Here is a 43,120-nt window from a genome sequence, read left to right as displayed (position 1 = left end):
GAATACCTCTCGGACAATATCCCGAAAGGAATGCCTGCCAAGTTAATTGGCATCAAAGTGGACCAAGGTCGTTCAATGTTGGCGGTGAAGGACATCAAAATAGGAGAGAGTAAACAAAGTTACAACCTGGTCTACCAACCCAAAAGCCTGAAAGAAATCCAAAAAGTATTGGAAAGTATCAACTAGTCTGGCCTTTTTCAAAAAAACCTGCTCTTGTACCTTAAATTTCCTCTGAAAAAACCTAATATTGACAGGTCATGTCAGCACAGGGCTGGGGAGGCAAACTAACTCCTAGTCTTGTGCTAAAATCAGGTCGCGCGTGAAAGATTTTTCTAAAAAAGTAGCGGTCATAACCGGAGCTGGTTCCGGAATGGGCCGGGAATTAGCCCTTCAGCTTGCTGCTGCAGGAGCGAGTGTTGTGCTTAACGATTGGAATGAAGAAACCTTGCAAGAAACAGTTCAGCTGGTTGAAGCTCAAGGTGGGACAGTAGCCGGACGCCCTTTTAGTGTAGCCGATCGAACTGCAATGTACCATTTCGCTCAGGAAACAGTGAACCGCTTCGGCGGGGTTGACATCGTCATCAACAATGCAGGGATTTCCCTCCTACAGCAAAAAATTGAAAGTACCTCCTACGAGCTCTTTGAAAAAGTGATCAACATCAATATGTGGGGGGTAATTTATGGTTCCAAGGCCTTCATCCCTTTTTTGAGGGAAAGGCCCGAAGCTGCATTGGTCAATGTGTCCAGCATTTTTGGCATTGCCGCATACCCCGATCAAGGTGCCTATGTAACAGCAAAATTTGCCGTGCGTGGCTTTACCGAAGTACTGCGTCAAGAACTGGCCAAAACGAGTGTTAGTGTAACCTGTGTACACCCTGGAGGTATCAAAACCAATATCATCCGCAACATTGATACCCAGCAAACCGCACGGCTCAATAAATTTTCAGACGTCTTCGACCGCATGGCCAAAACCAGCGCCGCTGATGCTGCCAAACGCATCATCAAAGGAATTGAGCGCAAGGAAAAACGCGTTTTGATTGGCAAAGACGCCCGCTACATGGACAGCATTGCCCGCTTGATGCCCGGCAATTACGAGGATACGATTATGAAGGGGTACGACATTGAAAAATTCCAATAATTTCCCAAGCAAATGGAGACCATTACCGCCAACCAAATAAACATCCAGGCTCTTTTTGAAAAACAACAAAAATATGCACCCGAGTTAGCCAACTCCAGTGCTTCCGAGCGCATCGCCCGCCTGAACCGCCTGATCCGGTTTATGGATGACGAACAGGAAATGCAGGGATTAAAAGACGCAATGTATCAGGATTTCCGCAAAGCCGAGGTAGAAGTGATGTTGTCGGAAATCTCCGTAGCAAAAAGCCATGCCTTACACGCCCGGCGTGAATTGCGCCGTTGGATGCGGCCCCATAAAGTTCCTACCCCAATAACGTTGGTGGGCACTACTTCCTACATCGAATATGAAGCCAAAGGAGTGAGTTTGATCATTTCCCCCTGGAATTACCCTTTTAATCTCACCTTTTCCCCTCTCGTTTATGCGATTGCCGCCGGGAATACGGCCATCATCAAACCTTCAGAAATGACGCCATATACCTCGGCGTTTATGGCGAAGGCAATTAAAAAATTGTTCTCCGAAGAGGAAGTGGCCTTGCTGGAAGGGGATGCAAGTTTGGCTACGGCTTTGTTGGAACTCCCTTTTGACCACATTTTTTTCACAGGTAGTCCACAAATTGGCAAAATCATTATGGCCGCTGCCGCCAAAAATCTGGCTTCGGTGACACTGGAACTAGGTGGAAAATCTCCAGCCATTCTAGACACCTCCGCCTCCATTGAAGCCTTGAGTTACAACCTGGCCTGGGGCAAATGCCTCAACAATGGCCAAACTTGTATAGCCCCCGATTACGTCCTGGTGCACGAGTCCAAAATGGATGCTTTTGCCAATGCTTACGAAAAATCCTTAAAGCGCCTTTATACCGATTTATCAAGCCTGGAAAGCAATCCTGATTATTGCCGGATTGTCAACCATCGGCATTACCAGCGTTTGCGGCGCTTGTACGATGATGCCATCAGCAAAGGTGCAGTAGAAATCCTGGGCGGTACCTGGAACGAGGCTGAACTTTTTGTGCCCCCGACTCTCCTGGGCAACATCAACGACGACATGGAGATCATGGATGAAGAAATATTTGGGCCTATCCTGCCCGTTTTGCCTTTTTCAAGCCAGGAAGAGGTCGTTCAAATCATCCGCAAACGGCCAAAGCCACTCTCCTTGTACATCGGTGCCCGCAATCGACGCTTTATCAACTACATCATGGCCAATACTTCGGCGGGGGGTACAGTAATCAATGACTACATGTTGGGTTTTGGCAACCCGAATTTACCTTTTGGTGGAGTGAACAACAGTGGAATAGGCAAGTACATGGGTTTTCACGGTTTCGTGGCTTTTTCGAATGAAAAGGCGGTGGTGAAGCGGAATTTTGGAACACTGAGTGTATTGTTTCCGCCCTATACGCCAAAGGTGAGGGCATTGATGGCATTTGTGCAGAAACGCTTGTTGTAGGGCTACACATAAGGATTTGCACCAAAGCAACATTTTTTTTATCACAAAGGAAAAAAAGAGGACACAAAGAACACAAAGTTAGACGTTGACAACGCTTCGCTTTGTGTCCTTTGTGTCCTTTTTTTTCCTTTGTGATATTATTTTTGGCATTAAGTCAGGCAAGAGGCCTTACACCCTTCATTAAACTGGCAAATAGGGCTTCCCTCCCGTCACTTCCCGCGAAATCACAATCCGCTGCACTTCCGAAGTCCCCTCATAAATCTGGGTAATCTTCGCATCTCGCATCAAGCGCTCCACGTGGTATTCTTTGACAAAACCATAGCCACCGTGTACTTGCACTGCTTCTACGCTATGGCGCATGGCCACTTCTGAAGCGTACAATTTGGCCATTGCGCTGGCTGCGCTGTAGTCCAGTCCCTGGTCTTTGAGCCAGGCTGCCCGGTAAACCATCAATTTTGCCGCTTCAATTTCGGTGGCCATATCGGCCAATTTGAAAGCAACGGCCTGGTGTTGGTTGATAGGTTTGCCAAATGCAGTGCGTTGTTTGGAGTATTCCAGGGCCAGTTCGTAGGCACCACCGGCAATGCCCAGGGCTTGGGCGGCAATGCCGATGCGGCCACCCGCCAAGCTTTTCATGGCAAACTTGAAACCAAAACCATCATCACCAATCCGGTTTTCCTTTGGCACTTTGACATCCGTATACATAATGGTGTGGGTATCTGACGAACGGATGCCCAGTTTATCTTCTTTGGCCCCGATGGCTACACCGGGCATACTGGTTTCTACAATCAGACAATTGATACCTTTGGAGCCTTTCTCCGGGTGGGTTTGGGCCATCACCAGGTGCAATTTGGAAGTGCCACCATTGGTGATCCAGTTTTTGGTACCGTTAAGCAGGTAGTGGTCGCCCATATCCACTGCGGTGGTGCGCTGACTGGTGGCATCGCTGCCCGCTTCGGGTTCGGAGAGGCAGAAGGAGCCGATCCATTCACCGCTGGCCAATTTGGGCAGGTATTTGGCTTTTTGTTCAGCGCTTCCAAAGGTTTCAATGCCCCAGCAAACCAGGGAATTGTTGACCGACATGATCACCGAACAGGAGTTGTCTATTTTGGAAATTTCTTCCATGGCGAGTACGTAGGACAGGGAATCCATCCCTCCGCCACCGTATTCCGGCGAAACCATCATGCCTAAAAAGCCCAACTCGCCCATCTTTTTGATTTGCTCGTACGGGTACTCCATTTTGGAATCGCGTTCGATGACGCCGGGCTTCAATTCTTTTTGGGCAAAATCACGGGCTGCGGCCTGAACGGCCAAGTGCTCTTCGGACAAATGAAAGTTCATCGTCAATTGATTTGATGGCGGGTACTGGCAATCCCGGTACCCGCTATTTGGTCTGGTTAAGGTTGAGGCTAAAAAACACAGATTGGTTCGTTGTACCAGAATTTCCAGCACAAACGAAAGAATTGGCGAATTTACGCTAAATTTTGGAAAGTGGGTAGCGAATTTACGCTAAATTATGGATGTGGCATTGAATAACCCCTCACGGCGCCCCCCGCAACCTTTCCCCCTTGATCGCTTTCGCCATCAAATCGGGAAATGCATCCGGCGTACAGGCAAAGGTAGGAATCTCTAACTGTGTAAACTGCGTAGCAATATGATGGTCATACATCGGTGCGCCCTTGTCGTTCAAGGCAAGCAGGGCAATCAAATTAACCCCTGTGGCCTTAATTTCTGCGGCCTGGCGGAGCAGGTCCTCCTGCGGTCCGCCTTCCATCAAATCTGAAATCAGTACCATAATCGTATGCCTCGGTTGGCGAATGTGTTGGCGGGCATAACGCAGGGCCTTACTGATGTGGGTACCGCCGCCGAGCTGGGTGGCAAACAGCAAGTCTACGACATCGTGCAAGTGTTCACTGAGGTCGACCACACTGGTATCAAATACGATGAAACGGGTGGTGATGCTGGGCATGGAAGCCATGATCGAGCCCACAATCCCTGCATACACCACCGATGCCGCCATGGAGCCACTTTGGTCCACCAGCAGGATGAGGTCCTTCATTTTGGGTTGGCGGCGGCCGAAGCCCCAAAGTTTTTCAGGGATGATGCTGTGGTATTCTGCTTGGTAGTGCTTCAGGTTGGCGCGGATGGTACGGTGCCAATCGATGGCGTTGGGCTTGGGGCGGCGGGAACGAGCAACCCGACTGAGGCTGCCCTGGATGGCATTTTGCAGGGGTTGGCGCAGTTTTTTTTCCAGTTCTTTCACCACCTTACGAATGACCTCGCGGGCAGTTTCGCGGGTTTGGGCGGGCAATACTTTTTTCAAACTCAGCAAGGTGCTGACCAAATGTACATCGGCTTGTAAGGTTTCCAACAATTCGGGCTGCAACAACATCTGGTGCAAACGCAAACGCTCCAGGGCGTCTTTTTGCATCAATTGCACTACGGGAGCAGGAAAATACTTGCGGATATCCCCCAACCAACGGGTAACATTGGGCGAGGAACTGCCCAGTCCACGCTCGCGTTCGCTGTCGTACAAGGCGTCCAGGACTTTGTCCATACCCTGCTCTTCCTCCCCTAGCCCAATGCTATCTTTAGGGTCAGCATTTTGTCCGAGTACCAGTCGCCAGCGTTTGAGTTGTTCTTCTTTGTCCATATTTTGCTAATCACTACCAAAAATGAAAAAAAATCCTGATTTTGGCATTTAATAAAAATTGGGCAGCAAAAATAGCGCCCCAAAACCACGTCAGAGTGAAGCAAGAAGAAGCCTGGAAAGATACTGAAAAGGATCAGCACAAGGCATTAAAGTCAATTTCGCCCTACCGCATCATCATCCCCGCCTTACTCGGCCTTGCCGGGGTATTTTATATGTTGTGGCGCAATTTTGATCCTGAAGAATTCAAACGCATCCAATGGACCGGGCATGTTTATTTTTGGATCGGGATAGGCGCTTTGACGGTCTTGATTCGAGACTTGTCCTATGCCTTTCGCTTGCGGGCTTTGACCAATAAAGAGCTTTCCTGGTGGAAATGCATCGAGATTGTGATCATTTGGGAGTTTAGCTCGGCGGTTTCACCATCTGCGTTGGGCGGCTCAGCGGTAGCCTTTTTTATCTTGTCGCAGGAAAAACTTTCAGTAGCCCGCACCGTGACCATTGTGACTTATACAATTGTATTGGATGCCCTATTCATGCTGTGTACCTTACCCATTTTATTCCTGGTTTTTGGATTTGACATTTTGCGACCAGGTGCGCAGTCTTTTGGCGATTTGGGGCAGTGGGGGTATTTGGCCCTGGGGTTCTACATTTTTATGATCGTGTACTCCATCATTTTCGCCTACGGCATTTTTTGGGGCCCTCAGCAGATGAAACGATTGTTGGGTTGGGCTACGAATAACCGTTTGCTGCGGCGATTTCATCAAGGAGCCATTAAATTGGGCGAGGATTTGGTCACCGCATCCAAAGGACTAAAAGAGCAAGGCTGGCGCGTACACCTCCAGGCAGTGGTAGGAACCTTGCTGGCCTGGATTTTCCGCTTTTTGCTGATCAGTTGTTTGGTTATTGCTTTCACCCCCGAGTTGCCCTTGACTCTGGGCTTTCAGACGGAGTTGTATGCCCGGCTCCAAACCATGTTTTTTGTGATCATGTTCAGTCCGACTCCGGGTGGAGCGGGGATCATCGAATTGGCTTTTAACGGCTTCCTGACCGATTATGTGCAAAGCAATACGCACGCCACCGTTATTTCGACGATCTGGCGTTTGATGTCCTATTATTTGTACCTGACTGCGGGGGCGCTAGTGGTGCCGAACTGGATTAGAGAGGTTTTTCAGGGAAAAAGGGAGAAAGAAGCGGAACAACATCCAGATTAATCCCTGAGAGATTTTATCATCGTAAATATCCCCCGGTACTCCTCTTTAATGTTGGCCAAATTCAGCCAACGTTTGTAAAGCATTTTATACCCATTTTTCACATAAAAATCCAGATTGTACGCATTGCTATCCATCACCCGCAACCACAAATATTCCGCCTTGGCCAGCCGAGCCTGTTGATCCGCAAATTCCATCAATAATTTCCCAACACCCTTACCCTTTGCTGCTTCACTCAGATAAATTTTATCCAGTGAGACTGCATTGCTAATTGGTGTATCAGGAACTGGAGCCTCAAAAATAAGCTTCAAATACCCAGCAATGCTACCATCCTCCAGCTTTGCAAAATAATAACAGTGTTGAGGTTTGGCCAAATGTTGTTCCAAGACCTCCAGATTGTTGATGTTGGCCAAATAAGCCGCTCCCTCATCGTGCCAGAGGTACCGAAAATAAGGCAAATAGGTTTCTTCCACCACCCTTTGCAGGGTTAAAATGTCTTGGGGTAAAACCCGTTCTATCCGTACCATAACGCAAAATTTTATCGTACTTTTGGCCCGTACCTAACCAAATTACCATGCAAGACGCCGCTGTAGACCAGATGGTTTTCAACCGCGCAGGCTTTTCCGACGAGTTGCTGCTCAGCCTGTACAGTCAACTGCTTTATCCACGCCTGATCGAAGATAAGATGCTCAAGTTGCTTCGCCAAGGCAAAGTGAGCAAATGGTTTTCTGGCATTGGTCAGGAGGCCATTTCTGTGGGCGCAACTGCCGCCTTGTTGCCCGATGAAATGATCTTTCCCATGCACCGCAATTTGGGGGTATTCACCGTACGCGAGGTACCGTTTGACCGCTTGTTTGCCCAATGGCAAGGCAAGTATTCAGGTTACACCAAGGGACGCGATCGTTCTTTCCATTTTGGCACTTTGGAACACCATATTGTTGGCATGATCTCCCACCTGGGGCCACAACTTTCACTGGCTGGAGGTGTGGGACTAGCGCATAAACTCTCGGGTGAAGGCCGCGTAAGCCTGGCTTTTACCGGCGACGGCGCCACCAGCGAGGGCGAATTCCATGAAGCACTCAACGTAGCCGCTGTATGGCAATTGCCGGTGATTTTTTTGATTGAAAACAATGGCTACGGCTTGTCCACGCCACCCACCGAACAATACCGTTGCGCCCAATTGGCCGACAAAGGCGTTGGCTATGGCATGAAAGCCCTCACCATCGATGGCAACAACATTCTGGAGGTGTACCGCACGGTGTCCGAACTGGCCCAATCCATGCGCGAAAACCCCGAGCCTGTGCTGCTGGAATGTATGACCTTCCGCATGCGTGGGCACGAAGAAGCTTCCGGCACCAAATACGTGCCCAAAGCCCTGATGGATCACTGGGCCTTGCGCGATCCGCTGAGCAATTACGAGCGCTTTTTGATGGATGAAGGGCTGCTGACGGAAGCCAGCAAAAAGGACCTCAGCAATAAGTGGAAAAAACACATCGAAGCGGGTTTGCAACAAGCTTTTGAGGAAGGTGACCCACAAAATCCGCTGGCAGAAGAACTGGCCGATGTATATGCACCTTTCACCTCCCAGGTGACGGTGCCAAAAAGTGAGCAAAAAACGGAAAAACGCTTCGTCGACGCCATTTCTGATGGCCTGCGGCAGGCGATGGAAAAACACGACAAACTCATCCTGATGGGGCAGGATATTGCCGATTATGGCGGGGTGTTCAAAATCACGGATGGTTTTGTAGCCCAGTTTGGCAAGGAGCGGGTGCGCAATACGCCGCTGTGTGAAAGTGCCATCGTGGGTGCTGCCCTGGGTTTGAGTCTGAAGGGCTACAAGGCGATGGTGGAAATGCAATTTGCTGATTTTGTGACCTGCGGCTTCAATCAAATCATCAACAACCTGGCGAAACTGCACTACCGCTGGGGTGCCAATGCCGACATGGTCGTACGTATGCCTACGGGCGCGGGTACGGGCGCGGGGCCGTTTCACTCTCAAAGCAATGAGGCCTGGTTTTTTCATACGCCAGGATTAAAAGTGGTGTATCCTGCTACTCCTTACGACGCTAAAGGGTTGTTACTGGCCGCTTTTGAAGACCCCAATCCAGTGATGTACTTTGAGCACAAGGCACTGTACCGCAGCCTGAGTGAAGCCATTCCTGATGATTATTACACCGTGGAAATTGGCAAAGCGAGAGTAGTGCGTGAAGGCAAGGCCCTGACCGTGGTGACTTATGGCATGGGTGTACAGTGGGCCCAAAAAGTGATCACTGAACTGGGCATCGACGCCGAAATCATCGACTTGCGGACTTTGCTCCCCCTCGATTATGAGACCATCGAAACGAGTGTGCGCAAAACCAACAAGGTGATCATTCTGCATGAAGATACCCTGGTGGGTGGCATTGGTGGAGAAATTGCGGCGCACATTTCTGAGCATTTGTTTGAGTACCTGGATGCGCCGGTGATGCGGGAGGCGGCGCTGGATACGCCGATTCCGTTTGCAGGTTCTTTGGAAAAGCAGTTTTTGCCAGTGGGACGGTTTGTGGAGAAGTTGAAGAAGTTGATGGGATATTGAGGCAATGAATTGGTTGAAAGAATATTCAACATTCCAAAGCGGCATGATAGCAGTGCGGATGAAACGGATTTAGCGGATCTACGCGGATTTTCTTTTGCCTGCGGCAAAAGTTTTTTGGCCACAAATGACACAAATTTCCACAAATTTGGCACAAACTTCGTTTGTACCTCCGCGAACCTTTAATTCAGTGCGCTAGCTCAAACGAAGTTTGGGCTTTAATTTGTGAAAATTTGTGTCATTTGTGGCTTACCCCATCACGCCGAAGGCGGGATAAAAATCCGTGTAAATCCGCTAAATCCGCCAAATCCGCGTCCTCCGCGCTGCTATCATGTCGCTTTGGCCTCCTTTTATACAATGGTGAACATTAAAATATGTGGCAAGCTTACCCTATAACTCAGCCCCAGAGTACAACACTTCAATTCCAAATCAAGGAACAAGGCGAGCCTCTATCCTTCGCCCAAGTGATTCAACTCTGGCAAAATTCCACCCCTTTTTGCAGCTATTTCAACACCCTCCTCGCCGAAATCCCTTTTGAAGCCTACTATTGGGAAGTAGCACCAATAACCCAAACTCAAACCAGTCTTCCCTTTGAATTTGTCGTCATCAACAGCACACCCTTGCGCCACATCATTCCTGATCAAAGCGCTTTTCAGGAATATTTTGCAGCAAATAAAGCAGTCGTAGATTTTTTAAACCTGGGCAAAGATGCCCATTTGCTGGTGCCTACGCCGATTGGGGATGCCAATTGTTACGCGCATCTGGCTCAATTTGTACGGCATGCCCCTGCGACACAGCAGGATGAATTTTGGAATAGGGTCGGTGAACTGTATGGGGCGGCGTTGAATGATCAACCACTGTGGTTGAGTACGGCGGGTTTGGGGGTGTCCTGGTTGCATTTAAGGCTGGATTCCAGGCCGAAGTATTATCAGTATGAGGGGTATAAGAAGTGAGGCAGGGGTTAATTTTCTCGGTTGTAACCGAGAAATATCATGATATTTCTCGGTTACAACCGAGAAACATTGTATCTTTAAGGATCAAAAACTCATCTATGCTCATTTCGCGCACCCTTTATTCAACCATCTTATCACGTCTTGCTCCGGGTAAGGCTGTAATTGTACTAGGCCCTCGCCAAGCCGGAAAGAGCACCATCCTGGAAGAAATTGGAAAACAAAGCTCCCTGAAAGTACTCCGCTTGGACTGTGATGACGCCACGGTACGCCAGCGACTACAAGACCAAAGCCTGCCCAATTTACAAAGCCTGGTCGGCGATGCAGAATTATTGTTGATTGATGAAGCGCAAAGGGTAAAAAACATTGGTTTAACCCTAAAAATCATCATTGATCAAATCAAAAAACCTCGCCTCCTGGTATCTGGTTCATCTTCCTTTGATTTGGCCAATGAAGTCAATGAACCCCTGACAGGTCGCAAATGGGAGTTCATGCTTTTGCCCATTTCCACCAGCGAAATGGTACTACACCACGGTGCATTTGAAGAAAGTCGGCGTTTGCACCAGCGCATGTTGTATGGCATGTATCCTGAAGTAGTCACCCACCCGGAATTGGAACGCCAACTCCTCAACCAACTGGCCAGTAGTTATTTGTACAAAGATGTGTTTGCTTTTCAGGAATTGCGTAAGCCTGAACTATTGGACAAACTGGTTCGCGCCTTGGCCTTGCAAATTGGCAGTGAAGTTTCATTCAACAACCTGGCTTCCTTTTTAGCCTGCGACATCGAAACCATCCAACGTTACATTGACTTATTGGAAAAATCCTTTATTGTTTTTCGATTACCCGCTTTTAGCCGCAATGTACGCAACGAACTCAAACGCTCTCGTAAGATTTATTTCTGGGATTGTGGCATCCGCAATGCCTTGATTGGTGACTTTCGTCCCTTGGAGTTGAGGAACGACTTGGGGGGATTATGGGAGAATTTTTTAATCGCAGAGCGCCGGAAGTACAATCTTTATCGAGAATTTTATGGCCAGTCTTATTTCTGGCGCACGACGCAACAACAAGAAATTGATTATCTTGAAGAATACGACGGCAGCGTGCACGCCTACGAATTCAAATGGAATGCATCAAAAGGAGCCTCATTGCCAGAGGTGTTCCAAAAGGCTTATCAAAATGTAGGTTTGAAAGTGATTAATCCAGAAAATTATCTGAGTTTTTTGACGGAGGATTAGGCCTCACGCAAACAACTCCTCCGCACTAATCTCCAAATCCGCCAACGCCGGAGCCGCGCTACACACCGTCTTTCCCCGGCAAATGCTCACCTGTTCAGGCGAAGTGAATACATGAACTTGTTTGGATTCTGGATAAATGTGCCAAACGACTTGTACGCCAGCGAGGAAATATTCGTCCAGTTTTTTGTTAATTTTATTGGCGTAATCATTGGTTGAAATGACTTCAATGATCCAAGGAGCAACCTGATTTTGGCCACTCCACATCATAGGGAGTTGTTCTTTGGTGTAATAAGCGATATCCGGTCTGCGAATTTGTTCGGTCAGCGTTCCCATATCCGTCTCTGCAATCAACATTCCTCCAATTTTAGCCGCTGCCGTATTCAAAAAAAGGCCAAGCAATAAATAGTAAAATTTAGATTGCTCTTGATTCATTCCTTCATATTTTTCAATTACTCCATCATTCCACTCATACTTATAGCCGTCTTCACGGTTGGTGTACTCCCGTAAAAATCGTTCTTTCGAAACCCGGCGAGGCTTCACCAAAGTCTTCTTGCTTTTGATTTCTTCTACTGTACTTAAAGTGGACATTTTTGCTTTTTTACAAATCTACAAAACAAAAACCAAAAAATCCAGCCCTACTACTTAGGCAACACCGCCTCCAGCACCCCCTCCGCTTTCTCCAATTGCGGGATTTTTCCCACATCCATCCAAATGTCCCCATCGTGCGGATAAGCCACAATCCTTTCACTTGCCGCCGCACTCAGGTAAGTATCAATGATGGAAAAAACGGAAGCCTCCGCCGGGAAAAAATCAAAAATCTGTGGACTGATCGCATGAATGCCGCTGAAACACCAGGGCTTTAAGTCGGGCTCATTGCGCGACAAGCGGGTCTCCCCCGTTTTTACATTGCTCCAACCACACAATTGCCCAGCTGGATTGAACAAAAAATACCGCGAACTCTCCCGTTGGCGCACCGCCAAGGTTGCCAAGGCATCGTTTTGCAAATGAGTTTGGTACAATTGCCGCAAATCGAGATTGGTCAGTGCATCGGCATTGGTGACCAAAAAGGGTTCTTTTTTCAAAAACCACTCCGCTTTTTTCAAGCCTCCCCCAGTATCCAGGAGCAAATCCCGCTCATCTGAAATTTGAATGTTGATCCCAAAATGATCATTGGCTTGTAAAAAATCGATGATTTGCTCGCCGAAATGATGGATGTTCACAATAATGTCTCCACAACCCGCGGCCTTGAGGCGCAAAATGGCGATTTCCAATAAGGGATGGCCTTTGATCGGCACCAATGCCTTGGGAATGCTATCGGTGATGGGACGAAGCCGGGTACCGAGACCGGCGGCAAAGATGATGGCACGCATAGAAAGTTTAAGAGTTTAGATATTGATTACCAGTCAATTGATTAATTGTCTAATGATTTTGAGTGACGAGTTAAGAGTACATGACTTAAGAGTTTAGAAGTGAGCTACCGCAGCGACTTGTTCTGCGTTGCGTGTCTAAGCCGCTGCGGTAGCCCACTTCAAAACTCGTAAGTCATGTATTCTTAACTCTCAACTCAAAAAAACAAGAAAATTATCAATGGCTTGATAATTAACTCGCCTCTAGTCTACTAAAATTTCACCCACTTCGCAGTGGACTTACCAGATTCAATCACTTTTTCAATAAAGCGCATGCCGCGTACGCCGTCCTTTACCGATGGGAAATCGAGCAAGGGATCGGGTGCTTCGCCCGCCATACGTGCTTGCACAGCCAGGGCAAAGTTGCGGTAAATGTTGGCAAAAGCCTCCAGGTAACCTTCCGGGTGGCCCGCAGGTACCCGAATGTGCGCGTTTGCTTCCGGGCTGAGTGGCGTAATTTTCGGGCGGTAAATCTCTTTCGGTTTGTCCAAACGGGTCACCAGTAAGGTATTGGGCTCTTCCTGCCGCCAGTACAAACCACCTTCTTCACCGTAGACCCTGATGTTCAGGCCATTTTCTTCACCAGCCGAGATTTGGCTGGCATGCAAAATCCCTTTGGCACCGTTGTCAAAGTGCAGGAGTACGTTGCCATCATCGTCTAGTTTGCGGCCTTCCACAAAAGTGCTGATGTCGGCACACATTTCGGTGATTTGCAGGCCAGTGATGTATTCGGCCAGGTTTTCAGCGTGGGTACCAATGTCACCCATGGCCCCAGCGATGCCGGATTGATTGGGATCGGTGCGCCAGATGGCCTGTTTGTAATCGCCATCTTCTTCCTTGCGGGAAAGCCAGCCTTGGGGGTATTCCACCACTACTTTGCGGATTTTGCCCAATTCTCCATTGCGCACCATTGCCCGGGCTTGTTTCACCATCGGGTAACCAGTGTAGTTGTGGGTGAGGGCAAAAATCAGGCCTGTTTTTTCGACCAGGGCTTCCAGTTCCAGCGCCTCTTCCATTGTAAAAGCAAGGGGTTTGTCGCAAACCACGTGGAAACCATTTTCCAGTGCCATTTTAGCGGGGCCAAAATGCACGTGGTTGGGGGTAACGATAGACACAAAATCCATGCGCTCGCCCTCAGGCAACAACTTTTCTTTTTCAATCATTTCCTGGTAGCTGCCGTATACCCGGTTGGCGGGTACGTACAGGTCTTCGCCCGACAAACGAGAACGTTCAGGGTCGCTGCTAAAAGCACCACATACCAGTTCGATATGACCATCGATAGCAGCGGCAATCCGGTGTACGCCTCCAATGAAGGCACCACGGCCACCCCCTACCATGCCCATTCTTATTTTTCGTTTCATGTTTTGTAGGTTGTTTGATAGTTCTGGGCAAAGATAAGCCTGGAGCACTTAACCCACGAATAAATTCATGGGTTGCTGCACCCCAGGCTTAATTAACCCACGATTTTTTTGTGGGACTTGCGATGTTGTAAGCTATAGAAGCTGAAAAAAGACTGATGTTATGCGTTTAGGAGTAATACAAGTGTTTATTTAATTTTTTCTGTTTTTCATCCAAAAAAACAGAATGGTAAACAGCACAATCAATATACCCGGGAATGAAACCATGGTCCCCAAAGTAGCCTGACCGGCTACCAATTCCAGTTCATCACCAGTAAGTCCGGTTGCTGCCGCAGCTGCCTTATCGGAATCAATCCAACGCCCGATAATGGGCTGAAAAATGGAGGTAGAGAACATGCCGACTGCGCCAACAATCGACATCCCCAGGGCACCACTGCTTGGTATTTTGTCGGCAATAAAACCAATCATATTAGGCCAGAAATAAGCTACCCCAAATGCGAAGAAAATTGCAGCCACGTAAGCCATTGCTCCAGTTTGTGTACTGAACAGAAATACGCCAACAGTAGCAAGAATTGCAGACCCAAGTAGTACCCCGGTCTGATCAAATCGGTGCACAACCTCTCCACCAAAATACCGGCATACCGCCATCAAACCAGTAACCAAGGCCAGAATCAACATGGGCTGAGCGCCACTCTTGGCCAAGATCAGACCTACCCACTGTTGCGGGCCAAACTCTGTAATGGCAGTTAAGGCCATACAAACCATCATAAAAATAAACAATGGCGAAAACATCGCTTTAAGATTCATGGACAAACTGGCCTCTTCCTTGGTTTTAGCTACCGGCCAATCTTGGCCATAGAACAAGTAAGCATACACCAAGGCAGGGAGTAAAATAACCCAAATCTGAGCCTCCCAACCAAAGCCGGCATCCGTCATGAATTTTGAAACCAAGCTACCGATGACGATACCTCCGGGAAACCACATGTGAAAACGATTCATCATTTTGCTCATGGTGTTGCCTTCAAAAGCATCTGCAATCATCGGATTACAAGCCGCTTCCGTACATCCATTTCCTATTCCAATCAGCAACGTGGAAATCAGCAATCCAATGTAGCTGCCTGAATAAATGGTCATCAGAATACCAATGGCATGCGCCAAAAAAGCAAACTGCATGATGCGCTTGCCTCCAACTGTGTGATAAACCAATCCACCAATTACCATGGAAATCGGAAACCCGAGGAACCACATGGAGTTGATGTATCCCAATTGTTCAGCTGACAAACCAAGCTCTTCACCAAGCTGGGGTAAAATACCCGCCCTGATGCTAAAAGACAAGGCGGTCGTGATAAGGGCAAAACAACTGCCGTAAAAAAGTCGTGATTTGTTGATCATAGCAAGACCGAGTTAAAAGTGTCTGTTGAATGTTGTTTGTTTTAGGCTTGTACCAAGCCTGTTTATAGTTTCCGCAGTTTGATGTTGCGAAAGGAAATCCCATCACCATGGTCTTGCAGACCAATATGTCCTTTGCGGAAGGTACCAAACTTGGGGTGGTCCTTCCACTTGCTCTTGGGAATCAAGGCATTCCATTCGGCAGATCCCATCGTGGCAGATACCACTTTTTTGCCATTCAGCCAATGCTCTACCAAGTCACCTTTGCATACCAGACGAACTTTATTCCATTCTCCGACTGGCTTGGCCGTTTGTGGGGTAGCCACATACATATCGTAGAGGCTACAAGCCCGACGGTTTTCAAATTTGGCATCGGGGTGGCAGTCATTGTCGATAAGTTGTAATTCTGGGCCGGTCTGCCAGGGATAACGAATGGCGGCGTCCTCGTGGATGTGGTAGATGATGCCACTGTTGCCACATTTGGCAATTTTCCATTCTATACGCATTTCGTAGTTTTCATATTCAGCTTCAGTAATGATGTCGCCACCACCACCGACCTGAAATCCATCGGCATTTTTGTTCGATACGTCCAGGTACAGCACTCCGTCTGCTACTTTCCAGCGCTCACCGATGGTTTGTTTGTTGTAATTGCGCCAACCTTTTGTCGTTTTACCGTCAAAAAGCAACATCCAGCCAGCTGCTTTTTCGGCTGCAGTCAGGGTGTTTGGAGCAGCTGCAGGCGTAGCTTTTTCTTTTTTCAGCACAAAAGCAGTACCCACTGCAAAGGCTGCGAGGATTACGCACAAGGATAGAAATCTGTTCAACATATGTTTAATACTTTGAAAATGGCAGAATTGGGTAGAGTTTAAGTGTTGGTGAGTTCATGGAAAAAAAAGCCGATAATGTAATTCGCACACTAAGGTAAGCAATGAATTTTATTTTTTAAAAAGAGTTTTGGACAAAATATTATCACGATTTTTTTTGCAGAAAATACTAAACCATCTTTCTAGCCGACAAATGCGGAAATCGCTATCTTCCCCGCAAAAAAACATGCGGAATTTTTTTCTGTACATGGTGTTCATGAGCCATGCTTTTTTGGCCCTTGCCCAAACCACCAAAGATCCGAATATGATCATCCAGCCAGACTTGCTGGCCAATTTGAAATACCGCCAAGTTGGCCCTAGCCGGGGTGGCCGGGCAACAGCGACTACCGGGGTACGCCAAGAGCCCTTCACCTTTTACCTGGGTGCAACGGGTGGTGGCGTTTGGCGCAGCAACGACGCAGGCAATACCTGGGAAAATTTGTCCGATGGCCAAATCAAATGTGGATCCATTGGTGCAATTGCCGTAGCGCCTTCTGACCCTTCTGTCATTTATGTGGGCACGGGTTCAGCCTGCCCTCGTGGCAACATCTCCGCCGGGGTGGGGGTCTACAAAAGCAGCGACAAAGGTAAAACCTGGGAATTCATCGGCTTGCCCAAGTCCGGGATGGTTGGAAAGATCGAAGTACACCCCCAAAATCCCGATGTGGCTTTTGTGGCAGCGCTGGGCAATCCCTTTGGCCCCAACCCCGAACGGGGTGTATACCGCACCAACGATGGAGGAAAAAATTGGGATTTGGTGCACACTGCCGGGGACTCTACTGGCTGTGTCGACCTGGTGATGGATCCCAGTAACCCCCGCATCCTTTATGCTGGGATGTGGCGCGCCGAACGCAAACCCTGGACCTTGCATGATGGAGGCAAAAAAGGGGGCATCTGGAAATCGGTCGATGGTGGCACTACCTGGAAAAAACTGGAAGGTGGACTCCCCACTGGCCTACTGGGCCGTATTGGCATCACCGCCTCTCCAGTCAATCCCAACCGCCTTTGGGCCATTGTAATCACTCCCGACGATGCCACTTCCGGCCTTTATCGCAGTGAAGACGCCGGAGATTCCTGGACGCGGGTGTGCCGCGACCACCGTCTGCAACAACGCGGTTGGTACTACAGCCACGTTACCGCCGACCCTAAAAACGAAAACGCGGTCTACATCAACAATGTCGACTTCATGAAGTCCATTGATGGGGGCAAAACCTTTGAAGAAATCAACGTGCCGCACGGCGACTGCCACGGCATCTGGCTCAATCCTGACAATCCCAACATCATGATCAACTGCAACGATGGGGGTGCTACGGTGAGTTTGAACGGCGGCAAAACCTGGACTGATCAACACAATCAGCCCACTTCAGAATTTTACCGCGTCACCGTTGACGAACAATTCCCCTACCTGCTTTACGCTGGTCAACAAGACAACAGCACCATCAGCGTGCCTTCCCGCGATCTCGGAGGACTGAGCGATACCGAGCACTGGCACGAGGCAGGTGGCAGCGAATGCGCCGATGTGGCGGTTAGCCCTACCGACCCAAACATCATCTGGGCCACGGCATACAGTGGCGAAATCACCCGAATGAATCGCGCCACCGGAGAAGTTCGCCAACTGACCGCTTATCCCCACTATACCGAGGGTACTGTAATGCGCGACCTGAAGTATCGTTTTCAGTGGAATGCCCCCGTATTGGCTTCCAAACACCAGGCGAACACCATTTATTATTGTTCCAATTACGTACACCGCTCCACCGACGACGGCCAGACCTGGCAAATCATCAGTCCCGATCTGACCCGCAAAATGGACCAATACCTGGTTATGCCCGGTGGCCCCATTCAGCACGATGCGACTGGGGTGGAAGTGTACAGTACGGCCTTCGTGATTGAAGAGGCGCCCCAAACTGCCGGAGAACTTTGGGTAGGTAGCGACGATGGCCGCATCCACATCACCCGAGACGGGGGCAAAATCTGGACCGAGATCACGCCCAAGGGCATCATTCCGTTTGAATGTACCATCAATAAAATTGAGTTGTCGGTGCATGCGCCAGGAAGGGCATTCGTGGCTGTACAAAATTACCGCAACAACGACTTCAAACCCTACATCCTGCGCACCAATGATTATGGCAAAAGCTGGCAATTGTTGACCGATGGCAAAAATGGCATCCCCAGTGGCCACTTTACCCGCACCATAGCTGAGGATTCAGATAAAAAAGGTTTGTTGTTTGCTGGAACCGAATACGGCATGTACGTTTCCTTCGATGATGGAGCACACTGGCAATCCCTGCAATTGAACCTGCCCTATACGCCCATCACCGATCTGGAAGTTCACCACGGTGACCTTGCCATGAGTACCCAGGGCCGCGGATTCTGGCTCCTGGAAAGTGTATCGGTTTTGGAACAGCTGCAAAACGAACAAGCCAAAGCAGCGTTACACCTCTACAAACCCCGCGATACCTACCGCACCAATGTGAGCGGCTACCGGGCAGTTTTTCATGTCAATCTCGCCGATGAACCCGGCAAGGATGCTGAAAGCAAGTTGGAAATTCTGAACGCGCAGGGAAAAGTGGTGCGCAAGTACAGCTCCAAAGGTGAAGACCGCCGTAGCAAGTTGAGTTTGAAAAAAGGCTGGAATACTTTGTCCTGGGATTTGTTGCACGATGGGCCAATCAACGCTGAAAGGTTAGTGCTGATGGAAATGGGCGTTCCGATCATGGGGCCACCCGCAGCGCCGGGTGATTACCAGGTCCGCGTCACAGTAGGGAAGGAAAGCAAAACCCAGGCCTTTAAAGTGCTGCCCGATCCACGTTGGAAGGAAGTAAAACAGGAGGATTATGTGGCACAGGAAAAACTGGCCCTGGAAATGCGCGACCTGATCAGCGACTCTCAACGCAAGGTGAAAAACCTGCGCAGTTTGCGCGAGCAAATTGAAGATGCGGCTGGACTGGCGGTAAAAGCTGGGCATGCGGCCAAAATCAAGGACCTGGCTACGGAATTGGGCAAAGGCCTGACCGCCGTGGAGGATGAAATTGTACAAAACCAGGCCGAAGCCAGCCAGGATAACTTCAATTATCCCCGTCGCTTCATCAACCACATGGCGCGGATTTACAGCGTACTCATTGGAGATCATCACCGTCCGACGGGTGGGGTGCTCGAAGCTTATGCCGACATTAAAAAGGTATACGAGGGAATTTCACAACGCTATGATGTGGCAGTGAAAAATACTTTGGAGCGTTTTAATAAGGTGTTGGAGGAGGAGAAAGTGGCGAGGGTGATTGATTTGAAGTAACCCTGCTGAAGTTAAGTTTGAATGCCACAGGGCTGTCGCTTCCCCATAAATCTAAATTTGAGGATTGGAAGGTAAGCGACAGCACCAGTGGATCACCCTGTAGCACAATTTTTTATGCTCCAAGCATGCTGCACTGTAACCACTTGGTACACTTCGCAACTCCTCTTACGATACCAAGTTCACCCACAGTGGCAAATTGTAATAATTGGTCACCCGGGTAATTTTCCCGGCCTCCACTTCCAAAAAAGCCCCTACTGGCAATACATAAGTTTGCCCATGTGCGGTGGGCAAACCTTTATCCGATTTTTTGTATATCCCACTTACCGTGAATTCCACCGCAATTTTTTTCCCATCCGGCTCCGTAAAGTAGGTGAAGGCACTCAATTTTTCGTCATAACATTGATCCATGTGGCGCAAAAACGCGTCAAAGGCCTCAATACCAATTTGTGCCTCACCCTGGTTCACTTCGTGCCGAACCTCAGGGTGTAGCAGGGCCAACATACCCGCCCAGTCCTGATTGTTAAAAGCTTGATAATACGCTTGTACTGTTTCCAGTGCAGTCATAGCATTGGTTTTTTATACGATGAAAAAAATAAAGCGATGAAAATACAGGATTTTGGGGCGCCCTCCCCGTTTAAACGGAATAATTTGCATTGGACTTTGCTTTTACTGTTGTTGGGTATGGTTTTATGGCGCTACAACAATGACTCATTGCAGGCTTCCGAAGAGAATTGGCCAGAGTACAACGGTGGCCCCGACAAGAACCATTTTTCCGCCCTCCGGCAAATTACGCCCGAAAATGTAAGCCAGCTGAAAGTAGCCTGGACTTACCGCTCCGGCGGAGCTGATACCCTCAAAAACAGCACCCAACTCCAGTGCAACCCCATCATCATCAAAGGCATTTTGTACGGCGTTTCGGCGGGTTCCCAAGCCTTTGCCCTGGATGCGGCTACGGGTCGCGAAATCTGGAAAAGCAAGCTCCAAGACAAGACCTTTAGCATGACCAGCCGGGGTGTAAGTTACTGGACAGATGGCGTGGAAGAACGGATCTTCTTCGGCTATGGGGCCTACCTCTACGCCCTGGATGCCAAAACGGGCCAAGTCATTCCTTCTTTTGGTAAAAATGGCAAAATCGAGCTGATCGACGGCATCACCCGCCCTGGTGCCGATGACTACGTGATTTCCAACACGCCAGCTTCGATTTATCAAAACATACTCATCGTGGGGACGCGGGTATCCGAAAGTGCAACCGCTTTGAAGGGGGACATTCGGGCATATGACGTGCGCACTGGCCGCAAAATCTGGACCTTTCGCACCATCCCTCAGCCCGGTGAATATGGTTACGACACCTGGCAAAAAGAAAACCACAAAAACATTGGCGGCGCCAACAACTGGATGGGCATGGCCGTGGATACCGAGCGGGGCATTGTCTACGCTCCCACTGGCTCGGCGGCCTTTGATTTTTATGGCGGCAACCGCAAGGGTGACAACCTCTTTGCCAATTGCCTCATCGCCTTGAACGCCAAAACCGGCAAACGCCTCTGGCATTTCCAAACCGTACACCACGACATCTGGGATCGGGACATCCCGGCGCCACCGAATTTGTTTACGGTTACCCAGGATGGAAAAAAAATCGACGCAGTCTCCGTTTTGAGCAAACAGGGCTTTATGTTTGTGTTTGACCGGGTGACGGGTAAGCCCTTGTTTCCGATTGAAGAACGCCCCGTGCCAGCCTCCACGATCCCTGGTGAACAGGCCGCGGCGACTCAACCTTTTCCTATTGGGCCAGAACCCTTTACAAGACAATCCTTTACCACCAAAGACATCAATAGTTTTTCCGCTGACCGCGCCGAAATCACTGCCGAACTTGCCAAGGCCAATACCGGGCAAGCCTTCATTCCCATGGGTCGCCAGCGCACCCTCTTTTTCCCGGGTACCGATGGCGGTGCACAGTGGGGCGGCGCAGCGGTGGATGAACACAGCATCATGTACATCCCAGCCAAGGAAAATCCGGTGTACAGTTCACTGGTAGACGCGCCACCTGCCGACGACAGCAAGGCCCTCAAAACGGGCAAACAAATTTACCTCAACTATTGCGGTTCCTGCCACGGCGAAAACCGCGAGGGCAACCACGATGGTACCTATCCGAGTTTGCAAAACATTGGCAGCAAATACGATGAGGCCGAAATTCGGCAAATCATCGCCAAAGGACGCGGCATGATGCCCGCTTTGACCCAATTGAAAGAAGCCGAATTGAAAGCCGTAGTGGATTATTTATTTGGCAAAAACACCAGTTTAAAAGTACCCAAAGGAGAAAAATTGTCCACTGTTCCTTACAAGCACACGGGCTACAACCGTTGGTACGACCGCAATGGCTATCCGGTCAGCGAGCCGCCCTGGGGTACTTTGACTGCCATTGATTTGAGCAGCGGAAAACGCCGTTGGCAAGTTCCCCTGGGTGAATATCCTGAGCTGACGGCCAAAGGTATTCCACCCACGGGCACCGACAATTATGGTGGCCCAGCGGTTACGGCTGGCGGGCTGCTGTTTATTGCCGCGAGTAAAGACCAGCAATTCCGCGCCATGGACCGCAATACGGGTAAAATCCTCTGGCAGGCGGCCCTGCCCGCAGCGGGTTATGCTTCACCAAGTGTCTACGCTGTGCAGGGCAAGCAGTACGTGGTGATTGCCTGCGGCGGCGGAAAACTCAAAAGTAAATCCGGTGATCAATATGTGGCTTTTGCGCTACCTTGATTACCTTGCATAAAAGTTAAACAACCATGACCACCGTAGCAATCCTAGGATTTGGCCTTTCCGGGCGTTATTTGCAAGCGCCTTTCTTTTTGGCCAATCCCAATTTTCGGCTCAAAACCATCGTCAGCAACAACCAAAACCCACAGGATATATATCTAGGGGTACAAAAAGCGACCAGTCTGGATGAAGTATTGGCTGACCCCGAGATAGATCTGGTGAGTGTGGCGTCCCCCAACGAAACCCATTTTGAGTACACCCAGCGTTGTTTGAAGGCAGGTAAACATGTATTGGTGGAGAAGCCCTTCACAGCCACTTCCGCCGAGGCTGAAACGCTGGTCGCGTTGGCGAAATCACTGGGCAAACACCTGTTTGTGTTCCAAAACCGCCGTTGGGATAGCGATTTTTTGACGGTTCAAAAAGTCATTTCCGAAGGATTGATCGGGGATGTATTGAGCTACGAGGCCCATTTTAACCGCTACAAACCCGTGCTCAATCCCAAAAAATGGAAAGAAGTCATTGCACCTGGCAATGGGATTTTATATGACCTGGGTTCACATATTCTGGATCAAACTCTGCTGCTATTTGGCAAGCCCAAATCGGTATGGGGCGAAACCTGGACTCAGCGTGAACACTCCGAAGTCGACGATGCTTTTGATGTGAAACTGGATTATGGCAAAATCAAAGTCAACCTGAAAAGTAGCATTTTGGTGCGGGAAGATACGCCTCGCTACATCATTCAGGGCACCAAAGGTTCTTTTGTCAAATATGGCATCGATGTGCAAGAGGATCACCTCAAGGCGGGGATTATGCCGGGGATGCCAGGTTTTGGAATAGAACCGGAAGCCAATTGGGCTACAATTAATACAGATATTGGAGGCTTACATGTGCGCGGCCGGGTGGAGCCCCTGCCAGGAAACTGGGCCCCCCTTTTCCAGAACATCCACGATGTGATTCACAATGGGGCTACGCCAGCCATTGCGCTGGAGGATATTGTGGAGCAGATTCGGATCATGGAATTGGTGAAGCAGGGGTAAAAATGATATTTTAGAGGTGGATTTTGAATTAATTTTTTTTACCACAGAGTTTCGCAGAGTACACACAGAGTACACACAGAGTTTCGCAGATTTTTTTGAGTTTTGCCACCTTCGGTGGCTTGAGGTCTGCCACTTTTATAATTTGATTGTTTTACATTGGTGTTCATTTAATGCGCCTCTGTGTAATCTTCGCCACCGAAGGTGGCCTAAACTCAGGGAAACTCTGCGTGTACTCTGCGAAACTCTGTGGTAAATACATTTGTAAAAGTAGACTAAGCTAAATATGAGACACATATTCACTATATTGTTTTGCGCTCTGACCCAGTGGACTTTTGCCCAGGTGCAATCCTGCCAAGACATCGTTTTTCCCACCCTGAACTCCTCCTTATACCAGGGTGTGTACTTCAACGATCTGCGCTGGGACGATGACCACAAAATCATCACCGTAAGTTTCATCAATGGATCGGCTTTTTTGCAAAACAAGGTCAAGCAGTACGCCGTAGAATGGAGCACTTACGCCAATCTGCGGTTTGAATTTGTCAATCGACCTGGTGCTGACATCCGCATTTCTTTTTATCCGGGCAAAGGTTCCTGGTCTTTGATCGGCAAGCAGTCCAACCAGTTTTCGGTGGATGCCAATACGGGCAGGTCGGTCAATGGGCTCAATGGCCCTTCGATGAATTACGGTTGGTTCAACGAAAAAACCACGGATCAGGAATTCCGGCGCACCATCCTGCACGAGTTCGGCCACGCCCTGGGTTTGTTGCACGAACACCTCAGCCCCCTTTCGGGCATCAAGTGGAACATCCCCAAGGTGTACGCCCACTACATGCAAACCCAGAACTGGAGCAAGGAAGAGGTCGACAAAAACGTATTGAACAAATACTCCGTGACCCAAACCAATGGCGAATACGACCCCAAGTCGATCATGCATTACCCGGTCAGCAAGGAATTTACGCTGGACGGTTACGAAGTAGGTTGGAATTACCTCCTTTCGGCGGGCGACAAAAAGACCATCTCCACCATTTATCCGAAGTCGACCACCACCACGACCAATAAAGAAACGCCCAAACAGCTTTACCGTATCTCGGGATTGACTTATGGCGATAGCATTTGGTCTTTGACCATGTCCAAAAACAAAGTAACCAATGCCCAGATCTGGCGCACTCGCCCCAATTTTCCCAATGCGGAAATCCAGGAATTCTGGAACAAGGGCTACCAGATCAGCAATTTGAGCTATGGTGGCGGCTTATGGGCACTGGTGATGTCGCAGGGCACTGGCTTAAGCGAACAAGTATGGCGCACCCGCCCAGCTTTTCCAGAGACGGAAATCAATACCTTATGGGACAGCGGCTATTACATCAACAGCATCAGTTATGGCAATGGACTGTGGGCCTTGGTCATGTCCAAAGGCACTGGCTATACTGACCAAATCTGGCAAACCCGCGCTACTTTTCCCAAAGACGAAATCAAGGAATATTGGGATCAGGGCTACCACATCACCAGCCTGAGCTATGGAAATGGGCAGTGGGCATTGGTCATGTCCAAAAATGCAGGTTATCAGCTCCAACTCTGGCGCACCCGCAATTATTTCCCCAAAGATGAAATCCAGGAACTGTGGGACAAAGGGTACCACATTACCAACCTGACTTATGGCAATGGGTTATGGGCATTGGTAATGTCCAAGGGAACAGGTTATCAGTCGCAATCCTGGCGTACGCGCCGGAATTTCCCATCGGCTGAGATCGATGAATTGTGGAAGAAGTAAATTTCACTGGAGGGGTACTTTTGAACGCAGCAAATAAATCATGCTGATTGGAAAAGAGCTAAAAAACTTTAGTTTTGCCTAAACGAACGATTGCCGGACATGAGTCGAAAGCGGATAACCATTTATGATTTAGCCAAAGAGTTAGGAATTTCTGCTTCTTACGTATCAAGGGCATTGAATGACCATCCATCGATCAATCCCAAAGTATGTGAAAGTGTAAAGCAAAAAGCGCGTGAACTCAACTACAAGCACAATTCCCATGCGGCCAATCTACGCCAAGGCTCCTCCAAAACCATTGGGGTGATTGTTCCACACATCAATCAGTATTTTTTTTCGGAAGCCATCTCCGGAATCGAAGAAGTCTGCTTTCAAAACAACCATAGTTTGATCATTTGCCAGTCGCACGAATCCTTTCAGCACGAGTGCAAAGCCATTGACACCCTCGTTCATCAAAATGTCGATTGTATTTTGATTTCCGTCTCTGCCGAAACCAAATCCATAGCCCATCTTGAAAACATTCAAAACCACAACATTGAGCTCATTCAGTTCGACCGCTGTATGGAGCAAGTGGATAGTTTCAAAATTCTGAATGACAATAAGGAGATTACCTATCAGGCATCCAAAAGCCTGATTGAACAGGGCTATCGAAAAATTGCCTTTATCGGCGGGCCAAGTCACCTTGCTACCTTTGGACTTCGAAAGGAAGGTTTTATCCAGGCCATCAAGGAACATGAATTAAGTATTCCTTATAATTTCATCGTAGAGAATGCCCTGTCCAGAGAAGAAGCGATTGAAGTGGCCAGAGAACTCCTGGTGCTAAAAGAGCCACCAGATGCCTTTTTGAGCATTTCGGATTATTTATCCTTAGGCGTTTTACAAGTTGCGGAATCCATGGGCATCCAGGTCCCCTCACAATTGGGCATATTTGGTTTTGCCAATGAGGTGTTCACACCCATTATTAAACCGGCCCTCTCCTCCGTTGACCAAAGGAGTAAAGAGTTGGGGAAACGTGCTGCGCAGATTTATTTTGAATTTATTTTGAATGGAAAAAGTACTGCACCTGAGGATAAAGTGGAAATCATCGCGAGTGATCTGCTCATCCGGGCGAGTTCAAAAAGGTTGCGCTGAATACTGGGTTGCAAATTTTTATGATTAATTGTACAAATCACATTAATAACTTTAGCTAAATTTGATCCAACTTGGTACACTCTAGGGGGCTAAAATAAGTTTAACTCACTTTATGGTAATCAACAAAGAAATGAAGGTACTGTCTTGCACCAAACCAGGGGAGTTGGTTTACGCCACCAAAGAAAAGCCCCAATTGGAGCCAGGCAGAGCCATCATTAAAATCAAACGCATCGGCATTTGTGGTACCGACCTACACGCTTTTGAAGGTACCCAGCCCTATTTTAGCTACCCCCGAATCCTGGGCCATGAGCTTTCGGGCATCCTGGCCGAGTTCGACGATGCGCCAGGGTTTATGCATGGTGAGTCGGTCACTTTTATCCCCTACTTTAGTTGTGGTACCTGTGTGGCCTGCCGAATAGGCAAAACCAACTGCTGTACCCAACTGCAAGTTTGTGGTGTACACATCGACGGAGGGATGGTAGAGTACCTTTCGGTGCCATCTTCAACCCTCGTGCACGGTGAAGGCCTGACTTTTGATGAACTGGCCCTAGTGGAGCCACTAGCCATCGGTGCACATGGGGTGCAAAGGGCGAACATTTCCAAGGGAGAGTTTGTGCTGGTGATTGGGGCAGGGCCAATCGGTTTGGGGACGATGGAATTTGCCCGAATCGCCGGAGGCCAAGTCATTGCAATGGACATCAATGAGCACCGCCTGCAATTTTGTAAGGATAAACTCAAGGTGCCTTACGTAGTGAATGCACTGGCCCCGAATGTCGTCGAACAACTGATGGACATCACCAATGGCGATATGCCAACGGTGCTTATTGATGCAACAGGCAGTCAAAAAGCCATCAACAATGCATTCCAATACATGGCGCACGGAGCTCGCTATGTATTAATTGGTCTGCAAAAAGGCGACATCTCCTTTAGCCATCCCGAATTCCACAAGCGCGAAGGAACTTTGATGAGCAGCCGCAACGCCACCAGACAGGATTTTGAACAGGTGATTAAAAATTTGAAGCAGAAAAAAATCAACCCGGCCACGTACATCACCCATCGGGTCATGTTTGATGAAGTGAGTGCTGAGTTTGAAAATTGGCTCAACCCAGCAAACGGGGTGATCAAAGCCATGGTTGAAGTTCCTCATTCGAGTTTTTAGTTTTTTTACTCGAAAATTCAATCGATTGAATAAATGCAAGCAGCTCATTTTCAATTTTAAGCAAAATCCCTAATTGTAGCCCTTGAACAAGTAAAATCCTAAACTCTGCCAAACCTACTACGATGCAACAAACACTCCTTTTGGGTTTACTCCTGGTAAGTACCCTAGGTTTTTCTCAGGAAAAACCAGGCTTAAAACTGTGGTACAAACAAGCTTCGGGCAACAAATGGGAAAATGCCCTCCCCATCGGCAACGGCCGCCAGGGGGCCATGATTTACGGCAATGTGGACAGAGAAACCATTCAACTCAACGAACATACGGTTTGGAGTGGTAGTCCCAATCGCAATGACAATCCCGCATCTTTGGACTCCCTGGCCGAAATCAGGAAACTGATTTTTGAAGGCAATCACAAAGTGGCCGAAAGACTGGCCAATCGGGTCATCATCACCAAAAAATCGCATGGCCAAATGTTCCAGCCGGTTGGCAGCCTCCACCTCTCCTTCCCGGGTCACGAAAATTACAGCAATTATTACCGCGAGCTGGACATTGAAAAAGCGGTAGCCAAAACGACTTATGTGGTGGACGGAGTCACCTATACGCGGGAAGCCCTCGCTTCTTTTCCCGATCGGGTGATCGTGATGCGGCTCACGGCCAGCAAACCAGGGAGCCTTTCTTTTTCTGCCAATTACTCCTCTCCCCAACGCAAAAAAGTCTTTGCCACCACCTCTACCAAAGACTTGACCATCAGCGGTACCACCAGCGACCACGAAGGGGTAAAAGGCTTGGTCGAATTTAAAGGCATCACCCGCATCAAACTGGATGGTGGCACTCTGAGCTCCAACGATACTTCGCTCACTGTAAATGGCGCCAATTCCGCCACCCTATTCATTTCGATCGCCACCAACTTCAACAATTACAAAGACATCAGCGGCGACGAGGAAAAGCGGGCTGCGGATTATTTGAACAAAGCCTATCCCAAAACTTATGCCACCATTCTGGCCGGGCACATTGCAGCCTATCAAAAGTATTTTAATCGGGTCAAACTGGACCTGGGCACCACTCCCGCCGCCAGTTTCCCTACCGACGAGCGCCTGAAAAACTTCAGCAGTACCAACGACCCGCACATGGCCAGTTTGTATTACCAGTTTGGCCGGTATTTATTGATTTCTTCCTCCCAACCCGGCGGCCAGCCCGCTAACCTGCAAGGCATCTGGAACAATCGCCTCAATCCCCCCTGGGACAGCAAGTACACCATCAACATCAACACGGAGATGAACTACTGGCCCGCCGAGCGCACCAATCTCGCCGAGCTGCACCGACCACTCCTGGAGATGGTCAAAGAACTCTCGATCACCGGCCAGGAAACCGCCCGAACCATGTACGGCACCCGTGGCTGGATGGCCCACCACAATACCGACATCTGGCGCATGAATGGCGCGATCGACGGCGCATTTTGGGGCATGTGGACCGCAGGAGGTGCCTGGCTTACCCAACACTTGTGGGAGCATTACCTCTACGGTGGTGATAAAACGTATTTGGCCAGCGTGTATCCAGCACTTAAAGGAGCCGCCCTGTTTTATGTTGATTTTTTGATTGAACACCCCCAGTACAAATGGTTGGTGGTCAGCCCGGGCAACTCCCCCGAAAATGCGCCCAAAGCGCATGATGGCTCTTCGCTGGATGCCGGGACGACGATGGACAACCAGATTGTTTACGACGTTTTTAGCTCGACCATTCGCACGGCCCAGCTGTTGGGCAAGGACGCGGCTTTTGTCGACACCCTGAAACAAATGCGCAGCCGCCTGGCCCCCATGCACATTGGTCAACACAACCAGTTGCAGGAATGGCTCGAAGATATTGACGACCCCAACGACCACCACCGCCACGTATCCCATCTGTACGGTTTGTTCCCTTCCAACCAGATTTCTCCTTACCGCACGCCTGAACTCTTTGCGGCTTCCCGCAACACCCTGTTGCAACGGGGCGATGTATCCACAGGTTGGAGCATGGGCTGGAAGGTGAACTGGTGGGCCAAATTGCAGGATGGGAACCACGCCTACAAATTGATCCAAAACCAGTTGACCCCACTGGGGGTAAATCCCGACGGCGGCGGCACCTACAACAACCTTTTTGATGCGCACCCACCTTTCCAGATTGATGGCAATTTTGGCTGTACCTCGGGCATCACCGAAATGTTGCTGCAAAGTTCTGATGCGGCTGTTCACGTATTGCCCGCACTACCGGATGTATGGCCCAATGGCAGCATTACCGGGCTACGGGCCTGGGGTGGTTTTGAGGTGGTAGACTTGCAGTGGAAGGATGGCAAGGTGGTCAAACTGGTGGTAAAATCCAACCTGGGTGGCAACCTGCGTTTGCGGGTGCCCAATGCATTGAAACTGAGCAATGGGGCTAGCATGAAAGTGGCTACGGGCAAAAATCCGAACCCTTTTTATCAAACTGAAGAAACGCCTGCGCCGATTATTTCTGAGAAATCGACGATTAAGCCACTGGAGCTGAAAGCGACCATGTTGTATGATGTGCCTACCCAGAAGGGGGTGGTGTATGCTTTTATTGGGCAATAACTACAGGGTTTCATTTGACATTTTACCTGCTACTACGTGGGCGCTCTTCGATCCTTTATCGCTCACTGCGTGAGCAGGCTCGACGATCGCAGATACCTGGAGCCTACGTAATGTGCAAGCTGGGTAAAAGCCAGACAATAGGTAGGATCTGGAACCTGTGATCGTCGAGCCCGCTCGCGCCGCGAGCATTTAGGGATCGAAGAGCACCCACGTAGTGGCAGGTATTACGTTCATCATTTCTTCAAACTTTTAAAAACGCAGTCATGCATAAACTATATCAAATAATCGTCATCGTACTTTTCTCCAGCCAGTTTGGCCTGGCTCAAATCACCATCCCCAACCCCATCCTGAACGGGTTTTATCCCGATCCCAGCATCACGCAGGTGGGCAAGGATTATTACCTCGTCCATTCCACTTTTTCATACTTCCCGGGTATTCCCGTGTTTCACAGCAGGGACCTGAAAAACTGGAAACAAATCGGAAATGTCATCCACCGCAATTCCCAGATGGATTTTATGGGGGAACGTCTGACCCGTGGCTTGTTTGCCCCTTCCATCAGTTACCACAAGGGTACTTTTTACGTGGTCTGCACCGACATTGACCACGATGGCAATTTTGTGGTAACGGCCAAAGACCCCGCAGGTCCCTGGAGCGACCCCGTGAAAATTCCACAGGTACGCGGCATCGACCCATCCATTTATTTCGACGATGACGACAAGGCCTACATCGTGTACAACAGCGATGCGCCCGACCGCAAACCCTTGTACTCAGGCCACCGCACCGTCAGAATGCAGGAATTTGACCCGGTGGCGCTGAAGGTAAAAGGGGAAGAAGTTCAATTGATCAATGGTGGGGTCGATATTACTAAAAAGCCGGTCTGGATTGAAGCGCCCCACTTCCTGAAAAAGAATGGCTGGTACTACTTGTATGCTGCCGAAGGAGGTACTTCGGTCAATCACTCCGAAGTGGTTTTGCGCAGCAAGTCGATTTGGGGGCCATTCGTGCCTTACGAGCAGAATCCGATTTTGACCCAACGCGATTTACCTGCCGACCGCAAAGACCCAATTACTTCCGCTGGGCACGCTCAGTTTGTAGAGGGGCCCGATGGCAAAACTTACGCCGTATTTTTAGCAGTCAGACCTTATGAAGGCGACTTTTACAACACAGGCCGGGAAACCTTCATCGCCCCCGTGGAATGGAAAAACGACTGGCCCATCATCAATCCCGACCATAAGGAAATCCAGTATTCCTACACGGCAAAGTTCAAAGAGGTGAAACAAAAAGGGGCCTTGCCACAAGCGGGTAATTTTCAATACACGCTGACTTTTGAAAAAACCCTGGATCCTGCACTGCTTTTCATGCGCAAAATCGACAGCAGTTCTTTTTCCTTGTCCAAAAAGCAGGGACTCACGCTGAAACTGAAGCCTGAAACCGTGATGGATTTTAGCAACCCTTCTTTCATCGGCAAACGCCAGCAACACCTGTACAGCACGGCTGAAACGGCTTTGAGCTTCAGCCCCATTGCGGAACATGAAAAAGCTGGCTTGGTGATTCTTCAGGATGAAAGACATTTTTACTATTTGTGCAAATCCCAGTCGCAGGGCAAAGCGGTCGTTCAGTTGTATCAAAGTTTGACCAAGGAAAAATCCATGGAATTGCTGGCTGAAATTCCGGTGAAAGCCTCAGCAAAATCAGTAGGCTTGCGCATCAGTTCAGCGGGCGACACCTACAGTTTTTACTGTTCGGAGGATTTCAAAACCTGGAAGCCGCTGAAAGAGAAAGTAGACGCCAAATTCCTCAGCACCAAAGCGGCAGGCAGTTTCATTGGGTGTTTGTACGGGATGTACGCCACTTCTTCGGGACAAACAAGCACCAACTCCGCGTCCTTCAAGTACTTGAAATATGGCGGCAATGACCCCATGTTCAAATAATCGCAGCATGAGAAGATACTTGCTCATCGTCAGTATGTATAGCCTCCTGGGTATTTGCAGCGCCAATGCCCAGGAGCGGCTTTATTCAAATTCATTTTCGCTTGCTGAGGTAAGTTTGCTCGATGGACCATTCAAACACGCTCGGGACCTCAACATTCAAACCCTGCTGCAATACGATGTGGACCGAATGCTGAATCCCTACCGCAAGGAGGCCGGGCTCCCCGAAAAAGCGGCAAGTTATTCCAATTGGGATGGGCTGGATGGACACGTTGGTGGACATTACCTCTCTGCCATGGCCATAAATGCTGCGACCGGGAATGCCGAATGTAAAAAACGCATGGCGTACCTGCTCAGCGAGCTCAAAGCCTGCCAGGAGGCCCATGCCCTTAATCACCCAAGTTGGGGACTTGGGTACCTCGGAGGAGTGCCCAAAAGTGCGGAAATCTGGTCGACCTTTAAAAATGGTGATTTTAAAGCCTTACGTGCGGCCTGGGTGCCCTGGTACAATGTGCATAAAATGTATTCGGGTTTGCGCGACGCCTGGTTGTACACGGGTGATGAAACGGCCAGAACCCTGTTTTTTAACTTTTGCGATTGGGGCATCGCCATTACTGCCAATTTGAGTGAGGCCCAAATGCAATCCATGTTGGACATTGAGCATGGGGGCATGAACGAGATTTTTGCGGATGCCTACCAAATGACCCGGGACGAAAAATACCTGAAGGCGGCGAAACGCTTTTCCCACCAGGCCCTGCTCGATCCACTATCGATGGGCCAGGACAACCTGGACAACAAACACGCCAATACCCAGGTACCCAAAGCGGTAGGTTTCCAACGCATCGCCGAACTGAGCAAGGAAGAAAAATACGCCAAGGCTGGCCGCTTTTTCTGGGAAACCGTTACCAGCAAACGCAGTCTGGCCCTGGGTGGAAACAGTCGTCGGGAGTTTTTTCCCAGCGTAGCAGCTGGTCGGGACTTTGTGCACGATGTGGAAGGCCCGGAGTCTTGCAACTCCTACAACATGCTCAAACTAACCGAAGATTTGTTCCGTGCCAATCCATCCGCCCGCTACATGGATTATTACGAAAGGACTTTGTACAACCACATCCTCTCTACCCAGCATCCCGAGCACGGTGGTTATGTGTACTTCACACCCGCCCGGCCACGCCATTACCGGGTGTATTCAGCCCCCAATCAAGGCATGTGGTGTTGTGTTGGTAGTGGCATGGAAAACCACGGGAAATACAATCAGCTGATTTACACGCATCAAAAGGATTCCCTGTTTTTGAATTTATTCATTGCTTCAGCATTGAATTGGCGGGCAAAGGGAATCGTGCTCAAACAGGAGACCAAATTCCCGGAGGAAGAACAAACGAAATTGAGCATCACCGAAGGCAAGGCCCGATTTACCCTGATGATCCGCTATCCTTCCTGGGTGCAGGCTGGGGCGCTACAAATCAAGGTCAACAACAAAACCATGGCTTTTAGCCCTTCCGCTTCCGGCTATGTTGGCGTTAATCGGCTTTGGAAAAAAGGGGATGTGGTGCAAATCATGATGCCGATGCAAAACACCGTCGAACATCTGGCAAACGTACCCGAGTACATCGCGTTGATGCATGGCCCCATTCTACTGGGCGCAAAAACTGGAACCGAAGGATTAAAAGGCTTGATTGCCGACGATAGCCGTTGGGGACATATTGCCAGCGGAGAAAGACTGCCCATCGACAGAGCGCCCATTATCATTGAAGATGCAGTGGATGCGATTGGCAAAAAGCTGGTGCCCATTAAAGGCAAGCCACTCAGTTTTACCGCAACAAATTTAAAAATGGTCAACTCCAGCAATTTGGTGCTGGAGCCATTTTACCGCATTCATGATGCCCGTTACATGATGTACTGGATGGCCTTGACAGGTACAAAGTACCAATCCTACCTCGATTCGATTGCCGGGCTCGAAAAAGAAAAACTGGCCTTGCAAAAACGCACCCTTGATTTTGTAGCCCCCGGCGAGCAACAACCGGAGGTAGATCACGCCCTGCAAAGTGAACAATCGCGCAAGGGTTCCTTTATGGATGAATTTTGGCGCGACGCCAGCAACGGCGGGTATTTCAGCTATCAAATGGCCACCAATGGTGAGACCAATCTGAGCCTGCGGGTACGTTACTGGGGTGCCGAATGGGGCAACCGGAAGTTTGACATCTACATCGATGAAGAGCAATTGATCAGCGAAAACAATACAGGAAGATGGCATCAATCCCAATTCCAGGAAATTGACTATTCGATTCCAGCTTCAATGTTGCAAGGGAAAACCCGGATCCGGGTGAAGTTTCAGGCATTGGCGCAAAATACTGCGGGGGCGGTTTATTACCTCCGTTTGCTGCGCAAAAACTAAAGGGGAATTGTACCCGCATAAACTATAAACAACATTTGGCCCCACGTAAACTATAAACAAGCAAAAACCGTGCTGCTACAACGGTTATGACCGCAAAAGGCAGCTGTCTATTTGGGGAAATACGTTTCCTTTTACTTCTAAACGAAGAGGTAAGTTCTAGATTTAACTTGTTACGCAGCTTCGCTGCATTTTGATTTCACCACGACGTCACGACGAACACGACGTTTTGCGCTACGCGCTTTTACGCCTTCGGCGTAGAGCGGCATTAATTAGGAGAACATGAATAATCCCGAATTTTTGAAAAGTCAAAATTGGGCTAAAATCTAATCGCGGAGCGATTGAATTTTGAATAGCCCCGGTCGTCCGGGGTAAATAGTAGGGCCAAATTGCTTGCAACCACGGCAGTGGTTGAACCCAATTGAGCAAAAAATTCAACCGCATCCGCGGTTGCGAAACCTTTTGCTACGGACTGACCCCGGACGACCGGGGCTATTCAAAATTCAACCGCTTTCGCGGTTCGTTCTCCCAAAAATTCGGGATGACGAATATTCTCCCATTGTTGTCGCTTTGCTTAAGATGCTCAGCAGCGCAAAACGTCGTGTTCGTCGTGTCGTCGTGGTGAAACTCTCTTTTGGCGAAGCCAAAAAATCTACTATATCATGAAGTCCTATATTTTCATCCTCTTTCTACTAGCCGCTCAGTGTTTGCTAGCGCAGGTCAAACCAGCCCAAAACCCCGTCATCTTTGCCGATGTACCCGACCTATCCATGATGCGGGTAGGCGACACCTACTACATGAGCAGCACCACCATGCACATGAGTCCAGGCCTGCCGATCATGAAATCCAAAGACCTAATCAACTGGCAAATGGTCGGTTACGCTTATGATACCCTTACTACCGTAGATGCCATGACGCTGAACAACGGCAAAAGCACTTATGGACGGGGCTCCTGGGCCAGCAGCATTCGCTACCACCAGGGAACTTATTATGTAACCACCTTTGCACAGACCAGCGGCAGAACCCACATTTACAGCACCAAAGACATCGAAAAGGGCCCCTGGAAAGTGCAGTCTTTTAAACCCTCTTACCACGATCACACCCTCTTTTTTGACGACGATGGCCGGGTCTACATGATTTACGGAACGGGTAAGTTGAAAATGATCGAACTCAATGCCGACTTGTCGGGCGTAAAACCCGGCACCCAGGAACAAGTGGTGATTGAAAACGCCAGCCTTCCTGCCGGCAACAACATCATGCTACAAGCAGAAGGTTCTCAACTCTTCAAAGTCAATGGTAAATACTACCTCTTCAACATTGTCTGGCCACGCGGTGGCATGCGAACCGTATTGATTCATAGAGCGGATAAAATCACTGGTCCTTGGGAAGGCAAACTGGCCTTGCAGGATTTGGGTGTAGCTCAAGGTGGGCTGATCGACACGCCGGATGGGCAGTGGTACGCCTACTTGTTCCGCGATTTTGGCGCGGTGGGGAGGATTCCTTATCTGGTTCCGGTCAAATGGGAAGACGGCTGGCCAATCCTGGGCGTAGATGGCAAAGTGCCCGAAACCTTGAACCTTCCGGCCAGCACGGGGCTGATACCGAGTCTGGTCAATTCAGATGAATTCAGCCGCAACAAAGGTGAACCTGCCCTACCCCTGGTCTGGCAATGGAACCACAACCCCGACAACAAGCTTTGGTCGCTCAGCGAGCGCAAAGGTTACCTTCGCCTCAAAACTGGCCGCCTGGACACTTCATTTTTCCTGGCCAGAAACACCTTGACGCAACGCACCATCGGCCCGGAATGCACGGGCACTACGGCACTGGATGTTTCCAAACTGAAAGAGGGTGATTTTGCAGGTTTGTGCCTTTTGCAAAAAAACTATGGCTTGGTAGGTGTAAAAGTCATCAATGGCCAAAAGAAAATTGTGATGATCAACGCCGGATCGGGCAAACCCGTGGAAGCGCCTATGGTACCACTGAAAGGCAAGAAGGTTTATTTTAAAGCAGCCTGCAATTTTCGGGATAAAGCGGATGTAGCCAATTTCTTCTACAGCCTGGATGGCAAAACCTGGAATCCGATTGGCGAGCAATTGAAGATGTCGTACACGCTTCCGCATTTTATGGGGTACCGTTTTGGCTTATTCAACTACGCGACGCAGCAGATTGGAGGATATGCGGATTTTGATTATTTCCGTATCCAAGATCAGATTAAGAAATAGTACTGAACCCTTGCGAAGGTTTTTGATCTCTGAAAGCGGAGGACATGAATTGCCACGTGCTTTAGCGCGTGGATCGAGGTTACCCTCTTGATCGGGCTTTAGCCCTAGTCTTAATTTTAAAGTTAGGGCTAAAGCCCAAATCTGAGGGTGTTCTCATAACCCCAGGCTGAAGCCTGGGGCAATTCAAGTCCTCCGAGCACAATGCTTAGTAGTGTCTGACCAGAGTTGATGAAGACAAGCCATTTTAACAGCACAACGATTCATAAACTATAAACAAACAAAAAATGAAAATCAAGATTCATGTTCTCTTCATCGCTCTGGTCCTCTGGTCGGGGCTGGCGATGAGCCAACCCCCCCGGGGGCCGCTGGTGATTTCACCACAGGTGCAAGCCGACAAAACCGTTACATTCCGGTACCTGGCTCCTTTGGCCAAGGAAGTAAAATTGAGTGCTCAGTTTGAAAAGGCACCCCTGGCCATGAGTAAGGACGCCCAAGGTGTTTGGAGCATCACCGTGGGGCCAATCAAACCCGACATCTATCCCTACAGTTTTCAGGTGGATGGAGTCACGGTGATGGACCCTGCCAATGTGGCCTTTTTCCCCAATGAACGCTTCAAAGCCAGTTTGGTGGATGTGCCGGGAGACAGCCCTTTGATCCACGCCATGAGGGATGTGCCGCATGGTGCCACCACTTATGAGTACTATCCTTCGCTGGAGGGTACAACTGGTTCTTTGATGATTTACACGCCTCCGGGTTATGACCAAAGCCCAACCAAAAAGTACCCGGTTTTTTACCTGATCAGCGGCACGACGGACACGGAAGAGACCTATTTCAAAGTGGGTCGCACCAATTTAATCCTGGACAACCTCATTGCCGAAGGCAAAGCCAAACCCATGATCATTGTCATGCCTTATGGCAACATTGCAGCCAGGATGGCTGAACAAAAGGGAGGCGCAAAACCAGCTGATCCAATGGTTCGGGACGGTGATGATGCGGTAAAACGGGCGAAAGATTTTGAAACCGATCTGTTGACCAAGGTTATTCCATACGTGGAAAAAAACTACCGCACCCTCAACAACCGGGAAAATCGCGCCATTGGTGGCTTTTCCCGTGGCGGCGGTCAAACCCTCCGTGCTGCTTTTGGCAACATGGACAAGTTTGCCTGGGTGTGTAGCTATAGCTCCTACCTCTCCCCTGCCGAAATGGATCGCAACTTCAGTCAGATCGGCGCCAAAGCCGACGTGACCAACAAACAGCTGAAATTGCTTTGGGTCGGGGTAGGTGATGAAGACTTCCTGTACAAAGGTACGCTTGAGTTTATGGACTACCTGAAGGCCAAAAACATCCAGTTTAAAAGCCGGATCAGCGGCGGCGGCCATACCTGGATGAATGCCAAGCAATACCTCGCTGAAACCGCTCAATTGCTTTTCCAATAAAAAAGATTGAACAAATGAAACTTCGCATATACCTAACTCAGATTTTGGTTTTTTTGGCGGTATCCGCTGCCACAGCACAAAGACCGCCAGCCATCAGTTCCCCGGAGGTGCATCCCGATCACAGCATCACCTTCCGCTATTTTTCCCGCAAAGCGCAAAAAGTAACGGTGAGTGGGGAATTTTTAAAGGCCCCGGTGGCCATGACCAAGGATACCTCTGGCATCTGGAGCGTCACGGTGCCGCCGGTTGAACCAGACATTTACCCTTACAGTTTTTGGGTGGATACGGTACAAATTGCCGACCCGAACAATACCTACATTTTTGCCAATGAAAGATTCAAACGCAGCATTGTAGACATCCCCGGCGACAAGCCGCTGGTACATTCCTTGCAAAATGTGCCACACGGAAAAGTTAGCTACCGCTACTACAAATCGGCTACCCTGGGCACTACTCGCCCGCTGCTGGTGTATACGCCACCGGGTTACGACCCCACGGGCAAGACCAAATATCCGGTGCTTTATCTGATCCACGGCGGTTCGGATACCGAAGAAACCTGGACCAAAGTAGGGCATGCCAACTTCATCGCCGACAACCTGATTGCCCAGGGCAAGGCCAAACCCATGATCATCGTGATGCCCTACGGCAATGTGCGACCAAGCCCGATGCAAGATTTCACCAAAGACATCGTGAACGATATCATCCCCTTTGTGGAAGCCAACTACCTGGTGCAGAGCGATAGCAAGAGCCGGGCAGTAGCCGGGTTTTCGGTCGGCGGTGGCCAAACCCTGAACATCGGGTTGACGAATACCGACAAGTTCGCCTACGTGTGCTCTTACGCCCCTTTTACCGCTACGGAAGAGTTCAAAAAGAATTTTACCGACTGGTCGCCGAATGTGGAACAAATGAACAAACAGTTGAAATTGTTCAGCATCAGCATCGCCACCGAGGACTTTTTGTACGAGAGTGTGAAGCAAAACATCGCGATGTTCAAGGACAAAAAATTGAACCTCGAAACCTTGGTGGTGCCCGGTGGCCATACCTGGATGAATTGCAAGCTTTACCTGGCGAATACTTTGCAGCAGGTTTTTAAATAAACCCCGAGCACCACATTTAACTATAAACAAACAACAAGTCTATCAATCTACTTTTTCAATGATGAGTATCCAGTCATTGCCCCGTCCATTGGTAGGTGGGGTGTAGGTTTGTATGCCTTTGGTGCCTGAAGTATGGATGATGTATTCCTCTCCATAACGAGGGTCAAACCATACTTCACGCATCCTGTCGGCTTTAAGCAAACTTTTATCGATCGTGAACTTCTCCCCTCTTGGTGAATAGACAATGGTAAAAGAACCATCATTCGCCAGCGCAGCTTTTATTTTGCCTCCTCCGGTGTCAGGGCCATCGAGAACAATGGTTTTGCTGGGAGCCAACTTTTGAAATTGTCGGGAAGTAAACAGCTTTTTCAATATTCCCATTTGAAATGCCCCAGGGTGATCGATGGCTTCAAACCAAGGTATGGAGGCCGCAATTACGGGTTTGTGTTTTTCAGCATACATTTGCCAAATGTTGTTGTTGCCATACGTGTGTCCACAAGCACCGGACAGCACCGACCAATAAGCGGCCTGCCGGCTATCGTAGTCGTCAAAGCGGTCCTGGGGGTTACTTCCGGCAAAGTAGAAGCCAGCTGGTATCCTTTCGTAGCGTGGTTCACCGTCGAGCGTTGGCTTCGGGGGCATGAGTTTGTAATCATGTTCGGCGTAGAGGCCATTGTCATGGTCGTGGGCAGCATGTGAAGATTGGTACATGTTAAAATCCAGCCATGGGGCGTTGTGAAAATAATCGGAGGAAAGTCCTGGCCCTCTGGGATGAAAAGTGATGAGGTGACTGCCACCATCTCCCGCTTTTAGTCCTTGAGCCATTGCTTCCATCATTTTCCGCTCCCCATCGTTGGTGATGTCTCGGTCGCCACCAAGTATCCAAATGATCGGTTTTTGCTTGTATCGCTGACCCAAATAACGCCCATAAGCAAATGCATTTTGAGTATTGAAAATGGTTTTGTCAGGGTTTAAGGAGCTCCAATAAGCGCCCCAGGTGGGAAGCATGCCAATGACCAATCCAAGTGATGTAGCTTTGTCAACGATGTAATCTACGTGTTTGAAATATTGCTCATTGGGTTTTGTCGGGTCATTGTCCATCAGAGGTGTTTCACCATAGGGGTTAGGCGCATTCAGGCCATCTTGTTCAGCAAGCACCACCGCCTGAATGACCGTAAAACCCTTTTTTGCCCTATTTGTCAAATAAAGATCAGCTTCTTCGCGGTTGAGTCGATGGAAAAGCTCCCATGCAGTATCGCCCAGGTAAAAAAAAGGTTTACCGTCCTGCTGGACTAGAAAACGGCCATTCTGACTGACCTTCAAAATTTGTGCAAATCCGCCAGAGGAGAAAATAGTGGTCAGTAGAAAGGTAAGTAATGTTATTTGGAGTTTCATACAGGTGTTCATAAGTATTTGATTTGTGAATGATTAAACCCAAAGGGCTTTCTCATAAAAAAAGTATGCATGAAACAAGAAACGACATTTTACAAAAAACTTCAAGCCCATGAGGGATTAGATTTAACTTAGGACGTTTATCTATTTTTGTCGAAAATGAGGTCGGGTTCGGTGAATGAGGCACGAAAAGTGGAGTTCGGCAGCGCGTTGAGCATTTTGGGAACGAACACCATTTGCAGCAAACAAAACCATTTAACTATAAACAAACAAAAAACTTAGTGATGAAAAAACCATTGTTTACAATTGCTGGCATCGCCCTCTTGAGCGTACTTGCCTACGCCCAAAAGATTGAAAAACAGGCCCCACAAGGCTTTGACCAAGCCCGCACGGGCATCAGCATGGGCAAATTGGATACCATCCGCTATGAATCCAAAACCGTAGGTGCTACGCGGAAAGCCCTGGTGTACACCCCACCGGGTTACAACAAAAAGACCAAATACCCCGTGTTCTACCTCCTCCACGGCATCGGTGGCGATGAAAAAGAGTGGCTGAACGGCGGTAAACCCCAGGTCATTTTAGACAACCTGTTCGCCGAAGGCAAAATCAAACCCATGATTGTGGTGATGCCCAATGGTCGGGCCATGAAGGACGACCGGGCGGTGGGCAATATTTTTGACCGCGACAAAGTGGAGGCCTTCGCTACCTTTGAAAAGGACTTGCTGAATGACCTGATCCCGTACATTGAAAAAACCTACCCGGCCCTTACCGATCGCGAAAACCGCGCCATTGCCGGGCTTTCGATGGGCGGCGGCCAGTCATTGAACTTTGGTTTGGGGAACCTGGATAAATTCGCCTGGGTCGGTGGCTTCTCTTCTGCCCCCAATACCAAAAGGCCGGAAGAATTGGTGCCCAATCCTGCCGAGACCAAAAAACAACTCAAACTGCTCTGGATTTCCTGTGGCGACAATGACGGGCTCATCACCTTCAGCAAACGCACCCACGACTACCTGTACAAGAATGACGTGCCCCACGTTTATTACATCGAGCCTGGCGTGCACGATTTTAAAGTGTGGAAAAATGGCTTGTACATGTTTTCGCAGTTTTTATTCAAACCCGTCGATGTCGCTTCTTTACCACAGTATACGGTGCTGGGCACTCCTGCGGCCAGCAATGTGCGCAATGCCAAGTACCCGCAAATACTGCCCGACAACCGCGTTGTATTTCGGATGAAAGCACCTGATGCACAAAAGGTACAAATTGATCTGGGGAAAAAATACGACATGGTCAGAGACACTGGCGGTTTCTGGACCCTGACTACCGATACCATCAGCCGGGGTTTTCACTACTACTCCTTGTTGATCGATGGTGTTGCGGTAGCTGACCCTGCCAGCGAAACTTTTTACGGCATGGGGCGGATGGCCAGTGGCATTGAAATTCCGTACAAAGGCGGCGATTTTTATGCTTTAAAAGACGTACCCCACGGCGACATCCGCATCAAGCGTTACCTCTCGAAAGCGACCAATAACTGGCGTGAAATGTACGTCTACACCCCGCCGGGATACGACCAGTCCAGCGCCAAATATCCGGTGCTCTACCTCCTGCACGGCGGCGGCGAAGACCAAAGGGGTTGGGCAACCCAGGGCCGCACCGACCTCATCCTGGACAACCTGATTGCCGAAAGTAAAGCCAAACCCATGATCATCGTCATGCTCGATGGCAATATGGGCGGCGCTGGCGGCCCCGCTGGATTCAACGAAAATGTGCTGCGGGCTTTTGAAAATGAACTGAAGCTGGGGGCAATCCCTTTTGTGGAAAGCAATTTCCGGGCCGAAACGGATGCCAAAAACCGGGCCCTGGCTGGTTTGTCCATGGGTGGCTTGCAAACTTTGTACGCGGGCATCAAAAACACTAACCTGTTCGCGCACCTGGGGATATTCAGCTCGGGCTGGTTTGCCAACAATACCACCCTTTCTGGCCCACAGTACGAGTTCATGAAAAACAACGCGACGACCATCAATACCAACCTCAAACACTTGTGGATTTCGATGGGCGGCCAGCAAGACATTGCCTTCAACAATTGTAAAGTCATGATGGCCAAGTTTGATGAGTTGGGGGTTAAGTACCAGTATAGCGAATATGCAGGGGGGCATACGTGGCCGGTGTGGCGGCATGATTTGTTTATGTTCGCGCAGGTGTTGTTTAAGTGATTGCTTCTGGAGAATCACTGAGCGGCATTTTTTAGCACAAAGGACGCAAAGGGAAGCACAAGGGACACAAAGGTTAGATGTTGACGAGGCAATATGTTTGGATTGTTAAGCATAAAGCTTCGTCAACATCTTGGCTTTGTTTTCTTTGTGCTAAAAAATGTCGCTTTATGTTTTCTGGATAATTTGTACCAGTTGATGCTGAACAAAAAAGGGTTGTGCTATGAGGACGCATTTTTTATTGTCGCTAAGGTCACGAAAAGGCATTCCTTATACCAATCCATTCATTATCAAGTCAATAAAATTAAAAATTGCAGATATTTGAAGATTTGGTACTCCTGTTTTATCTTTACTATGTGGGCGTGGAAAGTGCGCATATTTCCGTGTTGAACCAAACCGCCTACGGCGGTAGCTCCTCGCTGCCGTTTGGCATTGTGCCGTAGCCCCAAAAGGCTTAACTCGTTGAGTGAACAATATTTACTCATCAAAAACTCAACGAGATGACACCACTTAGAAAAGAAATGAT

The 43,120-nt window shown here is 49.1% G+C and carries 31 protein-coding genes; 20 read left to right on the top strand and 11 right to left on the bottom strand.

Annotated elements, in window-relative coordinates; genetic code table 11:
* The 3 genes from SFV55_RS24520 to SFV55_RS24510 all read left to right on the top strand — a co-directional run.
* Positions 1 to 186: hypothetical protein (locus SFV55_RS24520; RefSeq protein ID WP_320032211.1), on the top strand; the 186-nt coding region annotated here is incomplete at its 5' end.
* A gap of 133 nt (positions 187 to 319) precedes the next feature.
* The gene (locus SFV55_RS24515) at positions 320 to 1,138 is read left to right on the top strand and encodes an SDR family NAD(P)-dependent oxidoreductase (protein WP_320032210.1); all 819 of its coding nucleotides are present in this window, start codon (positions 320 to 322) and stop codon (positions 1,136 to 1,138) included.
* 12 nt (positions 1,139 to 1,150) lie between these two features.
* On the top strand, positions 1,151 to 2,578 hold the full coding sequence (locus SFV55_RS24510) for an aldehyde dehydrogenase family protein (protein WP_320032209.1): 1,428 nt from the start codon (positions 1,151 to 1,153) through the stop codon (positions 2,576 to 2,578).
* A gap of 180 nt (positions 2,579 to 2,758) precedes the next feature.
* Here SFV55_RS24510 and SFV55_RS24505 read toward each other — a convergent pair whose 3' ends face one another.
* Both SFV55_RS24505 and SFV55_RS24500 read right to left on the bottom strand, forming a co-directional pair.
* Positions 2,759 to 3,919: an acyl-CoA dehydrogenase gene (locus SFV55_RS24505; RefSeq protein WP_320032208.1), complete on the bottom strand. Its 1,161-nt coding sequence runs from the start codon at positions 3,917 to 3,919 to the stop codon at positions 2,759 to 2,761.
* A 199-nt stretch (positions 3,920 to 4,118) separates the two neighbouring features.
* Positions 4,119 to 5,231 carry a VWA domain-containing protein gene (locus tag SFV55_RS24500; RefSeq protein WP_320032207.1) on the bottom strand — a complete coding sequence of 371 codons (1,113 nt, stop codon included), beginning with the start codon at positions 5,229 to 5,231 and terminating at the stop codon, positions 4,119 to 4,121.
* Positions 5,232 to 5,326: 95 nt separating this feature from the next.
* On the opposite strand from SFV55_RS24500, the gene SFV55_RS24495 reads away from it, so the two are divergent.
* Positions 5,327 to 6,442, top strand: coding sequence for a lysylphosphatidylglycerol synthase transmembrane domain-containing protein (locus SFV55_RS24495; RefSeq protein ID WP_320032206.1), 1,116 nt, complete (start codon positions 5,327 to 5,329; stop codon positions 6,440 to 6,442).
* Here SFV55_RS24495 and SFV55_RS24490 read toward each other — a convergent pair.
* Positions 6,439 to 6,966 carry a GNAT family N-acetyltransferase gene (locus SFV55_RS24490; RefSeq protein ID WP_320032205.1) on the bottom strand — a complete coding sequence of 176 codons (528 nt, stop codon included), beginning with the start codon at positions 6,964 to 6,966 and terminating at the stop codon, positions 6,439 to 6,441. The genes SFV55_RS24495 and SFV55_RS24490 overlap by 4 nt on opposite strands.
* A gap of 47 nt (positions 6,967 to 7,013) precedes the next feature.
* On the opposite strand from SFV55_RS24490, the gene SFV55_RS24485 reads away from it, so the two are divergent.
* The 3 genes from SFV55_RS24485 to SFV55_RS24475 all read left to right on the top strand — a co-directional run bounded on the left by SFV55_RS24485 (position 7,014) and on the right by SFV55_RS24475 (position 11,196).
* Positions 7,014 to 9,014, top strand: coding sequence for a dehydrogenase E1 component subunit alpha/beta (locus SFV55_RS24485; RefSeq protein WP_320032204.1), 2,001 nt, complete (start codon positions 7,014 to 7,016; stop codon positions 9,012 to 9,014).
* A gap of 371 nt (positions 9,015 to 9,385) precedes the next feature.
* Positions 9,386 to 9,964 (top strand): DUF6940 family protein, encoded by a 579-nt coding sequence (locus tag SFV55_RS24480; protein ID WP_320032203.1) that lies wholly within the window; start codon positions 9,386 to 9,388, stop codon positions 9,962 to 9,964.
* A 98-nt stretch (positions 9,965 to 10,062) separates the two neighbouring features.
* On the top strand, positions 10,063 to 11,196 hold the full coding sequence (locus tag SFV55_RS24475; protein ID WP_320032202.1) for an ATP-binding protein: 1,134 nt from the start codon (positions 10,063 to 10,065) through the stop codon (positions 11,194 to 11,196).
* 3 nt (positions 11,197 to 11,199) lie between these two features.
* Here the strand turns inward: SFV55_RS24475 and SFV55_RS24470 are convergent, their stop codons facing one another.
* From SFV55_RS24470 to SFV55_RS24450, 5 genes are all read right to left on the bottom strand, one after another.
* Positions 11,200 to 11,784, bottom strand: a complete 585-nt coding sequence (locus SFV55_RS24470; protein ID WP_320032201.1) for a Uma2 family endonuclease — start codon at positions 11,782 to 11,784, stop codon at positions 11,200 to 11,202.
* A 50-nt stretch (positions 11,785 to 11,834) separates the two neighbouring features.
* Positions 11,835 to 12,566, bottom strand: a complete 732-nt coding sequence (locus SFV55_RS24465) for a nucleotidyltransferase family protein (protein ID WP_320032200.1) — start codon at positions 12,564 to 12,566, stop codon at positions 11,835 to 11,837.
* Positions 12,567 to 12,814: 248 nt separating this feature from the next.
* Complete coding sequence (locus SFV55_RS24460) at positions 12,815 to 13,963, bottom strand: Gfo/Idh/MocA family oxidoreductase (protein WP_320032199.1); 1,149 nt, start codon at positions 13,961 to 13,963, stop codon at positions 12,815 to 12,817.
* 189 nt (positions 13,964 to 14,152) lie between these two features.
* The gene (locus SFV55_RS24455; RefSeq protein ID WP_320032198.1) at positions 14,153 to 15,352 is read right to left on the bottom strand and encodes an MFS transporter; all 1,200 of its coding nucleotides are present in this window, start codon (positions 15,350 to 15,352) and stop codon (positions 14,153 to 14,155) included.
* Between the two features lie 62 nt (positions 15,353 to 15,414).
* Positions 15,415 to 16,176, bottom strand: a complete 762-nt coding sequence (locus SFV55_RS24450) for a DUF1080 domain-containing protein (protein ID WP_320032197.1) — start codon at positions 16,174 to 16,176, stop codon at positions 15,415 to 15,417.
* A 223-nt stretch (positions 16,177 to 16,399) separates the two neighbouring features.
* On the opposite strand from SFV55_RS24450, the gene SFV55_RS24445 reads away from it, so the two are divergent.
* Positions 16,400 to 19,501, top strand: a complete 3,102-nt coding sequence (locus SFV55_RS24445; protein WP_320032196.1) for a VPS10 domain-containing protein — start codon at positions 16,400 to 16,402, stop codon at positions 19,499 to 19,501.
* A 165-nt stretch (positions 19,502 to 19,666) separates the two neighbouring features.
* Here the strand turns inward: SFV55_RS24445 and SFV55_RS24440 are convergent, their stop codons facing one another.
* Positions 19,667 to 20,065 (bottom strand): nuclear transport factor 2 family protein, encoded by a 399-nt coding sequence (locus SFV55_RS24440; protein WP_320032195.1) that lies wholly within the window; start codon positions 20,063 to 20,065, stop codon positions 19,667 to 19,669.
* Between the two features lie 117 nt (positions 20,066 to 20,182).
* Between SFV55_RS24440 and SFV55_RS24435 the strand changes: the two genes are divergently transcribed.
* From SFV55_RS24435 to SFV55_RS24385, 11 genes are all read left to right on the top strand, one after another.
* Positions 20,183 to 22,255 carry a PQQ-binding-like beta-propeller repeat protein gene (locus tag SFV55_RS24435; RefSeq protein ID WP_413776736.1) on the top strand — a complete coding sequence of 691 codons (2,073 nt, stop codon included), beginning with the start codon at positions 20,183 to 20,185 and terminating at the stop codon, positions 22,253 to 22,255.
* Between the two features lie 26 nt (positions 22,256 to 22,281).
* Positions 22,282 to 23,289 carry a Gfo/Idh/MocA family oxidoreductase gene (locus SFV55_RS24430; RefSeq protein ID WP_320032193.1) on the top strand — a complete coding sequence of 336 codons (1,008 nt, stop codon included), beginning with the start codon at positions 22,282 to 22,284 and terminating at the stop codon, positions 23,287 to 23,289.
* Between the two features lie 283 nt (positions 23,290 to 23,572).
* On the top strand, positions 23,573 to 25,057 hold the full coding sequence (locus SFV55_RS24425) for a M12 family metallopeptidase (RefSeq protein ID WP_320032192.1): 1,485 nt from the start codon (positions 23,573 to 23,575) through the stop codon (positions 25,055 to 25,057).
* Between the two features lie 99 nt (positions 25,058 to 25,156).
* Positions 25,157 to 26,185: a LacI family DNA-binding transcriptional regulator gene (locus SFV55_RS24420; protein ID WP_320032191.1), complete on the top strand. Its 1,029-nt coding sequence runs from the start codon at positions 25,157 to 25,159 to the stop codon at positions 26,183 to 26,185.
* A 130-nt stretch (positions 26,186 to 26,315) separates the two neighbouring features.
* Positions 26,316 to 27,344, top strand: coding sequence for a zinc-binding alcohol dehydrogenase family protein (locus tag SFV55_RS24415; protein ID WP_413776735.1), 1,029 nt, complete (start codon positions 26,316 to 26,318; stop codon positions 27,342 to 27,344).
* Positions 27,345 to 27,466: 122 nt separating this feature from the next.
* Positions 27,467 to 29,926, top strand: a complete 2,460-nt coding sequence (locus SFV55_RS24410; protein WP_320032189.1) for a glycoside hydrolase family 95 protein — start codon at positions 27,467 to 27,469, stop codon at positions 29,924 to 29,926.
* 263 nt (positions 29,927 to 30,189) lie between these two features.
* The gene (locus SFV55_RS24405) at positions 30,190 to 31,857 is read left to right on the top strand and encodes a glycoside hydrolase family 43 protein (protein WP_320032188.1); all 1,668 of its coding nucleotides are present in this window, start codon (positions 30,190 to 30,192) and stop codon (positions 31,855 to 31,857) included.
* A gap of 7 nt (positions 31,858 to 31,864) precedes the next feature.
* A complete protein-coding gene (locus tag SFV55_RS24400; RefSeq protein ID WP_320032187.1) occupies positions 31,865 to 34,246 on the top strand; it encodes a glycoside hydrolase family 127 protein in 2,382 nt (793 codons plus the stop codon).
* Between the two features lie 659 nt (positions 34,247 to 34,905).
* On the top strand, positions 34,906 to 36,465 hold the full coding sequence (locus tag SFV55_RS24395) for a glycoside hydrolase 43 family protein (protein ID WP_320032186.1): 1,560 nt from the start codon (positions 34,906 to 34,908) through the stop codon (positions 36,463 to 36,465).
* A 284-nt stretch (positions 36,466 to 36,749) separates the two neighbouring features.
* Entirely contained in the window at positions 36,750 to 37,901 is a 1,152-nt protein-coding gene (locus SFV55_RS24390; RefSeq protein WP_320032185.1) for an alpha/beta hydrolase-fold protein, read from the top strand.
* Positions 37,902 to 37,915: 14 nt separating this feature from the next.
* Positions 37,916 to 38,995, top strand: coding sequence for an alpha/beta hydrolase (locus SFV55_RS24385; protein ID WP_320032184.1), 1,080 nt, complete (start codon positions 37,916 to 37,918; stop codon positions 38,993 to 38,995).
* Positions 38,996 to 39,037: 42 nt separating this feature from the next.
* Here the strand turns inward: SFV55_RS24385 and SFV55_RS24380 are convergent, their stop codons facing one another.
* Entirely contained in the window at positions 39,038 to 40,402 is a 1,365-nt protein-coding gene (locus SFV55_RS24380; RefSeq protein ID WP_320032183.1) for a glycoside hydrolase family 140 protein, read from the bottom strand.
* Between the two features lie 269 nt (positions 40,403 to 40,671).
* Between SFV55_RS24380 and SFV55_RS24375 the strand changes: the two genes are divergently transcribed.
* Positions 40,672 to 42,597: an alpha/beta hydrolase-fold protein gene (locus tag SFV55_RS24375; protein ID WP_320032182.1), complete on the top strand. Its 1,926-nt coding sequence runs from the start codon at positions 40,672 to 40,674 to the stop codon at positions 42,595 to 42,597.
* A 287-nt stretch (positions 42,598 to 42,884) separates the two neighbouring features.
* Here the strand turns inward: SFV55_RS24375 and SFV55_RS24370 are convergent.
* Positions 42,885 to 43,120 (bottom strand): hypothetical protein (locus SFV55_RS24370; protein ID WP_320032181.1); only part of this gene is annotated, 236 nt, incomplete at its 5' end.

The organism is Haliscomenobacter sp. (genome assembly GCF_033763495.1).
Classification (GTDB): Bacteria; Bacteroidota; Bacteroidia; order Chitinophagales; family Saprospiraceae; genus Haliscomenobacter.
The sequence above is the reverse complement of the archived record's forward strand: the minus strand, read 5'-3'. Positions and strand labels throughout refer to the sequence as shown.

Coding starts and splice junctions, on each gene's coding strand:
- SFV55_RS24375 (WP_320032182.1), top strand. CDS start 40,672: ATGAAAAAACCATTGTTTACAATTGCTGGCATCGCCCTCTTGAGCGTA.
- SFV55_RS24455 (WP_320032198.1), bottom strand. CDS start 15,352: ATGATCAACAAATCACGACTTTTTTACGGCAGTTGTTTTGCCCTTATC.
- SFV55_RS24460 (WP_320032199.1), bottom strand. CDS start 13,963: ATGAAACGAAAAATAAGAATGGGCATGGTAGGGGGTGGCCGTGGTGCC.
- SFV55_RS24405 (WP_320032188.1), top strand. CDS start 30,190: ATGCATAAACTATATCAAATAATCGTCATCGTACTTTTCTCCAGCCAG.
- SFV55_RS24450 (WP_320032197.1), bottom strand. CDS start 16,176: ATGTTGAACAGATTTCTATCCTTGTGCGTAATCCTCGCAGCCTTTGCA.
- SFV55_RS24420 (WP_320032191.1), top strand. CDS start 25,157: ATGAGTCGAAAGCGGATAACCATTTATGATTTAGCCAAAGAGTTAGGA.
- SFV55_RS24415 (WP_413776735.1), top strand. CDS start 26,316: ATGAAGGTACTGTCTTGCACCAAACCAGGGGAGTTGGTTTACGCCACC.
- SFV55_RS24445 (WP_320032196.1), top strand. CDS start 16,400: ATGCGGAATTTTTTTCTGTACATGGTGTTCATGAGCCATGCTTTTTTG.
- SFV55_RS24435 (WP_413776736.1), top strand. CDS start 20,183: ATGGTTTTATGGCGCTACAACAATGACTCATTGCAGGCTTCCGAAGAG.
- SFV55_RS24395 (WP_320032186.1), top strand. CDS start 34,906: ATGAAGTCCTATATTTTCATCCTCTTTCTACTAGCCGCTCAGTGTTTG.
- SFV55_RS24500 (WP_320032207.1), bottom strand. CDS start 5,231: ATGGACAAAGAAGAACAACTCAAACGCTGGCGACTGGTACTCGGACAA.
- SFV55_RS24465 (WP_320032200.1), bottom strand. CDS start 12,566: ATGCGTGCCATCATCTTTGCCGCCGGTCTCGGTACCCGGCTTCGTCCC.
- SFV55_RS24400 (WP_320032187.1), top strand. CDS start 31,865: ATGAGAAGATACTTGCTCATCGTCAGTATGTATAGCCTCCTGGGTATT.
- SFV55_RS24505 (WP_320032208.1), bottom strand. CDS start 3,919: ATGAACTTTCATTTGTCCGAAGAGCACTTGGCCGTTCAGGCCGCAGCC.
- SFV55_RS24410 (WP_320032189.1), top strand. CDS start 27,467: ATGCAACAAACACTCCTTTTGGGTTTACTCCTGGTAAGTACCCTAGGT.
- SFV55_RS24480 (WP_320032203.1), top strand. CDS start 9,386: ATGTGGCAAGCTTACCCTATAACTCAGCCCCAGAGTACAACACTTCAA.
- SFV55_RS24470 (WP_320032201.1), bottom strand. CDS start 11,784: ATGTCCACTTTAAGTACAGTAGAAGAAATCAAAAGCAAGAAGACTTTG.
- SFV55_RS24380 (WP_320032183.1), bottom strand. CDS start 40,402: ATGAACACCTGTATGAAACTCCAAATAACATTACTTACCTTTCTACTG.
- SFV55_RS24475 (WP_320032202.1), top strand. CDS start 10,063: ATGCTCATTTCGCGCACCCTTTATTCAACCATCTTATCACGTCTTGCT.
- SFV55_RS24510 (WP_320032209.1), top strand. CDS start 1,151: ATGGAGACCATTACCGCCAACCAAATAAACATCCAGGCTCTTTTTGAA.
- SFV55_RS24440 (WP_320032195.1), bottom strand. CDS start 20,065: ATGACTGCACTGGAAACAGTACAAGCGTATTATCAAGCTTTTAACAAT.
- SFV55_RS24390 (WP_320032185.1), top strand. CDS start 36,750: ATGAAAATCAAGATTCATGTTCTCTTCATCGCTCTGGTCCTCTGGTCG.
- SFV55_RS24490 (WP_320032205.1), bottom strand. CDS start 6,966: ATGGTACGGATAGAACGGGTTTTACCCCAAGACATTTTAACCCTGCAA.
- SFV55_RS24425 (WP_320032192.1), top strand. CDS start 23,573: ATGAGACACATATTCACTATATTGTTTTGCGCTCTGACCCAGTGGACT.
- SFV55_RS24385 (WP_320032184.1), top strand. CDS start 37,916: ATGAAACTTCGCATATACCTAACTCAGATTTTGGTTTTTTTGGCGGTA.
- SFV55_RS24485 (WP_320032204.1), top strand. CDS start 7,014: ATGCAAGACGCCGCTGTAGACCAGATGGTTTTCAACCGCGCAGGCTTT.
- SFV55_RS24430 (WP_320032193.1), top strand. CDS start 22,282: ATGACCACCGTAGCAATCCTAGGATTTGGCCTTTCCGGGCGTTATTTG.